The following is a 55,026-nucleotide window of genomic DNA, read 5'->3' as shown; positions in this document are numbered from 1 at the left end:
TCGCCCGGAACCGGTGCGGCTCGACCGAGGCAGCCTCCAACCGTGCCAACTGCCGCCGATCGTCGGGCAGCAGACGAGTGCGCGCGCCGTAGTCGTCAGCGAATCCGTCCACGGCCTGGGTCTGGCGCTGTTCGTGCTGGCGGACCTGCTCACGCTGGCGGGCCGCCGCGGTGATCGAGCGTTCCTGCACGGCGCCGATCTCGCGGGCGACCCGCGCCCGGTGATGCAGCGCTTCCACACCCTTGACCTTGTGGGCGCGGGCGAACAGGTTCCCGGTCTCGAACTCCGGGAACGCGGTCGCCGCGTCCAGACCATCGAGCGCTATCCCGCGCTCGGTCATGGTCAATCGTTCGTTGGCGACGAACATCCCCGCCAGGCGGTCGCGGTGCTCACGCAACGCCGCGGCGTCGCGGTCCCGCTGCCCGTGATCGAGGTTCGGGTCGTTGGCGCGCGAGGCGACCGCGTTGGAATGGGTGCGGAAACGGTCGACCGCGTACCGGGTGTAGCTCAACTGCTGAGTGCGGGCGTGTTCCTCGCTGCGGCGCTCCTCACGCACCAGACGCGAGATGTCCTTGCGGGCCTTGCGCCGCTCCAGCCAGTTCAACGCCTGGGCGTGGCGCTGAAGCGCCGCGCGCATCGCCGAACCGAACTGGCGTACCTCGCTGATCAGCTCGTCCTCGACACTGCGATCGGACATGTCAGTTCTCCTGTTCGGTGGTGTCGGCGTCCTGGGTGGTCACCGACGGGGGATCGAGGGGGCCGTAGACCTCGTCCACGGCGGCGTCGAGGCGGCGCCGGTCTCGGCGCGTGATGGCACCGCCGGGCTGGTAGCGGCGGCGGTCGAACTCGGCGCGCAGTGCCTCCAACTGCTCGGCATTCAGCTGGAAGTCGGTGCGCAGGTACTCCGGCCGATAGACGCTGAAGCCGTGGTTCTCCAACCGGCGCCGCCGCTCGGTGATCTCGGCGAGCAACTGGACGACGGTGAAATCGGCCAAGGTCGTGACACCCGGCGCGGTGGTGACCAGCTCGGGCCGGAATCCGGCGCGCAGGGCTTCGCGGTCCGCGTCGCGTTCGGCGACGATCCGTTGCGCGGTGCGGACGGACGATCCGAACTTCTCGGCGAGTTCGCGGGCCGCGGCCGTGACCGCGGTGGTGAGCAGACCGGCACTCACGCCGACCAGGATGGGGCGAATGTCGTTGCGGTTCATCAGTTCTGTTCCTTCTTCTCGGAGGTAGTGCGGCGGGACTCGTAGCGGGCGCGACGCTGCGCCAAGTGCTCGACGTGGCGGCGGACCCACGCGGCGGCGTCGCCGATCGCGGCGGCGAGCAGGCGCACGGTCTCGGTGGCGCCGGGGCGTCCCGCGCAGTGCCACCACCCGTAAGCGGCGACCGCGAGCACATACAGCGCGAGCGGGCCGGGCAGCGGCAGCACCACCACCGCGACCCCGGCGGCGACGGTGCCGGCGGTAGCGGGTCCCCACATCCGCAGCCAGTCCCCGGTTTTGGTGACGCGTTCCAGGTGCGGGGCGACCGCGCGCCCGAGGTTCCCGCCGTCCGGGACGACCGGCGCGCTCAAGGCGTGGGCGAGGTGTTCGGCGTCGCTGCCTTCCAGATCGACGGCGAGGCTGTGCAGGATGTCGGCCTGGCGGCTGTCGAGCTTCCCGCCGCGATCCAGCGGGGAACCGATGTCCTCGCCGTGTTCCTCGCGGTCGTCGTCGTAGTCGTCGGGGTTGTCGTTGTCGAACGGGTTCGGCATGGCCATGTCGTGAATCTCCTTTCAGGGGTGTCGGTTACGCGGTGCGACGGCGGTTCAGGTCGATCACCGACGCGAGACCTTCGTCGGCGGGTGCGGGGTCGGTGAACTCGCCGATGCCGGGCAGCGGCGAGAGGCTGTCGAGTTCGGCGTCGTTGAGCGGGGACACCCGACCCCACCGAGCGCGGCCTCCCGAGGTCTGGACCACGTCTCCTTTGGCCATGGCGCGCAACCGGTTCGGGGGGATCAGGAACTGGTCGGAGGTCTGCACGTTGCCCTCGTCACCGTCCCGGTTCCCGGCGATCAACTTGCGTGAGAGCTCGAATTTCGGGCGGGTGCCGTAGATCTTGGCGATGGTCTCCGGATCGGTGGACCGACCCAGCAGGCTGCCGCCGGACGCGGCGGCGACCAGCGCGGTGCGGTTGTCGTCGTCGTGCCCCAGGCCCTGCCACGATTGGGCGATCCACCACGACCCGATACCGGCCTTACGCAAGCGTTCGACCCACTTCACCGCGCGGGTCTTGCCGTCCGATACCGCGGAGAACTCGTCCACCACCATCAGCGCGGTCCGGCCGTGCTGCTTGTCGGCCAGCTGCTCGAACATCGTCCCCAGGGCTCCGAACTGGGAACGGGCACGATCTGGGGTCTTCACCCCTTCCAGGACGATGTAGAGGACATCGAAATCGGTGAGCGTCTTGTCCCCGTCGAAGACATCGCCGAGCAGCCGATACAGGTTGGCGAATTCGGCGCGCGCGCTGTTCATGACGGGTTGTTTGCCGTCGATGGTCGAGGCGATCTCCATATCGATCCCGGCCACACCCGCCCACGGGACAGCCCCGGTCTGTCCGCCCCACAACCTGGCGAGGCGTTCGGGATCGAACCGCGACAGGAACTCCAACCACGACCGCGGCGGATTCGCGCCGATCGGCGTCGGATTGCCGTCGATCACCTCGACCCGTTCGGGGGCGTCCACGATCAAATGGATGAGGGTCTCGCGGATCTCGTGGAAGTACTTCTCGGTGTCGGTCGTCGGCGTCGAACCACCACTGACCATGGCCGACAGGATCGAGCGCAGGTCATCCACGGGCGCGTCCCACAGCATCAGCGACACGTCGTCGGGGAACACCCCGATCCGCTCCGGACGCACCCCGAGCGCGGTGAACCAGCGCCGCATCTTCGCCGCGACCTTGCGCGACTCCGGGCCACCGTTGCAGTCGACCACGATCACCAACGGACGACCCGGACGGTCCTTACGCCACCAACGCCGATGACGAGTCCACGTGGTCACCATCCACGACAACAACACCCGCTGCATCAACGTGGTCTTGCCCGAACCCGAACCCGCGACCGTGGACATGTGCTCGGCCACATTGATCCACGGCAGGATCAACCGGGTCTCGGTACGCCCGAACAACGACCGCGCCATCGAGGACGGCGGAGCCTGATCGTGCTCGACCGCAAGGCGCCCGATCACCAGTTCCGGGTTCCAGCCGCCCGTGGTCAACGGCAGACGGCGCCGCGACAACCGCGCTGCAGAACGCTGCTCGCGCTGAGCCTGCATGTACAGGGCACGCTCGGTCGCCGCCGGGGAACCCAACCCGACCGTCAGCAACTGCGTGCGACGACGGGTGTAGAGAATCGCCGCGACCAACCACGCGACCGGAATCAACACCGGCCCCATCCCGAACAACCCACCCACGAAATGACCCGCGAGGAACGACTGCGCGGCGGCGGCGAAGTCCTCGGCCGGGGCGAAGATGTCCCACGCCCACAACGCCGTGGCGCCCGGCATCGCCAGCACCGACGCGAACAACCAGTTCCGCAGGCGCTGCGGCTTCCACCCCAACAGCGCCGCTGGGACGATCATCGCGACCGTGCCGACCGCGACCGTCACCAACACCGCCGCACCCAACAGCGAGACGTCGGCGACGCTGTCCCACGTCCACGACGAGAAGTCCGGCAGCCAACCCAGCGGGTCGTGTTTCACCCCGATCGGGGGCATCGTGGGATCGACGGTGACGGCCGGGTGTTCGACTGCCACGGGAGCGGTCTCGGGCGCCACGGTCGGCGGTGCGGATACCGGGGCAGGGGTCTGCGGGGGCGTCGTCGGCCCGCAGTCGGTCGGGGTGAGAATCGGAGTGCAGGTCATGACCTGTCCCCCTTCCTTGCATCACGGTCGGTGACCTGAATGGATGTGGGATCACAGGCCCCGCCCTCGATCACCCGGAAACCAGGGCGCGCACCGGGCGAGGACGGCGCGAAAGCGGACCTGGCGAGCAGAGCGTCGACGTCGTCCAACGTGACGCGGAACCCGTCGCTGAAATCCACACCAGCGGCTGCGGTACGGATCACGTTCTTCACCCGCTCACCACGGCAGTAGTAGGTCACCCCCACACAGCCCGCGCTGCGAGCGACCTGAACCGCGGACGCCAACGCCGAACGCGCCGCGGCCGGGTCCTTCGGCGACAGCTCGACCTCGACCGCCCACCAATCCCCCGCCTTGGTCCGAAAACGGCCATCGTGGATATGGGACCGAGCCACACCCGCACGCGTCGGCGGCTGCTCACCACGCAACGCCCGCTCGGAAACCCACCGATCCAGGTCCAACCCGACCAGAGCGAGGCGGACCTCCAAGGTGGTGCGCACATGCGCGGCCATCTTCGGCGTCGGCACCCACGCCCGCAGCTGCCGACCCGTCAGCGCCTCACCCGCCGCGCGAGTCGGGAAGATCCAGGCGTAACCGGGAACCGGCTTCACCCGCAACGGCGAAATCATGGTCGCCTCGGTCCAGCCACGCGCTATCCGATAGGCACGATCCTGCGACACCCGCAGCATCGACGCCACGACATCCATAGGCGCGCCATACATTTCGGCCACAATCGACAACACCGTCATATCGCGGACAGACAACCGCTTCAACACAGACGTGTAGCTCATCGGCTGTACTCCTCTCGTTCAGCACCGCGCGCCATCACCTCGGCCAAAGCACCGCCCGACCAGCGATCCGCGACAGCGTCGGACGTCTCGTCCCGCTCAGCCGCACGATCCACGGCCTCGGCAAGCGCAGTGCTCGACCCCGGCCCCACCAGCGGTTCACCCGAGACCAACCAATGACCGACACGACCGCCCGGCGTCCGAACCACCTGCGGCGCAGACACATCGACCTGGATCACCCGATCGGACTGCCCCAACCGGCGCGCCGCTTCCGCCAAATGCGCAAGATCGGTGATCCGCGTGGGCACCGCGGGCACACCCGCCACCGCGCTCGATGCCTGCTCCCGACGTCCCGGCTGACGGCGGCTCATCACCGACCACCCGCCGGAACCTGCGTCGGCGCGTCACAATCGAGCTGATCGGCCTGCGGGATCTGATCGACCCGGCAGATATTGGGCGAGGGAACATAGTCCTGCTGATCGACCCACGCGATCGCACACCCGCCCATCCCGACCAACACCAGGACAGCCAGCACGACCAACTGCGGCACCAACGGCAACACACTCAGCGGCGCGTATACCGCACTGATCCTGGTGAACTCCGGACCCGCCATCGCCGACGAAGTGTGATGCCCCAGACCACGATCCAGACCCGACACCGAGTAGCCGTGCCCGGCAGGCGGCTCCTGCCGCCACAACCCGCTCACAACGACCGCCCCTCGGCCTCGCCGCGATCGGTCGACACGCGCCGGTAAGTGTCAAGCGCGTTGGACAACGCGTTGGACCAGGCGTCGAGCCCGCCCATCGAATCAGCCTCGGATCGATCCGGGCGCGGATACTCACGCACCTTCGCCGCGTACTCCCGCGCCAACCGCAGCCACCTTTCCGGACCGCTCATCGCATCGGCCGCGTCATCGAGCCTGGCGGTCGCCGCGTCGAGGTTGACCCGACCGAACTCCTCGGGCAGAAACTCGTACCGGCCGGGCTTGTCGAACCCACCCGCTTCCGCGAAGGACTCCAACGACCGATACTTCGCCTGCAAGGCAACCATCCGCTGCCGCAACAACTCCTGCTCACGAATGACCGCGTTCAACTCACCCAGCAACTCGACCGGATCATGCAAAGGCTCATTCACGCTCATCGCCGAACCCCCGCCCGACGCGAAACCCGCCACAACGCCACAGCGCCAAGCAGCATCACCGCCACACCGAGCACATCCGGCGCAACCAACATCAGATAACCCACCGCGACCGCAGCCACCGCGAAACCGAACGTCCTGGCGCGCATCACGCCGCCCTCCGATCGGCATTGCTGCCGAGAACAGCCGACAAGCGCGCCCGCGTGATAGAGGAGATCGGCGGTGCCTCAGCGACCACCTTCGCCACGTACTCGGCCAGTCGCTCAGCATTGACCTGCGGGGAATTGGGGGACTTCTTCGCCGTGCTCATGCCGCGTCCTCCGGAATGGATGTGAGGATCGGCTGAACCAGCGCCAGCAATTCGGCGTGGTTGACCCTCAGCAGGTGCCCGTTGATCCGGAACCCGCGCAGCTGGCCGGCGGCGATCCAGTTGCGGATGGTTTTCGCGTCGACATCGACAAGGGACGCCGCCGTTTTGAGGCTGATGAGCCTGCGGGCGTCGGTCCCGCTGGCTTCGCCGTACGACTTGTGCGACAACTTCGGTCACTCCTTCGAAAAGTGGGAAATGCGTTGCAATCGCTTACTTTTCGGGAAATGACGTGGCGCAATGACCACATAGGTAGACGCATTCAGACGTCTCGAGTACAGTAGAGAGGTCCCTACTCGTCCCTTAGGAGATGGCGATGCCGAACGATCGTCTTCGAGAAGCGCTTCTGCGCAACGGCCTCGACTTATCCGACGTAGCGGTGGCTACAGGTGTCGATGAGAAGACTGTCGAGCGCTGGATCACCAAGGGCCGGACACCGTACCCACGCCATCGCCACAAGGTGGCATCCATGGTGCGGGAAACCGAGAATTACCTCTGGCCGGATGCGCTTCCGCCTGAACGACGGGCCGAGGTCGCTCAGTCGGAAGTGATCAATGTGTATCCGCACCGAAGTGCGATACCGCTCGATCTGTGGACGCGTCTGCTCGCTCATGCGACCGAGCAAATCGACGTTCTCGTTCTCGCCGGGCTGTTCCTTGCCGAAGAGCCGTCGTTCGCACGAACGATCAAACAGAAGACCCGTGACGGCCTGAAAGTTCGGATGCTGTTCGGCGATCCCGACGAGGATGAGGCCGTGAAACGAAGCGGCGAGGAACGGCTCGCGTCGGGTACCGTACCCGCGAGAATTCGCAACGCGCTGGCATTGATCGAACCATTGGCCGAAATAGACGGTGTGGAAATTCGCTACCACCGGACGACGCTCTACAACTCGATCTTCCGATTCGATGACGAGATGATCGTCAACATGCATGTCTACGGGCAGCCGGGCGCATACGCGCCCGCGTTCCACCTTCGACTGCTACCTGCTGCGGACCTGTTCGAGACCTACACGACCAGCTTCGAACAGGTCTGGACGGAAAGCTATGAGGCCGATTTCGGGAGGAAGGCGTGAGCAGGACCGACTATTTTCACGACCCGGGCGCACCGAACGCGAACAGCATCAAAGTCGCGGTAAGCGCTCTCGTGCAGGACGACGACGGGCGGATTCTGCTCATTCGGCGTACCGACAACGGCAAGCATTCGATTCCCGGTGGCGGGCTCGAGGCAGGCGAGACCGTGACACAGGCGGTCGTCCGCGAGGTTCACGAGGAGACCGGCGTCGATGTCGCCGTAACCGGGTTGATCGGGGTCTTCTCCGATCCGGATCATGTGATCGCCTACGACGACGGCGAGGTGCGCCAAGAGTTTTCGATCTGCTTCCATGCTCAGCCGGTCGGCGGTTCCCCTCGACCGAGTGATGAATCGACCGAGGTCGAATGGGTGGCGCCGGATCGACTTCACGACCGGGATATTCACCCGTCGATCTGGCTCAGAATTCGCAAGGGCCTCGAGGACGCGCCTCGGCCCTACTTCACCTGAGGGTCTGCGAGGCTATCCGGCCTTCTGTCCGGTCGGCGGCACCGAGCAGATAGGGCGCGGCTTCCGTCACCGACTGCGCCACAATGTGATCGGTTCCGTACCGCTCCTGAACTTCAGCGATACGTTCACGCACACCCGTCAGTCCACCCGTCGGGGTCGTGGTCATATCGGCCCACCACAGCGCATCTCGCAACGCGGACTCCTCATCAGGCCATTCGATCGACACTCCACGCCGCCGCGCCTCGACGCAAGCGCACGAGTGATTCGCGACCAGGCCGCACAGCCGCTCACCGAGGCCGCGCTCCTGCAGGAACTCGGCGCCGTCGACAGGATGGAATCCGATCCGCTCGATGTCCGGCGCGTAGCCGAGATCGTGCAGCCACGCGGCCGTCACCAACAAGGCCGGATCATCCACGACCGCCGCCGCACGAGCAGCCTGACGTGCCACCCCCTCAACGTGCGCTAGCCGACGCGGCAACGGTGCCAGATACGTACGGGCCAGGTGTTCGGCCCATTCGACTGTCTCCACTCCGGTCATACTCCGACCGTAGCGAGCGTCGGACGACCGCGGAACTGAGCCGAGAGATTCAGGCAAGTCGGATCACCACCCGCGGCTGCGCCACTCGTCCAGGTGCGGCCGCTCAGCGCCTAGTGTGGTGTCATCGCCGTGTCCCGGATAGACGATCGTGTCGTCTCCGTACCGATCGAAGAGCTTGCTGGTCACATCGGCGAACAGGGTGTTGAAGTCCTCCGGATTTGTTGTCCGCCCAAGACCCCCTGGAAACAGGGAGTCGCCGGTGAAGAGGTGGGTGCGGCCGGATTCGTCGGTGAGGGCGAGGGCTACCGAGCCGGGGGTGTGGCCGGTGAGGTGGATGATGTGGAAGGTGAGGGTACCGATTTCGAGGGTGTCGCCGTCGGTGATGAGGCGGTCGGGGACGACGGGGAGGGGAGGTGCGTCGAGTTCGTGGGCGGCGGTGGGGGCGCCGGTTTCGGCGTGGGTTTCCTTCAGGGCGAACCAGTGGTCGGCGTGCTGGTGGGTGGTGACGATGAGGCGGATCTTGCCGGGGGTTTCCTGGGCGATGAGGTCCGCGATGCGGTCGGCTTCGTTGGCGGCGTCGATGAGCAGGGCAGCGCCGGTGGCGGCGTCCTGGATGACGTAGCAGTTGTTGTCCATGCGGCCCACCGACAGCTTGAGGATGCGGGCGCCGGGGATGTCGCGCTGCTGCGGATTCGATCCGGGGGACACGTGGCCGGTGTAGGGGCGGTCGATCGTGATCACGCTTCGATGCTATCCACTGTCTCGGGGCGATCCGGGGATACATTCTTCGCATGCCGCTGAGGTCGAAACGTCCGCTCCGCCGTCAGGTCGGAACGGTCCTGGTCGCACTGTTGTTTCTGGTCGGATTGTCCGGGCGCGTCGCGGTCGCGGAACCGCCGACACGGTTGGACACCTACGTGGTGGACCAGGCGAAGGCACTCGAGGGCGATCAGCCGGATCGGGTGCGATCGGCGGTGGATCAGCTCTTCGCCGATCAGCAGACCCGATTGTGGATCGTCTACGTGCACGATTTCGGGGGCCTCGACCCGGAGCAGTGGGCGGCGCGGACGGCCGATCAGTCCCGGTTCGGTTCGCGTGACCTGCTGCTCGCGGTGGCGACGCAGTCGACGGAGTACGCATTCTACGGCGGGTTGCCCGAGGGTGTCAGCGACAGTGAACTCGACGATCTGCTGTACAAGCGGGTGGAACCGGCGCTGCGCGAGGCGCGCTGGGCAGACGCCGGGATCGCGACCGCCGACGGACTGAACACGGCCATGCACGACAGCGGTTTCGGGATGGGGACGCTGTTCGTGCTGGCCGCGCTGGTGCTGCTCGCCATCGGCGGGCTCGTGTTGTTCTCGCGGAAACGCTCCCGTGAGCGTTCGCGCGCCGAACTGGCCGCGGCGCGCGCACTCGATCCCGACAACAGCACCGCGTTGGCCGCGCTGCCGTTGCCCGCGTTGCAGGCGCGGTCACGGGAAGTGCTGGTGGAGATGGACAATGCGATCAGGACCAGCGCGGAGGAGTTGGAGCTGGCGACCGGTGAATTCGGCGCGGTCGCGACGACACCGTTCACGACGGCGCTGGAGAACGCGAAAACCGCTGCCGCCGAGGCTTTCCGGATTCGGCAGCGGCTCGACGACGAGATTCCGGAGACGCCGGAGGAACAGCGGGCGCTGCTGGTCGAGTTGATCGGAGTGGTCGGGCGCGCGGATCGCGAACTCGACGCCCGCGTAGCGGAATTCGATCAGATGCGGGATCTGCTGATCGACGCGCCGAACCGGCTCGACGCGCTCACCAGGGATCTGATCGATCTGACCGGGCGGATGCCCGCGTCGGAGGCGGAGCTGGCGCGGTTGGGGGCGGCGCATCCGGCGGGTGTGCTCGCTTCGATCCGCGACAATGTCGCGATGGCGGGCGAGCGTGTGGCGTTCGCGGAACAGAATGTGGACGCGGGACGGCAGGCCATGGCGCTGCCGGTGGGTCAGCAGGGCGGCGCGGTGGCGGCCATCAGGGCGGCCGAGGCCGCGGTCGGGCAGGCGCGGGCGCTGCTGGACGGGGTGGACAACGCGGCGACCAATATCCAGCAGGCGCGCGACGGGTTGCCCGCGGTGCTGGACGAACTGCGCAAGGACATCGCCGCGGCCGACGAGCTGGCGCAGTTCGGCGGCGCGGAACTCGGTGCGGCGCGCGCGGCGGCGCAGCAGGCGTTGGCGGCGGCGACCGCGGCGGCGCAGGCCGATCCGCTGGACGCCTACCACGACGCCGTCACCGCCGACGGCGACCTCGATCGCGCCATCGCCGCAGCCACCGACCGCAAACTGGCCGCCGAGGATCTGCGCCGCCGGCTCGACCAGGCGCTCACCGACGCCGACGCGCGGATCGGCGCGGCAGGCGATTTCGTCAGCACTCGACGCGGCGGGGTCGGTGCGGACGCGCGCACCCGGCTCTCGGAGGCGCGACGCAACCTGGACGAGGCCAGACGGGCGGGCGTCGAGCCGGAACAGGCGTTGACGTACGCGCGGGCCGCGGCGGATCTGGCGGGGCGCGCGCTGCAGGAGGCGCAGGCCGAGGTGCGGGCGTTCGAGGCGAGCCGACCGCCCTCGGGTGGCGCGCAGGCCGGTGCCGTGCTCGGCGGCATCCTCATCGACGGATTGCTGCGTGGCGCGAGTTCGGGAGGCGGATCAGGCGGTTACCGGGCGGGCAGCTACGGGGGTTCACACGGTTCGAGGCGAGTCAGCCGCGGCGGACGATTCTGAGAAGTGCGGTTCCGAGGCGCGACCCGACCGCCGAACACCGGTCGCACGACCGGGTACGGCTTTCGGGCGCGCAACCGACAGCGGCATACCCGACGCGACCGCAGGCACGACCGGGTACAGCTTTCCGGCACGCAACCGATCGCAGAACCCCCCGTCCGACCGCGAGACCCGGCGGCAAGTGGGATCGTGAGCGTCGCGCTGGTGGATCTGCCCGCACTGCCGCGCGCGGCCACCGTCGTGTACCGCGCCCATCCTGGAGCCGTGGCAGGCGTTGGGGCTGGGCAGATGACGACCGCTACCGGTCGGGGGGCCCGCGCGGGAAATCACCCCGAATACACCGAGGATCCGGCTGGGTGACCGAGCTCCAGGAACCGATCGCGTAGCGGTCACACGGAGACGGTGACCGCGTGGAATCCCGACGGCCCGGACGGGTACGGGGGTTTGCGGTCACCGCTCTGCACGCGGCCGGAGTTCGCGACGGCGCGGGCGCGCACGGTGTGCTTGCCGGGCGGCAGGTCGAGGGTCGTGCGCCAGCGTCGCCACGCGGTCGGGGCGAGTTCGGCGGCGAGTTCCGTGGGCCGCCACTCCCCTTGTCCCACCGACACTTCCACGGCGGCGACCCCTTCCGGCGGCGCCCAGGCGACACCGGTGACGACGGTGCCCGCCTGTCCCGCGACGGCGGCGTCGATGCGGGCGTGCGGTTGCACTCGGATCGGCTCCGGGGTCCATCCGCGCCGCCACCAGTAGTCGGTGTGGCTGTCGTCGGTCAGTTGCAGTTCGCTGAGCCATTTCACGCCGGTGTACTGCCCGTAGAGGCCGGGCACGAAGACGCGGGCCGGGAAGCCGTGCGCGGGATCGAGCGGTCTGCCGTTCATGCCGACGACGAGATAGCCCTCCAGTTCGCCCGAACGCAGCGGCGGCACGGGCAGCGAGATGGTGTAGCCGTCGACGGCGCGGGTGACCAGTCGGGTCGCGCCGGATTCGGGCATGGCGTGGCGCAGCAGATCGGCGAGTGGGACGCCGGTCCAGCGGGCGTTGCCGACGCGCCGCTGCCCGGCCCGGTTGTGCACGCAGACCATGACGGCGTCGAATTCGACTGCGTCGACGATCAATTCGGTGAGGGTCAGACGCAGCGGGTGCGCGACCATGCCGGTGATCGAGAGCCGCCAACGGTCCGGATCGACGCGCGGGGGACGCGGATTCACGTCGGCGACGTAGAACCGGTGTCCGGCGGTGACCAGCGGTGACAGGCCCGGTTCGCCTTCGAATCCGTCCTCGGGTGCGAGGCCGAGTGCCCCGACCGGGCCGACGCGGCGGATCGTCTCCTCGTATCGGCGCTCGTGGTCGCGCCGGGCCGAACGCGCCGCGACCAGCAGGCCGAGCCCCGCCGACGCCCACGTCGCCATGCCGAGACCGCGGGTCGGGCACAGCCGCGATCCGGCGGCGAGCACACCGGCCGCAGCCACCGCGCCCGCGGCCGCCCACCCCGACCGATACGCGGGACGCGACGCGAGCGCGGCGCCCGCGACGCCGAGCACCACGACGGCGGGATCGCGCAGCCGCGACGGTGCGGCGACCGCCGCCGCGGCCAGCGCCACCACACCCGCACCCGCCGTGAAACGGCTCACTCGCTTCTCGTGGCGACCGGTGAGCGCGACGGTGGCCTCGACGACCGGGATGGGCGCGGTATCGGCCATCAACCTGGCGACGGCATCGACCAGGGAGACACCGCCGAGCGCCGCCACCGCCTCGGCCGCGCCGAGCGCCGCCGCCCCCACCGCGACGCTGCCGCCGCCGTTCGTCAGCACCGAATCATCCCACCTTCGTCTCGAGCGCCGTGCGTCGTGCACGACGTTATCGGCAAGACGCGTCCTGGACACCGTCGAACCGGGCATCGGCGATCGAATTCGTCAATCCCCCTGCGCCGTAGAGTGATCGCGCGGTGTCTCGGCGGCGAGCGCGTCCAGTTGTTTCGCGACCGCTTCGGGGAGTCGTTCGGCCGCGTCGCCGCCGCCGAGAACGCCGACAGCCAGACGGTCGGCGAAAGTGTAGAGCAGGAAGGTGACAGCGGCGGAAGGGCCCGTGGACGGGCGCGGGTGGGCGGAGACGTACACGATCTCGTAGTCGGTGAAACGCAGCCCGGGGGCGGTGAAGGTCGGGACGCGGCCGGTGTTGGTCACCGCGATGTGCCCGGCCAGTGAATAGCGGCGGTCAGGGCCGTAGTAGTCGGGGAAATGCAGCACCGACTGCGCGACCAGGCCCGAGGCGATGTCGCGGCGCAGGTGTTCGGAGATCATGGCGCCGAGGTCGAACAAGTCGGTCTCGGTGTCGATATGCGCCGAGAAGCTCGCCAGGCCCGCCATATTGGTGCCCGCGGTGGGCGCGACGGGTGGGTGTAGGCGCGTGCGCAGGTCGACCGGGTAGACGCAGCCGAGCGACCTCGGCTCGCCGGTCTCGCCTGCGTAGGCGCGCAGCAGGGCGGCGGTGACCAGCCCGTTCACGCCGATGCCTGTGCGTTTGCCGTGGGCGACGAGTCGGGCGGTCGTCTCGGTGTCCACCGTCGTCCGCAGCGGACGGTGCAGTGCGGCGGGGGCGGGCTCCCGCGGGTCCGGCGGCACGATTCGTTCCGCGGGCTCGAGCGGGCGGTGCACCTGCTCCAGGCCCGACAGCGGTCCGCGCACTATGTTCGCCTCGGCGACATACGCCTCGAGAGGTCGCGGATAGTATTGCGGCGCAACGCTTATCCAGCCGGATGCGAGGTATTCGGTGTAGTACGACCAGAGTCGAGACAACAGCTCGACGCACTGCCCCGCGTCGGCGACGGAATGATGTACGAAGATCGTCACCCGCGCCGAGCCCGCGTCGGCGCGGGTGACGTCCAGGTACGCCAAGCGCTGTCTCGGATCGATCGGTTCGCTCGGCAGCCGAATCTCCTCCGGATCACCCGACGCGACCGAGATCGGCAGCTCGGCGCCCGATGGCCGCAGCAGATGCCCGCGCCCCTCGGCGTCCTCGCCGATCCGGCACGCGAGCACCGGGAAGGTGCGCACCAATGCCACGAAAGCCGCGTCCAGCGCCGCTGTATCGAGTTCGCCCTCCACTCGCACCGAACGACCCGTATAGGTCGCGTGCCGTACGAAACGCTGTTCGGACGGCGTCAGAATCCGCGCCTCGTCACCGGAAACCCACCACACACCGCACAGCGTGCTCCCCCAGCGGATTCCGCGCAATTCGGACCGCGCGCCGTCATAGGACAGACTGCTCACCATGAGTCTCGCGGCACATCTGGAACAGCTCGGACGCCCGCTGGTCGAACGCCAACTGACCCACCCCACCGTGGCGGGCATCGCCTCCGGCACCCTGGCCGAACCGGTGTTCCGGTCCTGGCTCGAACAGGACTACCTGTTCCTGCTCGACTACGTCCGCGTGTTCAGCCGCCTCGCCTGGCAGGCGCCCGCCGCCCACCTCGGCGATCTCGTCGACCTCGCGCACGCCACCTTCCACGATGAACTCGCTCTGCACCGCGGTCTCGCCGCCGAATTCGACGCCGACCTCGACAATGCCGTCAAGGGCGCACCGTGCGCCGACTACACCGCGTTCCTCCTGGATTCGGCCGCCGACTACGCCGACGGCCTCGCCGCCCTCTACCCAATGCATGTGGGGCTACTCGACCCTCGGCGCCATCCTCGCCGATAACCCGCCCGCCGACCCCCGCTACCGCCGCTGGGTCGACACCTACGCCGACCCGGGATTCGCCGAACTCACCCGCCGTTGCGCGCAAATGCTCGACGAATCCTGCGCGAACCCCGCCCGCGCCGAACACCTCTTCCTCGAAGGCATGCGCCACGAACACGAATTTTGGACCGTACCCCTCCGATAACCGGTGCGGGTTGCACCGGGTCGGGGTCAGGCGCCGATGAGGTGTTGGGCCAGATAGCTTTCGACCTTGTCGAGGGCTATGCGTTCCTGGGTCATGGTGTCGCGTTCGCGGATGGTCACGGCCTGGTCTTCGAGGGTGTCGAAGTCGACGGTGATGCAGAACGGGGTGCCGATCTCGTCCTGGCGGCGGTAGCGGCGGCCGATATTGCCCGCGTCGTCGAATTCGACGTTCCAGTTCTTGCGCAGGGTGGCGGCGAGGTCCTTGGCCTTGGGGGTGAGGTCGACGTTGCGGGACAGCGGGAGGACCGCGGCCTTCACGGGGGCCAGCCTGCGGTCCAGGCGAAGGACCGTGCGGATGTCGACGCCGCCCTTGGTGTTCGGGGCCTCGTCCTCGGCGTAGGCATCGACCAGGAAGGCCATCAGGGAGCGGGTGAGACCGGCGGCCGGTTCGATGACGTAGGGGACGTAGCGCTCGTTGGTGGTCTGGTCGAAGTAGCTCAGTTCGGTGCCGGAGTGCTGCGCGTGGGTGCTGAGGTCGTAGTCGGTGCGGTTGGCGATGCCTTCGAGCTCACCCCATTCCGAACCCTGGAAGCGGAAGCGGTACTCGATGTCGGTGGTGCCCGCCGAGTAGTGCGAGAGCTTCTCTTTCGGGTGCTCGTAGAGGCGCAGGTTGTCCGGATCGATGCCGAGGTCGGTGTACCAGGAGAAGCGGGTCTCGATCCAGTACTTGTGCCATTCGACGTCCTCGCCCGGCTTGACGAAGTACTCCATCTCCATCTGCTCGAACTCGCGGGTGCGGAAGATGAAGTTGCCGGGCGTGATTTCGTTGCGGAAGCTCTTGCCGATCTGCGCGATGCCGAACGGCGGCTTCTTGCGCGCGGTGGTCATCACGTTCGCGAAGTTCACGAAGATGCCCTGCGCCGTCTCGGGCCGCAGGTAGTGCAGGCCCTCTTCGTCGTCGACCGGGCCGAGGAAGGTCTTCAGCAGGCCGGAGAAGTTCTTGGGTTCGGTCCACTTGCCCGGCTGGCCGGTTTCGGGGTCGTTGATGTCGGCCAGGCCGTTGGCGGGCGGGTGGCCGTGCTTCTCCTCGTACGCCTCGAGCAGGTGGTCGGCGCGATAGCGCTTGTGCGTGTGCAACGATTCGACCAGCGGGTCGGTGAAGGTCGCCACATGGCCGGAGGCTTCCCACACGGTGCGCGGCAGGATCACCGAGGAGTCGAGACCGACCACGTCCTCGCGAGCGGTGACCATGGTCCGCCACCACTGCTTCTTGATGTTCTCCTTGAGTTCGACACCGAGCGGACCGTAGTCCCAGGCCGACTTGGTGCCGCCGTAGATCTCACCACACGGGTACACCAGACCCCGGCGCTTGGCGAGGTTGGCAACGGTGTCCACCTTCGACTTGGGTGCCACGCGAGAATTCTCCATCCACTGCGAGTTGATTGGATTAGACGATTGTCGAGTCGAATCGAATCGACAACCTCCAGACTATCCGCACCCGCCAACAGGATTTTCACCGCACGGCACGATGGAGGTGCAGCCGCGAGCGTCAGGTTTGACATGCGCACCCGTGCATATCAAAATGGAATCGCTTTCCATTAAGGAGTTGGTTCGATGACCGCCGATGCCGCCACCGCCCACACGCACAACCCATACCGCTCCCCCGGCCCCGCGCCGGTGCCCGCGCGCGCGGTCCTGGAGGACGCGGGAGAACTCCTGCGCGCCCTGGCCGCGCCGGTCCGCATCGCCATCGTGCTACAACTGCGCGAGTCGCCGCGCTGCGTCCACGAACTGGTCGACGCGCTCGGCGTGACCCAACCGTTGGTGAGCCAGCATCTGCGCATCCTCAAGTCCGCGGGCGTCGTACACGGCGAGCGGTCCGGCCGCGAGGTGCTCTACGAACTCGTCGACGACCATCTCGCGCACATCGTCGTCGACGCCGTCGCGCACGCCGAGGAAGGGTGACCCGTGCCTGACAAGACGCTGGACTCGCACAAGTCCGTCGGAATCCGCAGCACCAGGCAGCGCAGCGCCATCGCCGCGCTGCTCGGCGACATCGAGGAATTCCGCTCCGCGCAGGAACTCCACGACGAGTTGCGCCGCCGCGGCGAGGGCATCGGGCTGACCACGGTGTACCGGACCCTGCAATCGCTGGCCGACGCGGGCATGGTCGACGTGCTGCGCACCGACTCGGGCGAGTCGGTGTACCGGCAGTGTTCGAAGGGGCACCACCATCATCTGGTGTGTCGGCACTGCGGGCGCACCGTCGAGGTCGAGGGGCCGACCGTTGAGGCGTGGGCGGAAACCATTGCGAGCGAACACGGTTTCACCGAGGTGAGCCACACCATGGAGATCTTCGGGAGCTGCCGCGAGTGCGCCGCCGCGCGCGACGAGCAGAACCGTTGAGCAACCGCCCGCGAGGGCGGAGTCGTCGGCGCCGCTGAAGCTCGGTTAACAGCATTCCGACCAGCCGATATTTCCTGAGGAATCGATCCACAATGGATCGATTTCGAACTCAGGAGGAAGCGTGCGTACTTCATCACGCAGCGCTCGGGGACATCGCGCGGGCCGAATCGTTGCCGCCGCGTTGGCAAGCGCCTCGTTATTGCTCACATCGGCGTGCCTGGAAGAGGATACGAGCGGCTCCCCCGCGACGACCTCCGTGATCGCGGCGCCGCAGGGCGGCGCGGGCGGTGAGCAGGGCGGCGCGGGCGGTGAGCAGGGCGTGCGCGGCGCCGTCGTGCGCACCGTCGGCAAGACCGGCTGGTTCGAAGGGTTCGAGATCACCGTCGACAAGGCCACCGTCACGCCCGACGAATACGGCGGCGGCAAGGTGGTGATCGACATCACCTACAAGAACACGACCGCGCAGAACCTGACCCTGAGCAACAACTCCCACCTGGAGACGGGCAAGGAGGTCGACGGCGGCGCGAGCTTCGACAATCCGGCCGTGCCGGGCAAGGGTTCGGCCACCGGCCGGGTCACCACCCCGGTGCAGAAGCTCAAGGACGCCGATCACCTGCTCGACACCATCACCGTGGTCTACGGCGAATCCACCGACAACCAGACCAAGATTCCGCTGGCGAACTCCGGCAAGGTCGAGAGCGTGCAGCCGAAGACGCTGCCGATCACCGGGACCCTCGTGCAGGACCAGACCACCGTCCAGGTCACCGCCGCAACGCTGAACCCCAGCTACACGAAGAACGAACGCGGCAAGGACGAACTCTCGCTGCGGGTGAAATTCGTGGGCGGCGCCGGTATTCCGGCGGGTGGCACGAATATCTACTACCAGTACTTCTCGCTGCGCACGCCGGACGGGCAGACTCTGGTCGCCGATTTCCGCGGCACGATCAACGAATTGCTGTCGCGTAACCAGACCATCGACAAGCCCGACAACTATGTGGTGTTCGTGGTGCCGAGTCCGGCCGCGGGGACCTACGTGCTGTCCTACGACAACTCCAACGGGGTGACCACCGCGCCGACCTTCACTTTCACCGTGCAGTGAACCGCTTCGGCGGGCGATGAGCCCCTTCAGCACGGATGAACTCGTTCTGCCGCAGTGATCGGTTCGCCTCTTCATCGATGACGAGCCGCTGCCGCGCGATGGGATTCCCACCGCGCGGCAGCGTCCTCGGTGTTCGATCAGCGGAACGTCACCGTGTCGCCCGCACCGACCGTAGTCCGGTCGGGGTGTCGCCTGCGGAGGCCGACTTCCGGTTCGATCGGGCGTCCATGGGGACTGCCGTCCGGTCCGACTCCGCACTCGTAAGGATCGGAGTCCCGTCCGACTCGGCACCCGTGAGGATCCGAGCCCCGTCCGACTCGGCACCCGTGAGGGTCGGAGCCCCGTCCGACTCGGCGCCGGTTGGAACCGAGGTCCGGTCCGACTCAGCGCAAGCGGGGGCCGATGCCCAGTCCTGCCCGGTGCCGGTGCCGGTGAGAACAGCCGCCCTGTCCTGCCCGGCGGCGCGTTCGCGCAGTACGCCGACGATCAGCAGGACAGCGGCCACCGCAACCCAGACTCCCAGCACCGCAAGCGGTTTCGCAGCGCCTGTGCCGTCGAAGAACGCGACCGAGCGCAGCAGCGAAGCCGCCGCTCCCGGCGGGAGATACTGCCCGATCGCACCCCAGGGCTGCGGGAGCAGTTCGGGCGCCGAGGTCGCGGCCGAGAACGGGTTGCCGACCAGCAACATGGTGAGCGCCGCGATACCGATGCCTGCGCGACCGACGACGGCGGCGAGCCCGACGACCGCACCCGCCACCGCCGCCGATACCAGCCCGGCCACCGCCGAGAGCAGCAGATACGGGCCCGGCACCACCGACATCCAGCCTTGGATGATCGCCGTACTCAGCAGCCCACCCGCGACACCGAAGCTCAGCAGACCCGCGCCGCGCGCCGCCGCCGTCGGGATCACGAGGCTGAGCAGCACACCCGCGGCGATGCCCGACATCACCAGTGGCAGCACCATCGCACCGAAGGCGGTGCCACGCGGGTCGTCGGAATCGGCGGCGACCACATCCTCGACGGCGGCCGGGGGCACACCGGACAGCGTTTGAGCCATGGCCGCGAGTTGTTGCGCCACAGCGGGACTCGCACCGGAGGCGACCAGCATGCGCGGCGCGCCCGCACCGGTGACGATCGCCCCGTAGACCTCGCGATCCGCGATGGCGGCGCGGGCGGCGGCCTCGTCGGCGACGGTGGTGATCTCGAAGGCGCCGGGCGCGGTCTGGTGCAGCCGGGTCTCGACGGCGCCCGCCTGCGGTCCGGCGACGGCGAGGGGTAGGTCGCGCGGCGCGATATTGGCGGCGGGCCACGCGAAGGCGATGAGCATGAGGGCTTGGAGCAGGGCGGCGCCGAGGCCGATCGCGAGCGCCCGCTTGGTGGAGTTCATGATCTCTCCCGAAAATCGAATGTTCGTTCTTTTTCGATGCCCTCACGGTCGCACGCCCCCGACGGACTTGTCAAGAACGGATATTCGTTTTACTTTGAGTCCATGCCACGAGTCAGCGAGGAACACCTGGAGCGCCGCAGGCGGCAGATCCTGGACGCGGCACGACTGTGCTTCGCCCGCAAAGGCTTCCACGACACCTCCATGCAGGACGTGTTCGCCGAATCCGGGCTGTCCGCGGGCGCGGTGTACCGCTACTTCAAGAGCAAGGACGACATCGTCGCCGCCCTCGCCACCCAGACCATGGTCGGGCTGCGCGCCACCATGCTCGAAGCGATCCGCGCCGACACGCTGCCGACGCCCGCCGAACTCATCGGGCCGATCGCCGAATACATAGTGGAACGCAGCGGTCCGGAAGGGCCGGTTCGGCTCGCACCGCAGGCCTGGTCGCTGGCGCTGGTCCGCCCCGAAGCCACCGGTTACGTGCGGGACGCGATCCTCGCCCTGCGCGAGGTGTGGCACGAATACAGCGAGCGGATGCGAGCGGTGGGCTGGCTACCCGAGAACGCCGACACCGAAGCGGTGGCCTCGGCGCTCATCGGCCTCCTGCCAGGATTCATCCTGCAGCACCTCATCATCGGCGACCCGACACCGGAGACGCTGGCGCGCGGAGTGCGGACCCTGCTGCCCTACGGAGAAGACCGCGCCTGAACGCTCAGGACGGGGCGAGCAACCCGGTCCGCGCCCGTCCCGCGCCGGAGAGCACCAGCAGCAACATCGTCGCCAACGCCTGATCGGCGAGTCCGGCGGCGGGGAAGGTGTAGCGCAGAATCACGTCGGCGAGTTTGCCGTGGCCGATCACCGTCAGCGAACCGAATTGCAGCGCGTTGTTGCGTTCGGCGACCCGCTTGTGCAGTTGCGGCTTCAACGGGCGATCCCAGGCGAGCACACAGGTCAGCGAGACCACGTCGAGGCCGGGCGCCAGATTCACCGCGCGCAGCGAACACAGTGCACCCTCGTATTCGAATCCGATCGAACCCTCGGGATCGACGCGCACATCGATGTCGTACAGCGACAGGCACGCACCCGCCCGCGCCTGCAACTCCTGCTCGGGGGTCACCGCCGCGTCCATGTCAGCGCCGCCGTTCATCGGATACCGCCGTTCACTCGGTGCCGCCTCATGTGGTGCCGCCTCATTTGGTGCCACCGAAGCGGCGGTCACGCGAAGCGTACTCGAGGCACGCCTCCCACAGGTTGCGTCGGTCGAAATCGGGGAACAGGGTCGCCTGATAGACGTATTCGGCGTAGGCGGACTGCCAGATCAGGAAGTTGGAGCTGCGGAACTCCCCCGACGGCCGCAGGAACAGGTCGACATCCGGCATATCCGGCTCGTCCAGATACCGCGCGACCGTGGCCTCGTCGACCCGTTCCGGATCGATCTCCCCCGCAGCCACCCGCCGCGCGATCTCACGCGCCGCGTCGGCGATCTCGGCGCGGCCGCCGTAGTTGACGCACATGGTGAGTGTCATCACCGTGTTGTCCTTCGTCAGTTCCTCGGCGATCTCGAGTTCCTTGATGACGCTGCGCCACAGCCGAGGACGACGGCCCGCCCAGCGCACCCGCACCCCCATCTCGTGCATCTCGTCGCGGCGGCGGCGGATCACGTCGCGGTTGAAGCCCATGAGGAAACGCACCTCGTCGGGGCTGCGCCGCCAGTTCTCGGTGGAGAAGGCGTACGCCGACAGCCACTTCACCCCGATCTCGATACAACCCTCGACGGTGTCCATCAGCACCGCCTCGCCGCGTTCGTGTCCGGCGGTGCGCGCCAGACCGCGCTCCTGCGCCCACCGACCGTTGCCGTCCATGACCAGCGCCACGTGCGACGGGACGAACTCCAGCGGGATCGCGGGCGGCCGCGCACCCGACGGATGCGGCGACGGCGGCCGAATCGTCCGCCCGGTGTCATGGGCTGTCGTAGTGGAGTCGCGGCGCAGGATCACGGGGTCCATCCTGCCTGATGGGTCACAGCGCGCCGGGGTCGGCCATGACACCCGCGCGCGACGCTAGGAACCCGCCGACGCGCCCGCGCGCTCGATCAGCGGCAGGGTGCGCAACTGCCGCTCCAGATGCCATTGCAGATGGGCCGCGACCAGCCCGCTCGCCTGTTTGCGCACCGAATCGGGCGCACTCTCGACCTGCTCCCACCGACCTTGCCGCAGCGCCGCCAACAGTTCGAGCACACCGGGAGCCGGGGTGGCCGCGCCGGGCGGACGGCAGTGCACGCACACCGCGCCGCCCGCCGCCACATGGAACGCGCGATGCGGACCCGGCGTCGCGCATTTCGCGCACTCGTCCAGCGCGGGCGCCCACCCGGCGAAACCCATGGCGCGCAACAGGAACGCGTCGAGTATCAGTTCGTGCGGACGCTGTTTCGCGGCGATGGCGCGCAACGCGCTCGCGGTGAGCGCGTGCAGTTTCGGCGCGGGCGCGCGCTCCTCCCCCGCCAGCCGTTCCGCGGTCTCCAGCACCGCGCACGCGGTGGTGTAGCGGCCGTAGTCATCGATGATGTCGGCGGCGAACGCCTCCATCGTGTGCACCTGGGTGACCACGTCCAGTGAGCGACCGGGATGCAACTGCACATCGATATAGGCGAACGGCTCCAACCTCGCCCCGAACCGCGACTTCGTGCGCCGCACCCCCTTGGCCACCGCCCGCACCAGCCCGTACCGGCGCGTCAGCAGCGTGACGATGCGATCGGCCTCGCCGAGCTTGTGCTGACGCACCACGACGGCCTCGTCCCGATACAGCCTCATCCGTCACTCTCCAGCCGCATGACCAGCACCTTATCCGCTCTTCGTGAACGGTTTCGCACCGTACGTCCGCAAAGCGGACCATCTCGTGCTGCCTCAGAACATAGTGCCGGGTGGTGACAGGTGAGTCGTGCCCGAAGGAATTCGCGCTACGCGAAGTCGTCGAACTCCCCGGCTTGCGCACCTTTCAGGAACGCGCTCCATTCCGCTCGGGTGAACTCGACGGTTCCGGCGTCGCGATGGTTGCTGTTGCGGACGTAGACCGTGCTCGGTGTCCCGGCAACCTCCACGCAAGTGCCGTTGTCGGTGAAGCTCGACACGCGCCATTCGAGGTTATCCACGGTTCTCCCATTCCTTCGCCAATTCCGTGATGAACTTGCGCGACTCCGTGGGGTTGAGGGCCACCTTCGCCCCGTGGTCGTACGCGCCCGCGAAGTATCCCACCTCCTCGGCATCGGTGATCCAGCGACCACCCGCGTAGGACTCGAAATGCACTCTCGGTGATCCCCAAGGGTGACTCATGATCGAAAAGCAGTTGAGTCGCCGAGCTTCGTACTGCCCGGCGGCATAGGTGGTCACACGAACCGTGACGTTCGGCAGCTCGGACAGTTCGGCGAGTGTCGACAGCTGCTCGGCCATGACGGCCGGTGTGCCGACGTGTAGCCGCAGTGCCGATTCCGGCATGATGACATCGAGTACCAATTCCCCGGAACGCACTCGTTTCTGTCTGTGTAAGCGTTGGTCGACGGCTTGTCGAATGTAGGTATCCGATACGCCCGAAATGCCGATACGCCCCACCAGAGCCTCGACGTAGCTCGGTATCTGGAGCAATCCATAGACCGCTCTGGGTTCATGGCAACGGATCGCCGTAGCCGATTGCTCCATCCCCAGATAGGTCGACAGCCACTCCGGCACTTCACCTTCCACCGAAGGAACACTGCTGAGCATCGCGGATAGCTCATCCATCGTAATACCCAGGGCCTCAGCATATTTGATCCGCTGGCTGGGGTGCGGGGTACCTTCGTTGCGTTCCCACCTACCGAGCGTGGTTCGGTCCACCTCGACCTCGTCGGCGATCTGCTCCTGAGTCTTGCCCGTGGCCTTTCGAGCTTCGATGAGGCGCTCTCTTCGCATAAACGCATCGTAAGTCTCTCTCGAGCGCCGTGGTTCGATTTGCCGTTGTCACAGACGATTACATCGGCGCCCTCGCCGGGATGTCCTCTCGCTCATCTGCTTCCGACTCCGGCGCGGGGTTGCCCACCGAACACAAGGGGACACGGCAGAAGGGGTGCGGCAATGGGGTTCGACTGGCTGGGCAGGGCGACAACGCCTTTCGGCGACGGCAATACCGTGGAGGAGATAGCGGCACGGATAGGCGCCGAACGTCGAGCGTCGGTGTTGCCCACAGGTTGGCCCCACGAGGCGCCCGACCGCCCGCTGAGCGTCACCGAGGCCCATCAGGCCATGCAACGGCACCGCGATTGCCACACCGACGAGTGCGCGCGCAAGACTGCCGCACGCGACGTATTGATCGCGGCGGGGCGGATGGTGCCCGCACAGCCACGGACCCGATGAACGATGTGGGGTCTGGCTCTCGCGTTCGCCGTCCCGCTGATCGCCTGCCTGGTCCTGATCTTCTGGCCGACCGAGCACTGAGCGATCGGTGCCTTTCAGGGCCAATTTGTCGCACCTACGGAAACCCGGGAAGCCGCATGGGGACAGGCTATTCATCACCTGAGCGCGACCGCGCGGTTTGTGCCAACGCCCGGTGCAACCAGTGTTCCGCGGCCCCGGTGGTGACTTCTCCGATGATCTCGGCGGTCGACGCCCAGTATCGGTGGATGCGGTAGTCGGGGGCGGCGACGCGCAGCAGTCGTTCACGGAATCGCGGGGTGTCCGGTTCCCGCCGGGCGGCGGCGTGCGCGGCGACGAATCGGTCGAGTTCGGCGCCCGGTCGCGGCGTCACGCCCGCGCCGAGCAGCACACCCGCGGCCTCGCAAGCACCCGCGAGCTCGGTGAGGAATTCGCGCTTGTCGCGAATGCGGCCCGGGTCGGTGCGCCACAGGTATCGACGCATGGCGACGGCCGAGCCGGGATCGGTGACGATGGCGGTGAGTTCGGCGAAGGCGAGGACGTGGCGGGGTGTGGGGTCGGCGGGCGGGGCGGGAATGTTCATGGCGACGAAGCCGTCGAACAGGGCGGTCGGCGAGCCGACGAGTTGTCGTCGCCAGAATGCGACGAGTTGGTAATGGGCGCGATGGCGGTCGTGGACGGCGGCGAGCAGTTCGAGGCGCGCCGCGCGTTCGGCGGGTGGGGCTTGCTCGACGGCCGTCAGCGTGGCCCGCCTCCAGGTCATCGCACCCAATTCGGTATCGAGCGCGGCGCGTTCGGCGGCCGCGGCCTCGGCGATCGAGATCGTGTCGGTGAGCACAGCGACGACGGCGGACAGGCCGAGACCGAGTGCGCGCAGTCGCCGGATCAGGCGCAGGCGATCGACCGCCGTCTCCGGGTCGAAGATGCGGTGTCCACCCGCGCTGCGCCGGGGTTCGAGAATTCCCTCGTCGCAATAGAACCGGATGGTGCGCACGGGTACTCCGGTCCGGCGGGACAGTTCCCCGATGCCGATGAGGCCGTCCCGACGTGTGTTCTCGGTCACGATCGCTGGAACCTCCACCCGGCTGGAATTCCTACCGTACTCCCCACGATCACGACGAGAGGAGTCACGCGAATGACCACCGAAACACCGAGGGAAATCGAACATATCTGGCGCGCCGTCGCCGTCGAGCGTGCGAGCCTCGCCGACCTGCTGGAGACCTTGCCGGAGAGCGCATGGGATCACGAATCCTGGTGTGAAGGTTGGCGAATTCGCGACGTCGTCGCCCACCTGAACCTGTCCGTCGATCCGTCTGTCGCGACGATTCTGCTCGCTCTGCTACGCGCCCGCGGCAACCTGCACCGCATGATCCGCGACACCGCGATCCGTCACGCGCGGGCTTGCACGACCGGCGACCTGCTGACCGAACTCCGCGACAGCGTGGACGCACGCGCGACGGCATTCGGCACAACCCCGGCCGACCGCCTGATGGATGTAATGGTGCACGGTCAGGACATAGCCGCCCCACTCGGAATCACTCGGGAGATGCCGCCTGCCGCGGCGCGATCGGCACTCGACCGCGTCTGGAACATGGGCGCGCCGTTCCACGCCCGCAAGAAACTGCGCGGCTACCGCCTCGTGGCCACCGACGACACCTGGGTCGCCGGTGACGGCACGGTCCTCGAGGGTTCGCTCACCACCCTGCTACTGCTGGTCACCGGGCGCCCTGTCGGCAGCTCGGACCTCGGTGGCGACGGAGCGACCCGCTGGTTCTCGCGACAGTAGCGGTCACTGGCGCTTCTCCGCACTTTGCAAAGTCGAGGCCCACATACCCAAGTCCGACAATTCCCACACGGTCAGGTAGTACCGGTAACTGACACTGGTGCGGAATTCGGCCATCTCGGCGGCGATGCTCTCGTGTCCCGGCTCCGCCTCCTTCAAAGGGGCAGGATCGGCGAGCACACCCGCGATGGCTCAGTCGTCCTCGTCGGGCTCGTCCGGATCACGCAGCGGCCGGTGACGGCCACCGAGATCGAGTAGCTGGAAGTTGTAGTGGCCTTCGAGCCGGATATGTCGACACACGAACGCCAACAACCGGGCCGCGTCCTCGGATCACACCGAGTGGTGCTGAGCCGCGCACCATGCGTGCGTGACAATCCGACAACACAACACGCCCCGGAACAGTGACAGGCTGTCACTGTTCCGGGCCCAGGGTCTGAATCCCTGGTTACGCGGGTGTGACTCCGATGTTCAACTGAACTCCGAACGCGCCCGCGAGGCGGTCCAGAGTCTGGATGGTGGGCACACCGTCACCTGCCTCGAATCGGCTGATGGCGTTCTGCTTCATCCCTGCTCGCTTCGCCAGCTCGCTCTGAGTCCACCCCCGCGCTTCCCGTGCTTGCCGGACCTGCTCGCCGAGCTTGTAGGCGATCTCAGCTGCCCGGTAAGCGGCCTGGTACTCCGGGTTTGCACGGGCCTCTGCGCTGCGGCGGTCGAATTCCTCCTGGCTGATCTTCCGTTCAGTCGTGGTCATGGTTTATCTACCCTTTGGTTCTCTCTCGCGCACCCGAGAGATTCAATGCCTTCCTCGGCACCGCTGCAACAGTGCCGAGGAAAGGTGGTCTAGCCTCTTCCGACTTGCTCTTCCTCAAGCGGAAGGTGTGAGGATCTCTCATACCTGTGTTGATCAGCGCCACTCTCGGCCCCTGATCAGCGCAGGTATCAGCTCTTCGCTGAGTCAGACGTTCCTACGTCGTCAGATGTCATACATCCGGCGCAGCGGATGGTTGTCTTATTTGCCGGTGGCAGTCTGTGCGCATCATCGTGATCTCCCGTTTCTGGGGTTGGTCTTGTCGTTGTCGGTAGAGGTGATGAGGTGTGCTTCTGTTCGAAATCGTCACCGGGCGGTAAGTCGAGGTAGCTTTCGCGGCGAACCGACTGCCGCGAAAGCCCCCAGAGTTATCAGGTTTCGAACACGTTGTGATAGGTCCGGTCGTGTTCGTTCTCGCACACCTTCTTCGCCTGCACAGCACGCTCGACCTCGCCGATTTCGCGCTGCGCCGACTTCACGAAAACGGTCAGGAGAATGATCTTGTTCTCTCCAGGGAACCAGTAGGTGATCCGGACGTTCCGGTTTCTGGAGATCTCGAAACGGAGCTCACGGACGCCATCCCTGAGGTAGCGGCAATGAGGCATGGACAAATTGGGGCCCTTCTCAGCGAGGAGGGCCGCCGAAGTCCGCGCGGGCGCGATCTCCAAGACCCAGGTTCAACAGAAAGTCCACGACTTCCCGCTCGGCGATCATCTCGAACAAACGCACGAACCTACAGTATCACACATGCGTGATACTACCTGATCAGCGGTATTATATCCAGCTCTCAGGCGCATCAGCCACCACCGTGGCGTGTCCCCGCCCCCAAACTGGCGCAATCGTGGGTTCGCACAGGAAGCGCAAGGACACAGAGGTGTCATTCCTCGCGTTTCGGGCGGGCGCGGAGGTGGGCTCGTTCGCCCTGTTTGCCGAAGAGGCTGAGGAATTCGACGGGGTCGGGGTCGGCGGCGCCGAACCAGTGGGGTTGGCGGGTGTCGAATTCGGCGGCTTCGCCGGGGGTGAGGATCAGGTCGTGGTCGCCGAGGATCATGCGGAGGCGACCGTTGAGGACGTAGAGCCATTCGTAGCCCTCGTGGGTCTGCGGGTCGGGGATGCGGCGGGCGCTGTTCGCCGCGATCACGATCTTGTAGGCCTGGATGCCGCCGACCCGACGGGTGAGTGGCACCATGGTCATGCCGTTGTGCGTGACCGGGCGCAAATGGATACGGGGATCACCGGTCGGGGGCGCGTCCACGAGTTCGTCCAGGGTCACGCCGTGCGCCCTGGCGAGGGGGAACAGCAGTTCCAGGGTGGGTTTGCGTTCACCGGATTCCAGTCGAGAGAGCGTGCTGACCGAGATTCCGGTGCGGGCGGACAGGTCGGCCAGGGTGATCTCCCGCTGTTTGCGTAGCGCGCGCAGACGGGGGCCGACCGCGTCGAGCGCTCGGCCGAGGTCGGTGTTCATGGGAGATATTTTGCCATAGCGGCAAAACAATTTGCCAGGGTGACGGTGCGTCGTCCATGGTCGTGACAAGGAGGTGGTCATATGACCGATCAGCTGGAGAAGAAGTACGACGCGGTGGTCGTCGGCGGGGGTGCGGCCGGACTCAACGGGGCTCTCATGCTGGCCAGGGCGAAGCGTTCGGTGGCGGTGATCGACGCGGGCGAACCTCGCAACGCGCCCGCCGAAGGTGTGCACGGACTGCTCGGGCACGACGGTGTCGCGCCCGCCGAGCTGACGGCGCGGGGGCGCGCGGAAGTGCGTGGATACGGGGGGCACATCGCCGAAGGCGAGGTCGTCGACCTGCGCCGCGACGGTGCGGAATTCACGGTGACCCTGGCCGACGGGCGCGCGGTCGGGGCGCGCCGGGTGCTTGTCACCACCGGACTCGTCGACGAGCTGCCCGAGATTCCCGGACTGCGCGAACGCTGGGGTCGCGATGTCGTGCACTGTCCGTACTGCCACGGTTGGGAGGTCCGCGACCGGGCCATCGGCGTCATCGGGAGCGGACCGATGTCGGTCCACCAAGCGCTGTTGTTCCGGCAGTTGAGCGACGACATCGTCTACATCACCCACACCGTGCCGCCCACGGCCGGACAGGCCGAACAGCTTGCGGCGCGCGGGATTCGAGTGGTGCAGGGTGAGGTCGCCGGGCTCGAGACCGAGGACGACGAGCTGAGCGGAGTGCGGCTCGCCAACGGAACCGTCGTTGCCCGTGACGCCGTGGTCGTGGCCACGCGGATGGTCGCGCGGGCGGGTTTCCTCGCCTCGATCGGACTGAGCACGGTCGAACATCCGTCCGGGGTGGGTGTGCATCTCGTCACCGATGCCACCGGACGCACCGATGTGCCCGGTATCTGGGCGGCGGGCAATGTCACCGATCCGAGTACGCAGGTCGGGGCGAGTGCCGCAGCGGGCGCCGCGGCCGGGGCGCAGATCAATTTCGACCTGGTCAACGCCGAGGTGGAGGCCGCGCTGGTCGAGTACCGAGCGTCGCACGCCGCCGTCGCGGGAGTCGTCGCGGGCTGAACCACCGCGCTCAAGTGCGCAGCAGTCCTGAGATGAGCAGCATCAGTGACTGCTGCGCCTGTGCGCGCGCCTGCTCCTTGTCGGGCGCGTGCGCGACTATCAGCCCCGCCTCGGAGATCGCGCTCAACAGGAGTTGGGCCAGCGTCCGGATCGGGACATCGGGAACGAGTCCCGCCGACCTGGCCGCTTCGAGCTGATCCATGATCAACCCGAGCCCGTAGCGCGCCTCGAGCTCGCGCCACTGCTCCCAGCCCAGCACCGCGGGCGCGTCGAACAGGGCGATGCGGATCATCTCCGGTCGCTGGCAGATCTCCAGGAACAGGTTCAGCCCGATGGCCATGGTTACCAGCACGTCGTCGCTGTCCGCCGCGGTCATGGCGCGTTCGATCTCGGCGGTGTTCTCCAGTTCGAGTTGTTCCAGCACGGCCAGGAACAGGCCGCGTTTGTCGTCGTAGTGGTGGTGCAGCGCGCCGCGGGTGACCCCGGCCTCGGCGACCAACTGCTCGGCCGAGGTTCCCGCGAATCCGCGCTCGGTGAACAGGCGGCGACCCGCCTGCTCGAGCGCGGCCTTCGTGGTGCGGGAGCGATCCTCCTGACTACGGCGTGGCATGCAGCCGAGTGAACTCCAGAATCTGTCGTGTGAGCAACTCCGGCTGGTCCTCGGGCAGCAGCGTGTAGGAGTCGTCGACGAGCGTGAGGGTGGCATTCGGCAACTCGCGGGCCAGTCGTTCGGCGTAGGCGACGGGGAACACACGGTCTTCGCGCGCCCACACCAACCGCACCGGTATACCGACCGTGTCGAATCGCCGTGCGGCGTCGAGGGTGTATTCGCTGCGCGCGGTGTCGAGAAAGCGGCGCAGGTCGGCGCGGATGGCGGCGGAGCGGCGGCTCGGCAGCAGGTAGGAGCCGGTGATGTCGGCGCGCAGCGGGTATTTCGTCACCAGCCCGAAGGCCAGCGGGAGCCGGTGCAGCGCCCTGATCCGCAGCGTCTCGGTGATCGCGCGCACCGCGCCGGGCAACTGGGCGACGCGTGCCAGTGTGGAGAACGGCTGCGGCAGGAACTTGTCGTAGCAGTCGACGGAGGCGAGTACGACGCGGCCGATCCGTTCCGGGCGGCGCGTGAGCAGGACCTGGGTGATGGCGCCGCCGGTGTCGTTGGCGACGAGTGTGACATCGGTGAGGTCGAGGCGTTCGAGGAAGTCCGCGATGAGATCGGCGACACCGGTCGGGGTGAGATCGGCGTTCGGGACCGGGATCGAATGCGATCCGAGCGGAAGGGTGGGGACGACACAGCGATGCCCCGCGGCCGCGATACCGGGGACGACATCGCGCCACAGGTCCGCGTTGACGAGCAGACCGTGGATGAACACGACCGGCGTGCCCGTCCCGATCTCGTGGTATTCGATTCGGCCGCCGGGCAATTCGATCTCGCGGGCCGTGCCGAGCGATGGACTGATCGCCATAATGTCGCCTTCCCTCTGATTGTCGGTGTCACTACCAGCGTGACATACATACCGTATGTATGTATAGACTTGAAATCGGCTCGCCGCATCCCCCCTCGGTCCGACGAAGCGTTGCGCCCGTTTCGCGATGGAATCCGTGGGAGGATGGTGTGGTCGTCGTTCGTGGGGCGTGCGGAAGGGGAAACCAGGTCGTGGAGCGTGCCACGGTTTATCGATGGAACATCGGCAACGGCACCGGGGTATTGACGCGGCCGGATGGCACGCTCGCGTGGTTTCACCTGTCCACCGTGGATCTCGGGGATGTACGCGCGTTGCGCGAGGGTGACGACGTAGACGTGGAGATCGAGAACGTTCCGCAGGGGGAGTACGAATGTCGAGCCACATCTGTGCGCAGGCACACGGGCTAGTCCTCGCGCCGGCGGCCGTGTTCGCCTCCACCGCAACCTTTCTGATACCCGCGCCGCTGGCTGTGGCGGAGCCGGGCACAGTGCCGGGGATCTACTACTACCATCCTGACGACACTCGGTATCGCTACGACGGGCCACACGGCAGTTTCACGGGCGATGCGATCTACGCGGCCCAGGATCCCACCGGGGGCAATCGGTTGATCTGGTCGTTGCGTCTTTCGTCTTATGTGCAGTCTCTGGTTCAGGGGCCGATGACGTGTGGCGCGTCAGTTTCGGGTAAGGCCAGGCCCTCGTCAAGCAGGCCGTCGGCGGTATAGGCCGCGCTCGAGACGATCAGCGGGCGGGGGACCACCGACATCGAATCGACGGCTCGAGGCGTGGACGGGGGCACCGGACGGGGGTTACGGTGCCTTTACAGGCCGAAGGGAGGGACTCGCATGAGCTCGCCGAAACGTGGGCGGTTGACGGCTGTGCCCGATCCCGCCGTGCCGCCCGAGGCTGCGGCGGAACTCGGACTGGCGGCTTCCGCTGCCGCGCTCGCGGAGGGGGTGCGCACCTCGGTGCAGGTGGTCACGGCTGCGCTCGAGCGGATCGAGGCGAGTCAGGACACGCTCAATGCTTTTCGAGTGGTGCGGCGGGAGCGGGCGCTCGAGGAGGCGGTCGAGGCTGATCGGAGGTTGGCGGCGGGTGAGCGGTTGCCGTTGCTCGGTGTGCCCGTGGCGGTCAAGGATGACACGGATGTCGCCGGGGAGCCGACGGCTTTCGGGTGCGGTGGGGAGTTTCCGGTCAAGGCCGCCGATGCCGAGTCGGTGCGGAGGTTGCGGGCGGCGGGGGCGGTGATCGTGGGGAAGACCAATACCTGTGAGCTCGGGCAGTTGCCGTTCACCAGCGGGGCCGCCTTCGGGTACACGCGCAATCCGTGGGCGTCGGACCGGACTCCCGGTGGGTCTTCGGGTGGTTCGGCGGCCGCCGTCGCCGCCGGGCTCGTGCCTGCCGCGCTGGGGTCCGATGGTGCGGGGTCGGTTCGGATTCCGGCGTCGTGGACGAATCTGGTCGGGATCAAACCGCAGCGCGGGCGGATCTCCACCTGGCCGCACGCCGAATATTTCTACGGTCTCACCGTGATCGGTCCGTTGGCGCGCACCGTCGCGGATGCCGCGCTGCTGCTCGACGCCGCTTCGGGGGCGCATGCGGGTGACCTGCACTCCCCCGAACCGGTCACCGTCTCCGACGCGGTCGGGCGGGATCCGGGTCGCCTGCGGATCGCGCTGTCGTTGCGGCCACCGTTCACCGCTGTCCGGTCAACACTGGACCCGCAGGTAGAGGCTGCCGCGCGGCGAACGGCCGCGACGTTGCGCCGTCTCGGGCACGCCGTGACCATCGCCGATCCGCATTATGGGATGCGGATCGGCATGTCGTTCCTGCCGCGTTCGATGGCGGGGATCACCCGTGCCGCGGCCGCGATGCCGGGCGCGGTGGTCGATCCGCGCACCACCGCGAATATCCGCGTCGGCCGGGCGCTCGCGGGTCCGGCTCTGCTCGCGGCACGGCGACTCGAACCGATCCTGCACCGGCGCGTCGGGGCGTTCTTCCGCGACTACGATCTGGTCCTCGCCCCGACCACCGCCACCCCGGCGCCGGAGGTGGCGGCCATCGACGGCATCGGCGCCGCCGCAACCAACCAGCTGATCACCGCCGCCTGCCCTTACACCTGGCCGTGGAATGTTCTCGGCTGGCCGAGTGTGAACGTTCCCGCGGGCTTCACCGACACCGGCTTGCCCGTCGGGACGCAGCTCATGGGGCCCGCGAGCAGCGAACCCGTGCTGGTTTCGGTTGCCGCGCAACTGGAATCGGAGCTGCGCTGGGATCGGCACCGACCCGAACCGTGGTGGTGAGGCTCAGAAGCCGAGGCGGCCCAGCTGTTTGGGATCGCGCTGCCAATCCTTGGCGACCTTGACGTGCAGGTGCAGATAGATGCGCACCCCGAGAATGTGCTCGATCTGCTTGCGCGCGGCGGTGCCGACTTCCTTGAGTCTCGCACCACCCTTGCCGATCACGATCGCCTTCTGACTCGGCCGCTCGACGTAGAGCAGGGCGTGCACGTCGAGCAACTCCTCTTTGCGGGAGCTGGTTTCGCGAGGCGGGTCTTCCTCGCGCGGCAGCACTTCCTCGATGACGACGGCCAGCGAATGCGGAAGTTCGTCGCGCACACCCTCGAGCGCGGCCTCGCGGATCAGCTCGGCCATGAGGGTTTCCTCCGGCTCGTCGGTGAGTTCGCCGTCGGGATAGAAGGCGGGGCCTTCGGGCATCTTCGAGGCGATGACGTCGACGAGGACTTCGACCTGTTCACCGCGCACCGCCGACACCGGCACCACATCGCTGTCGGGGCCGAGAAGTTCGGAGACGGCGAGCAATTGGACGGCGACCTCGTCGCGGCTGACCTTGTCGATCTTGGTGACCACGCCGAGCAGGGTGGTCCTGGGGGCCATCTGCCTGATCTGCTGCACGATCCAGCGGTCGCCGGGCCCGATCTTCTCGTCGGCGGGGATGCACAGCGCGATCACGTCCACCTCGGAATAGGTGTCGCGCACGAGATCGTTGAGGCGCTGGCCGAGCAGGGTGCGCGGGCGGTGCAGGCCTGGGGTGTCGACCAGGATCAGTTGGGCGTGGTCGCGGTGCACGATGCCGCGGATGGTGTGGCGCGTGGTCTGCGGGCGCGAGGAGGTGATGGCGATCTTCGCGCCGACCAGCGCGTTCGTCAGCGTCGACTTGCCCGTGTTCGGCCTGCCGACGAAACAGACGAAGCCCGAACGGAATTCGCCTCCCGAACTCTCGGACCGCTCAGCCACCCTGCACCTCGGCGGCGGCCGCCGCGTCGTCGACGATGTCGAAGACCGCGCCGTCACGGTCGGTGAACACGATCCGGGCCGACGGGGAGACCTCGCGGACCGCGGTCACGCCGCTGTCGGAGAACCGGCCGCCGACCACGACGGCCGCCTCGAAACCCTCGGCGCCGCTGGACAGGGCGGCGGCCACCGCCGATTGCAATGCCGTGAGGCGCAACGACTTCAGCGCGACCTCACCCGCCGCGTAGGTGCGTCCGTCGCTGTCGCGCACCGCGGCGCCGCTCGCGCCGCCGGTGCGGCCGAGCGCGCCGCGAGCCAGCACCACCAGCTTGTTGTCCTCGGCGTCCAATTCAGTCATCGCCTATCTCCGTCCTCGTGACGATCGTCCGGAGTGCCCGGCTCCGATCCGTTGGCCTTGCGCTTGCCGTTCCTCGCACCGACAGCCTGTTCGGCGGCGTCGCGATCGAGCTTGTCCGACTTCGCCGTCTTCTCCACCGCCCGCCGCACCACCACGGTGTTCACCCGCATCCGGCCGCGCGCGTCGGCGCCGCCCTCGCCGCGCAGCACCAGACCGTGCGCGATCACCTTCGACCCCGGCAGCGGCACGCGACCGAGTCCGTGCGCGAGCAGACCGCCGACGGTGTCGACATCCTCGTCCTCGATCTCGAGTCCGTAGATCTCGCCGAGATCCTCCACCGACAGCCGCGCCGACACCCGGTACCGACCGTCGCCCAGATCCTCGATCGGCGGCGTCTCGTCGGTGTCGTATTCGTCGTTGATCTCGCCGACGATCTCCTCGAGCACATCCTCGATGGTGACCAGACCGGCGATGCCGCCGTATTCGTCGACCAGCAGCGCCATGTGGTTACGGCGGCGCTGCATCTCGTCGAGCATCTCGTCCAGCGGTTTGGAGTCCGGCATGAAGACCGCGGGACGCATCACCTCGCGCACCCGCACCTTTCGGCTTCGATCCGCGTACGGCACAAGATCTTTCAGGTAGACCACGCCGAGGATGTCGTCGACCTTCTCGCCGATCACCGGGATCCGCGAGTGACCGCTGCGCACCGCGAGCGACATGGCCTGCGCGGCGTTCTTGTCCGCCTCGATCCACACCATCTCGGTGCGCGGCACCATCACCGCGCGCGCGGGCGTGTCGCCGAGTTCGAAGACCGATTGGATCATGCGGCGCTCGTCATCGGCGACCACGCCGCGCTCACCGGCCATCTCCACCACCTCGCGCAGCTCGATCTCCGAGGCGAAGGGGCCGTTGCGGAAACCCTTGCCTGGAGTGATCGCGTTGCCGATGAGGATGAGCAGGCGGCTGACCGGGCCGAGTACCAGGCCGATGAACTGCAACGGCAGCGCGGCGGTCAGCGCGATGGAATAGGCGTGCTGGCGTCCGAGGGTGCGGGGTCCGACGCCGATCACCACGTAGTCCACCAGCACCATCACCACGGCGGTGACCGTCAACGCCAAGCTCACCGACCAGACATCGATGAGCGCGGCGGCGAGCAGCACGGTGGCGCCGATCTCGCACAGCACCCGCAGCAGCACCATGAGGTTCACATAGCGCGCGCGGTCGGCGATGATGCGGCGCAGGCGTAACGCGCCCGGTCGTTCGGCGCGCGCCATATCGTCCACGCGCGCGGGTGAGATGGTGTTCAGCGCGGAGTCGATGCCCGCGAAGAGTCCGCCGACAGGAACGAGCAGACCGGCGGTCAGGACCAGTAACGGTGCGCTCACGCGGGACCCAGCGCGTCACCGGGCGCGGTGAAACCCGCCTTGCCGAGCAGGCGGGCGTCGCGTTCGGCGAGTTCGGCGCGCACCCTGGCCTGGCGCAGGTTCTCGTACCACTCCTCGAGCAGGCGGGCCTGCAATTCGAACATCTCCTTCTCCTCCTCCGGTTCGGCGTGGTCGTAGCCGAGCAGGTGGAGGACGCCGTGCACGGTGAGCAGCGCGAGTTCGTGATCGAGCGCGTGCCCCGCCTTGCGGGCCTGGGCGTTCGCGAATTCGGGGCAAAGCACGATGTCGCCGAGCATCGACGGACCCGGTTCCGGGCTGTCGGGGCGGCCGCCCGGTTCGAGTTCGTCCATCGGGAAGGACATGACGTCGGTCGGGCCGGGCAGGTCCATCCAGCGCATGTGCAGGTCGGCCATGGTGTCGAGATCGACGAGGACCATCGACAGCTCCGCCGCCGGATGCACGTCCATGCGGGCGATCACGAAACGCGCGACGCTGACCAGGTCTTCTTCGGGTACGTCGATCCCCGACTCGTTGGCGATCTCGATGCTCACCTGATCAGCGTATTCGGTATACCCGCTCACATCCCTATCGGCTCACACCGCAGGACCGCAGCGGACCCCGCGGCGGCGCCGGGACGAGCCGACGGCGCACGGTGAGTACCGTGCGCCGTCGCGACGAAGCACCCGTCAACGCCGATCGGACCGGCTCGCGGCCCGTCGCTGCGCCCGGTTCCCCGGATAGTGCTCACCGACCGCAGGTCTGGTGTCGGCCTCGAACTTGTCGTAGGCGTCGACGATATCCGAGACCAGCCGGTGCCGGACCACATCGCTGCTGGTCAGATAGGCGAAATGGATATCCTCGATATCGGTCAGGATCTCGCTGGCCGCGCGCAGACCCGAGCGGGCGCCCGTAGGCAGGTCGACCTGGGTGACATCGCCGGTGACCACGATCTTGGAACCGAAGCCGAGCCTGGTGAGGAACATCTTCATCTGCTCGGCCGTGGTGTTCTGCGCCTCGTCCAGGATGATGAACGAATCGTTCAACGTGCGTCCGCGCATGTACGCCAGCGGCGCGACCTCGATGACGCCCGCGGCCATCAGCTTCGGAATCGCCTCGGGATCCATCATGTCGTGCAGGGCGTCGTAGAGCGGACGCAGATACGGATCGATCTTCTCGTTGAGCGTGCCGGGCAGGAAGCCGAGCCGCTCACCCGCCTCCACCGCGGGACGCGTGAGGATGATCCGGTTGACCTGCTTGGTCTGCAGCGCCTGCACCGCCTTGGCCATGCCGAGATAGGTCTTGCCGGTACCGGCCGGACCGATGCCGAACACGATGGTGTTGGCGTCGATCGCGTCGACGTAGCGCTTCTGGTTCAGTGTCTTGGGTCGGATGGTCTTGCCGCGCCGGGACAGGATGTCCAGGCTCAGCACCTCCGCGGGGGACTCCGAGGAACCCTCGGTCAGCATGGACACCGTATGCCGCACCGCCTCCGGGGTCACCACCCGATTACGGCCGGTCAGCGCGACGAGCTGCTCGATCACCCGCTCGGCGAGGGCGACGTCGGCCGCCTTGCCGGTGAGGGTGACCGAATTGCCGCGGACATGGATGTCGGCGGCGAGCAGCTGCTCGAGTTCACGCAGATTCTGGTCGGCCGAACCGAGGAAGGGGAACACGGATTCGGGAGCGAGTTCGATGCCGGAACGCACGGTCCGCGCCGCGGGGCCCGAACCGCTGGATCCGCTGGAACCGTTGTCGGCGGCGCTCCTGGTGGAACCGGCGCCTGCTGCGGGGTTGGTCGGGTCTCCGATCTCGCCTTGTGTTCTCAAAAGTGGCTATGGCCTGCTTTCCGGTCTCGACTTGATGCGTTGCCTGAAGTTTAACGCGCCGCACCGACAGGGCACAGTGAATAATCAGGGTCGCCGCGCGGTCGAGGACCCCGTGTGCTACGCGCGAGGGCGGTTCAGTAGGGTCGAGCGCGTCATCCGATCGTGAGGTTCGCCGTGTTCGTACCTTGGGACATCCGGCGCACCGCCCGGTCGCGCGCCGCCATGGAACTGCCGTGTCACCGCTGTGGTCGTGCCGCCGAGCACGCGCTGTGCGAAGTGCGCGCCGTCGTCACCGTCGCGGGCGCGCGGGTGGCCCGGATACCTTCGGGACAGGTGGTCGAATGCCGCCGCTGCGGTATCGCCGCGCCGGTGTCGCGCTCGCATTTCGAGCAGTTGGTGCGCCGGTCGCACGCGGCCGCGGCGCCGGACTGGGTCGCCGCGCCCGCCTTCGGTACGCACCGGCCGAACGGCTCGGTCACCAGCGGGTGGTGAGCGCCCCGAGCGCGCCGAGCGCCACCGCCGCCGCCGTCGACGTGCGCAGAACCGTGGGGCCGAGCAGTACGGTCAGCGCACCCGCGTCGGTCAGCGCGTCGAGTTCGACATCATCGAGGCCGCCTTCGGGGCCGACCACGAGCACGACCCGCCCGGCCTCGGAGAATGGCAGTTCGGCGAAGGGCGCCCGCGCGGATTCGTGCAACGCCGCCGCCACTCCCCCGCCCTCGGTGACCCGGCGCACCAGATCCACGACATCGCCGATGCGATGCAGATCGGCCACCTCGGGGATGTAGGCGCGGCGCGACTGCCGCGCCGCCGACCGTGCCGCCGCGCGCCATTTCTCGACGCCCTTGGCGGCCTTGCCTTCCCATTTGGCGACGCATCGCGCGGCCTGCCACGGCACGATCGCATCCGCGCCCGCCTCGGTCATCAATTCCACCGCCAGTTCCGAACGGTCGGATTTCGGCAGGGCCTGCACGATCGTCACCGAGGGTGAAACCGGCTGCGCCACCGCGTGCTCCAGGATTCGCAGATCGAGGCGGTCGCGCTGGGTGGCGATCACCTCCGAGGCCGCGAGCAGACCGCGCCCGTCCGACAGCGTGATCGGCTCGCCGACCCGGATCCTGCGCACCGTCGCGGCATGGCGCCCCTCGGGGCCGTCGAGTACCGCGACCGCCCCCGGCTCCGGAATCTCGTCGAGGTAGAAGACGGTGGCGGCCAACGGATCAGCGTCCGCTGAAGGAGGCGCGCAGGCGCGCGAACAGACCGCTGTTGTGCTCGGACTGCGCGGTCATGACCTCGGCGCGATCGCGATCACGCATGCCCTTGAACTTGCGAAGCAGATCGGTCTGCTTGCTGTCGATCTTGTTCGGCACGACGATGTCCAGATGCGCGAGCAGGTCGCCGCGCGCGCCCGAACGCAGCCGCGGCATGCCGTGGCCGCGCAGCACCGAGACCTCGTTGGGCTGGGTGCCCGGCGCGATGGTGAGTTCGGTTGGGCCGTCGAGGATGGTGTCGATCACGACCGTGGTGCCGAGCGCGGCGTCGACCATCGGTACGCGGATCGTGCAGTGCAGGTCGTCGCCGTCGCGCACGAACACATCGTGCGGCTGCTCCACGATCTCCACGTACAGGTCGCCCGCGTGGCCGCCGCCCGGACCGACCTCGCCCTGCGCGGCCAGACGCACCCGCATGCCGTTGGCGACACCCGCCGGAATCGGCGCCGCGATCTCCCGACGCGCGCGCACCCGGCCGTCGCCGCCGCACTTGTGGCACGGATCGGGAATGGTCTCGCCCGCGCCGCGACAGGTGGGGCACGGGCGCGAGGTGAGCACCTGACCGAGGAAGGAACGCTGCACCGACTGGACTTCGCCCGCGCCGCCGCAGGTTTCGCAGCGCACCGGCGCGGACTTGCCGTTGGTGCCCGCGCCGTGGCAGATGTCGCAGAGGATGGCGGTGTCGACAGTGAGATGTTTGGTGACGCCGACCGCGCATTCGGCCAGACTCAACCGGGTGCGCAGCAGCGAATCGGCGCCCGGTTGCACCCGGCCGCGCGCTTTGCGTTGTCCGCCACCGGATCCGCTCATGCCGCCGAAGAACGCCTCGAAGACGTCGCCGAGGCCGCCGAAACCCTGGCCCGAGAAACCCGCGCCGCCGCCACCGGACTCCAGCGGATCGCCGCCCATGTCGACGATGCGGCGCTTCTCCGGGTCCGACAGCACCTCGTAGGCCGTCGACACCTCTTTGAACTTGGCCTGCGCCACCTCGTCGGGGTTGACGTCGGGATGCAGTTCGCGCGCCAGCTTCCGGTAGGCGCGCTTGATCTCCTGATCGGTCGCGTTCTTCGCGACGCCGAGCAATCCGTAGTAATCCCGTGCCACGTGAGTCTCTAGTCCTTGGTCGCTCTCCACCCTCCGACCGACCGGTCGGGCGTGGGATCATCGGTGTCCGCACGGCGTCGACCGCGTTCGATCGACACCGTTCCGACCGTGTGCGCCGCACGGCACCCTCGCCGCCGACGGCATTCAGTCGCATACGCTCAGGCGACATCAGTCGCCTGCACTCAACTTTATCCGGCCGGAGGTTCGAGAGTAGCAGCGGCGTTGTCGCGCTCCGGCCCGCCGCTCACCGCTCGGCCAGTACCTCGCCGATATAGCGGGCCACGGCCGCGACCGAGGCGATGGTACCCGGGTAGTCCATGCGGGTCGGGCCGAGCACGCCCATGCCGCCGAGCACCGCGCCCGACACGCCGTAACCGGTCGACACCACCGAGGTGCCGCGCATCTGCTCGACCTGGGTCTCCTCGCCGATGCGCACCGTCACCGTGCCGGGCTGCTGGGCGGCGGCCAACAGTTTCAGCACGACCACCTGCTCCTCCAGCGCCTCGAGCACATGGCGCAGCGAACCCGGAAGGCCGAAATCGGCGGCATTGCGGGTGAGGTTGGCGGTGCCGCCGAGGACGAGGCGTTCCTCCGGATGTTCGACCAGCGTCTCCACCAGCACCGTTGACACCCGGATCAGCACGTCGCGCAGTTTCGGGGGCGCGTGCTCGGGCAGTTCGGCGACCGCGGCCGAGGCTGCGGCCAAGCGCTTGCCGTCCATCGCGCCGCCGAGCATGCCGCGCAGCGCGGCCAGATCTTCGTCGTCGATGAGCGCGCCGAGTTCGACCAGCCGCTGATCCACGCGTCCGGTGTCGGTGATCACCACCAGCAGCAGACGCGCCGGATTCAAGGCGACGACCTCGATGTGGCGGACGGTGGAGGCCGACGCGGTCGGATACTGGACTACCGCGACCTGCCTGGTGAGCTGGGCCAGCAATCGCACGCCGCGGCGCAGCACGTCGTCGAGGTCGACGCCGGATTCCAGGAATTCCATGATCGCTCGGCGCTCGGCCGCCGAGAGCGGCTTGACCTCGGAGATGCGGTCCACGAACTGGCGGTAGCCCTTGTCGGTCGGGATACGGCCGGAACTGGTGTGCGGCTGGGTGATGTAACCCTCGGCCTCCAGCACCGCCATGTCGTTGCGCACGGTGGCGCTGGACACACCCAGATTGTGACGGTCTACCAGGGATTTCGAACCGATCGGCTCCTTGGTCGCGACATAGTCCGCGACGATGGCACGCAGGACCTCGAAGCGCCTGTCCTCGGTGCTCGACATCGGGCCTACCTCCTCACTCCTCGGTACGCCGCCCTCGCACCGGACGCGCACGGGAGGCACGATCGGCGATTCCCGATTCCGTCCGAGTATCCAGTCTAGTTGCCGATACACCAATAGCTCACCGACGCAGCGCGCGTATCCCGATGCCCTGACCGGGCCATACACGAATCGCATGGCCCGATCACGACACCGCTCGGCGAGCCGGGCGTACTAGCCTGCCGCGGCCTCGACGACAGCGGCGACCTCGTCGGGGCGGGAGACCAGGGAGGCGTGCGATGCGTCGATCTCGGTGGTGCGCGCGCCCATTCGCTCGGCCATGAACCGTTGCGCGGACGGCGGGATCACGCGGTCGCCGCCCGAGATCAGGTACCAGCTCGGCGTCTCGGCCCAGGACGGCGCGACCGACGGTTCGAGATTGGCGGCGATGGCGATCGAGTGCTGGTGGGCGATCATGGTCGCGACGGTGTCGGTGGAGACGTCCTGGGCGAAGACGTCGTGGAACCGGTCCGGGGCGACGTAGCCGTCGATATTGCGGCCCGCTATGCCGGTGGGATCGTTCTCGACCAGGGTGAGTTGCAGCGCGGGCGGCAGCAGTTGACTGCCGGGGAAGCGCACCGGGTCGAGGAGCAGTTGCGCGAATTCGCCGCCCGCCGGGGCGAAAGCCGCGACGTAGACCAGGGATTCGACATCGGGGTCGTGGATCTGGCTGATGACGAAACCGCCGTAGGAGTGGCCGACGAGCACGATCGGCCCGGAGATGGCGTCCAGGGCGCGCTGCACCGCGGCGGCGTCGTAGGCCGGTCCGCGCAGCGGGTTGTCGGGGACGACGACGGTGTATCCGTCGGCGCGCAGCTTCTCGGCGACGCCGTCCCAGCTGGTGGTGTCGGCGAAGGCGCCGTGCACGAGGACGACGGTGGGCAGGTGCGTGGCGTGCGCGGGCGCGGTGCAAAGGACCGCGGTCAGCGCCAGTGCGACGGTGACGAGGCAGGAACGTAGGGCGGAGCCGAATCTCGTGATGCCGGTCGACATTTCGTATCTCCTCGGAGGATGCGGATGCGCATACGGGCACAACACATCCCGGCCGGTCACGATCCGGGGCGGCGCACACACGCCGACCTGACAGCGACACGACTCGACGCGGGCCGAGACACGACCGGGCATGCGCACGAGCCTAAGCGGCCGGACCGGTCGGCACGTATCGCGACTCGTCGGCGGATTCCGCCCACCCGTTCGGTGATCGCACGATTCCGGCGCGGCATCCGCGTTTCCAACACGGCGCCCGCGTACCGCGACATCGGCGATCAGGGCATCCGCGCTCGGATACCGCTGGCGCGGGCATCGGCGGCGATCACGGTGCCGCGCGTCCGAAACGCGGAATGCCCACGCTCTCGACGCCCGCGCTCACATGTCCGGCGCGCGGCGAGGTGTGCGATTCAGTGGGGGGATCCGACCTGCTTGCCCGCGAGCGCGTCGAGTCCGAGCATCGCGAGTAGCGATTCGCAGTCGGCGGCGTTCTCGGCGTGGCTCGCGACGGTTCGGGCGGCGATCGCGCACTGACGGGCGTTCTCGGCCTTCTCCGCGGCCCGCGCCTCAGCGAACTCGTTCTGCTCGTGGATCAGGGTGATGTTTCGTGCCGAGGGCATAGAACTGACTCCTTGGGGTTGGTGGGAGCCTATACGGGTAAGCGGCTCGGCGATAGTGAACCGAGCACAGACTGTGGCGCACATCGTGCCCACATATCACGTGGCGGGCGTCATACCAGCAGTTCACGTACCACGCCATCGGCGAGCAGGCGGCCGCGATCGGTGAGGACGAGCCGGTCGCCGACCACGGATGCCAACCCTCGACCCACGACGGCGGGCACGGCGGCGCGCCCGCCGGGATCGAGATCGGACAGCGGAAGCCCGGTGCGCAGCCGCACCGCGAGCATTACGCGCTCGGTATGACGCTCGGACCGGGTGAGCGCCTCCCAGCCCGCCGCGGGCAGGCCACCGCCCGCGACCCGGTCGACGTAGCGCGCCGGATGTTTGACATTCCACCACCGCACCCCGCCGACGTGACTGTGCGCGCCGGGACCCGCGCCGAGCCAGTCGCCGCCATCCCAGTAGCCGAGGTTGTGCCGACAGCGCGCGGAATCGCCGATGGCCCAATTGGATACCTCGTACCAGTCGAAACCCGCCGTCGACAGCCGCGCGTCGATGCGTTCGTAGCGGGCGGCGAGCACGTCCTCGTCGGGGGCGGGCAGTTCGCCGCGGCGGACCCGGCGTGCCAGCGCGGTGCCGTCCTCGACGATGAGGGAATAGGCCGAGACGTGGTCGACCCCGGCGGCGAGCACCGCGTCGACACCCGCGTCGATGTCGGCGTCACGCTCGCCGGGGGTGCCGTATATGAGGTCGAGGTTCACGTGATCGAAGCCTGCGGCGCGGGCTTCGACGGCGGCGGCCACCGGGCGGCCGGGGGTGTGGGTGCGGTCGAGTACCTCGAGCACGTGGCGCGCCGCGGACTGCATGCCGAGGGAGACACGGGTGTAGCCCGCCGCCCGGATGCGGGCGAAGAAGGCGGGGTCGGTGGACTCCGGGTTGGCCTCGGTGGTCACCTCGGCGTCGGGGGCGAGGGTGAACTCGGCGCGTACGGCGTCGAGTACGGCGGCAAGTCCGTCGCCGCCGAGCAGTGAGGGGGTGCCGCCGCCGACGAAGACCGTCGCCACCTCGGGGGTCGGGGTCGGCAGGCGCGCGAATCGGCGGGCCGCGGCGGACAGTTCACCGCGCAGCCCTTCCAGCCAGGAATCGGGCGAGGCCGAGGTGCCGAGTTCGCCCGCGGTGTAGGTGTTGAAGTCGCAGTATCCGCAGCGGGTCGCGCAGAACGGGACGTGCACGTAGATCCCGAACGGGCCGCCGCCGAAGTCGCGCAGCGCGGGCTGCTCGGATTCGGTGGCGATCGGGGTTGCCGCGGGTGAACTCACCCTTCCAGTGTGCCGTTCCGCCGATCCGCGCCCGACGCCGCAGGTGGGTCCGCGTGACCGGTCCACATCGCCGAACCTGTTCGAGGCGATCGGGTCGACCGAGATACCTCGGCCCGATCCCGCCCTCCGGCCTTTGCCCCGCGGCGCCGGTTTCGGCCACGACTCGGCTCCCGGCCGCGAGTGCGGGCATTGCCGACCGGGACTCCGCGGCCACACATCGGTCGACCATCCGCCCGCGCGACATCACGTATCGGACATTTCCCCTACTCGCAAGTACGCTCGCCCGCGCCTGAATATGACGACCATCACAAATAGACCGCGCGGTCCAGGGAATTTCCCCCGGTTCCACGGAAAATACTGGCAGGGCGGTCGGAACCGACGATCGTACATGGCACAATAGGCCCATGCGCGGATCTGGAGTACGACTGGTGGCGCGTCGCCACGTCGACTACAAGCGCGTCTGTAGCGCCAGCTGTCTGCCCAATTCCCACCGGTAGTCCAGCGGCGCGTATCCCGGGTCACTCCCGATTCACTCCCGATACCGCATCGGTCCGCTGACAACCGCGGGCGCGAGTTCAGCCCCTCGCGCCGACAGCCAGGATGTACCACTCACCCAGCAGGAGCGACCCCATGACGTCGAGCACCGACGCCGGTCCAAGCGATCAGTCCAGCCCCGAACCCGCGGGCAGGCAGGCGCGACCCCAGCGCCCCGCTTCCGAACGCCGAGTCCGGCCGGACCGTCCGCGCGCGGAGGCGCCCGCGGGACCGAGGGCGCGCACCGGCAAACCGGTACGCCGCAAGGCCGAGGGCCAGTGGGCGCTCGGCTACCGCGAGCCGCTCAACCCGAACGAGCAGTCCAAGAAGGACGACAACCCGCTCAACGTCCGGGCGCGCATCGAGAACATCTACGCCAAACAGGGCTTCGACAGCATCGACAAGGGCGACCTGCGCGGCCGCTTCCGCTGGTGGGGTCTCTACACCCAGCGTGAACAGGGCTACGACGGCACCTGGACCGGCGACGAGAACATCGACCTGCTCGAAGCCCGCTACTTCATGATGCGCATCCGCTGCGACGGCGGCGCGCTCAGCGTCGAACAGCTGCGCACCCTCGGCGGCATCTCCACCGAATTCGGCCGCGACACCGCCGACCTGTCCGACCGCGAGAACGTGCAGTACCACTGGATCGAGGTGGAGAACGTCCCCGAGATCTGGCGGCGCATCGAAGCCGTCGGCCTGCAGACCACCGAGGCGTGCGGCGACTGCCCGCGCGTCGTGCTCGGCTCGCCGCTCGCGGGCGAATCGCTCACCGAGATCATCGACCCGACGCCCGCGATCCAGGAGATCGTGCGCCGCTACATCGGCAAGAAGGAATACTCCAACCTGCCGCGCAAGTTCAAGACCGCCATCTCCGGTCAGCAGGACGTGGTGCACGAGATCAACGACGTCGCGTTCATCGGCGTCGAACATCCCGAGCACGGCCCCGGCCTCGATCTGTGGGTCGGCGGCGGGCTGTCCACCAATCCGATGCTGGCCCAGCGCGTCGGCGTCTGGGTTCCGCTCGACGAGGTGCCCGACGTCTGGGAAGCGATCGTCTCGCTCTACCGCGACTACGGCTACCGGCGACTGCGCACCAAGGCCCGCATCAAGTTCCTCGTCAAGGACTGGGGCATCGAGAAGTTCCGCGAGGTGCTCGAGGAGAAGTACCTGAAGCGCAAGCTGATCGACGGCCCGGCGCCCGCGCAGCCGACCAAGCCCATCGACCACGTCGGCGTGCAGAAGCTCAAGAACGGGCTCAACGCGATCGGCTTCTCCCCGATCGCGGGCCGCGTCTCGGGCACCGTGCTGACGAAGGTCGCCGACGCGGTGCAGCGCATCGGCTCCGATCGCATCCGGTTCACCCCGTACCAGAAGCTGATCGTGCTCGACGTGCCCGACGACAAGGTCGACGCGCTCATCGACGAACTCGCCCCGCTCGGCCTGCAGGCCCGTCCCTCGCTGTGGCGGCGGAATCTGATGGCGTGCAGCGGCATCGAGTTCTGCAAACTGTCCTTCGCGGAGACCCGCAAGCGCTCCCAGGCGCTGGTGCCCGAACTCGAGCAGCGGCTCGAGGATCTCAACGCCCAGCTCGACGTGCCGGTCACCATCAATATCAACGGCTGCCCGAACTCCTGCGCGCGGTCCCAGATCGCCGACATCGGATTCAAGGGTCAGCTCGTCGACGACGGCGCCGGGAATCAGGTGGAGGGTTTCCAGGTTCATCTCGGTGGCAGCCTCGGCTTCGACAGCGCCTTCGGCCGGAAACTGCGTCAGCACAAGGTGACGACCGGCGAGCTCGGCGACTACATCGAACGCGTGGTCCGCAATTTCATCAAACATCGCGAAGCGGGCGAGCGGTTCGCGCAGTGGGCCGTTCGGGCCGAGGAAGCCGACCTACGGTGAACACGTTCGCGTGACGGGAGATCTATTGTGACAACGAAACTCGCCGAGAAGCTGTCCGAGGACGAGCTGCGCGACATCGCCGAGCGCGGCGCCGCCGAACTCGGGCCGGACGCGTCCGCGGTGGAACTGCTCGAGTGGACCGACCACACCTTCGGCGCAGGCTACATCGTCGCCTCCAACATGCAGGACGGGGTGCTGGTCCATCTGGCCGCGCAGATCCGCTCCGGCGTCGAGGTGCTGTTCCTCGACACCGGATACCACTTCGCCGAGACCATCGGCACCCGCGACGCGGTGGAGGCCGTGTACGGGGTGAACGTGGTGAACGTCGGGCCGGAACAGAGTGTGGCCGAACAGGATCGGTTGCTCGGCAAAGATCTCTTCGCACGCGACGCGGGCGAATGCTGCCGCCTGCGCAAGGTCGTCCCGCTGCGGCGCTCGTTGTCCGGATACAACGCGTGGGTGACCGGAATCCGCCGGGTCGAGGCCCCGACCAGGGCCAACGCTCCGCTGATCTCCTATGACGAAGGCTTCGGACTGGTGAAGATCAACCCGATCGCACCGTGGTCCGACGACGAGATGCAGGACTACATCGGGCGCCACGGCGTTCTCGTCAATCCCCTGGTGGAGGAGGGATATCCATCCATCGGCTGCGCTCCGTGCACACGGAAGCCGGAGCCGGGAGCCGATCCGCGAAGCGGCCGCTGGGCCGGGATCGCGAAGACCGAATGCGGACTACACACCGCATGAGCAAGGGGACATCCATGACCGAAACCATCAGTGCGCGCGCCCTGGGAATTTCCGAATTCGACACCCTCGCCGCCCTGGAATCCGAGTCACTGCACATCTTCCGCGAGGTGGCGGGCGAGTTCGAGCGTCCGGTGATCCTGTTCTCCGGCGGCAAGGACTCCACCGTGCTGCTGCACTTGGCGCTCAAGGCTTTCTGGCCCGCGCCGCTGCCGTTCGCGCTGCTGCACGTCGACACCGGGCACAACCTGCCCGAGGTGCTCGCCTTCCGCGACAAGGTGGTCGAGAAATACGGTCTGCGGCTCTACGTCGCCAAGGTCGAGGACTACCTGGCCGACGGCAGGCTCACCGAGCGCCCCGACGGCATCCGCAACCCGCTGCAGACCGTGCCGCTGCTCGACGCGATCTCGGAGCACCGCTTCGACGCGGTATTCGGCGGCGGCCGCCGCGACGAGGAACGCTCCCGCGCCAAGGAACGGATCTTCTCGCTGCGCAACGCCTTCGGGCAGTGGGACCCCAAGCGCCAGCGTCCCGAGCTGTGGAACCTCTACAACGGCAAGCACGCTCCCGGCGAGCACGTGCGGGTGTTCCCGCTGAGCAACTGGACCGAACTCGACATCTGGCGCTACATCGCCCGCGAGGACATCGATCTGGCCACCATCTACTACGCCCATCAGCGTCCGGTCTACCAGCGCGACGGCATGTGGATGACGCCCGGCGTCTGGGGCGGCCCGGCCGAAGGCGAGACGCTCGAGACCCGCTCGGTGCGCTACCGGACCGTCGGCGACGGATCGTCCACCGGCGCGGTGCTGTCCGACGCCGCCGACAACGCCGCGATCCTCGCCGAGGTCGCCGCATCGCGACTCACCGAACGCGGCGCGACTCGCGGTGACGACCGGGTCTCCGAAGCCGCCATGGAAGACCGTAAGCGAGAGGGTTATTTCTGAGATGTCCGACCTATTGAGGCTGGCCACCGCCGGTTCTGTCGACGACGGCAAGTCAACCCTGGTCGGACGGCTGCTCTACGACACGAAATCCGTGCTGGCCGACCAGATCGACGCCGTCACCCGCGCGTCGGTGGACAAGGGTCTGGCCACCCCTGATCTCTCGTTGCTCGTGGACGGGCTGCGCGCCGAACGCGAACAGGGCATCACCATCGATGTCGCCTACCGCTACTTCGCCACGCCCGCACGGTCCTTCGTGCTCGCGGACACGCCGGGACACGTGCAGTACACGCGCAACACCGTGTCGGGCGCGTCCACCGCGCAACTGGTGATCCTGCTCGTCGACGCGCGCAAGGGCGTCATCGAGCAGACCCGCCGCCACGCCGCGGTGCTCGCGCTGCTCGGCGTGCCGAAACTGGTGCTCGCCGTGAACAAGATCGACCTCGTCGACGATCCCGCCGAGGTGTTCGCGGCCATCTCCGCCGAATTCAACACCCTCACGACCACATTGGGCTGGGCGCCCGAGGACGTGCTCGAGATCCCGGTGTCCGCGCTGCACGGCGACAATGTCGCCTCCCGCTCGCGCAACACCCCGTACTACGACGGTCCCTCGCTCATCGAACACCTGGAATCGGTGCCGGTCGACGCCGACAGCACCGGCGCGCACACCCTCGGCCTGCGCTTCCCGGTGCAGTACGTGATCCGGCCGCGCACCGCCGAACATCCCGACTACCGCGGCTACGCCGGACAGATCGCGGCGGGATCGGTGTCGCCCGGTGACGAAGTCGTGGTGCTGCCGTCGGGAATCCGCACCACCGTGGAACGCGTCGACACCCCGGACGGGGAACTGGCGGTGGCCCAGACCGGGCGCAGCGTCACGCTCATCCTCGCCGACGATGTCGACGTCTCGCGCGGCGACCTCATCGCCTCGGTCGGCGACGCGCCCGAACCCATCGACACCTTCGACGCCACGGTGTGCTGGCTCGGCGACAAACCGCTGCGACCGGGTGCGCGACTGCTGCTCAAGCACGGCACGAAAACGACCCAGGCCATCGTCGGCGCACTGCTGGAACGCTTCGACGAACAGCGCCTGGCCGCCGACCCGAACCCGGAATCGTTGCAGCTCAACGATATCGGACGGATCTCGGTGCGCATCGCGGAACCCGTCGCCGCCGACGACTACCGCGTGAACCGACACACCGGCAGCTTCCTGCTCATCGACCCCGCGGGCGGCAATACCCTGGCCGCCGGACTCGTCGGTGACGCGCTGAGCGCGGTCGAGGTCGGTTCCGGGGTCTGATCGTGGGGTTCTCGATCGGCGACACGCCGCCCGTTCGTTCCGCGGGCGGGGGGTCGGTCGTCGGCGTGACCTACGCCCTCGACGGGGTCTCCGTCCTGGGCGCGGCACCGGTCGAGAATGCGGCTGCGGTTGCAATCACGACGCCGGTCACGAACGAGGTTCCGGTATCCAGCGCCACTCCGGTCACGGACGCGGCCGTCGAGAACGCGGCCGACGTCACCGACTCGGCTCCCATGATGAACGCGGCTTCCGCCTTCGACATCGCCGCTGTCGCCAACACGGCTACGCCCACTACTCCGGTGGTGGATGCAGTCCCATCGACGAAAACGGCCGTGGCGATGCGCACGATTCCGGCGCGTGAGGCGGCATTGATCGTGGTGGCGCACGGTAGTCGTGATCCGCGCTCAGCGGCGACCGTTTCGACAGTAACATCCGAAATCGCTTCGGAAAGAACCGATCTCGACGTTCATCTGGCATTTCTCGATCTGAGCGCGCCCTCGGTCGAGCAGGTCCTCGACACCGTCGCGGCGCGCGGACACCACCGGGCTGTCGTGGTTCCGTTGCTGCTCGGCAGCGCTTTCCACGCCAGGGTCGACCTACCGGGACTGCTGCGCGCGGCCCGCGCGCGACACCCCCGGTTGCTGCTGACCCAGGCCGATGTCCTCGGTCCCGACCCACGCCTGATCGCGGCGCTGCGAGACCGGGTGCTCGAGCATGTCACGGCCGAATCCGGCGCACGGATCACCACGTCCGACGGTCGACGAAATTACTACGCGCACAAACGAATACCGCCCGAGGTAGCCGACCTCGGCGTGATCGTCGCCGCCGTGGGCTCCTCGAGCGCGTCCGCGAACGCACGCACGACAGGCGTAGCTCGTCGGTTGGCTTCGATGACCGACTGGGCGACCGAAACCTGTTTCGCCACAGCCGAACCGACGGTATCCGAGGCCGGCGCACGGCTGCGGGAACGTGGCTGCGACCGAATCGTGGTCGCCCCTTGGTTCCTCGCACCGGGCCTGCTCACCGACCGACTGCACCGCGCCGCCCCCGACCTCCCGCACGCCGCCGTCCTCGGCCCCCATCCCGCCTTGACGGGCCTCGTATGGGACCGCTACGACAGCGCGAACGCGATAATCCCGCTCACCGCCTGAGCCCGTAACCCACTGCCCGCGCACCCGAATCCCACGGCGCCTTCCCGATGATCCTCACCGCGTGCGAGAGCGCGGGCGTAAGTGGGCGAAGTCGCCCAGCTCCGGAGAAGCCGTCGGCCCACTCCCCGCGCGGATAGACCGAAGGTCGAACACTCCCGGCGGCGTCACTTCGTCGGGACCCATGATCTATCGCGACGCCGGGGTAACGCACCCTGTCGAATCCTGCGCTCAGCTTCAAGCCGGAGTGCCGAAGAGAATCCGTTCGACTATCGCTCGAGCGGTGCCGACTTTGGCGCTCGCGCCGAGTTGGCTGGCGGTGTTCGCGGCGCTGACCACGGCGTCGACTTCGAAGGCGAGGATCGCGGGGTCGCCGGGGGCGGCTAGGCCGAGGGCTTGGGCCTTGCCGATCTCCACGGCGAGGAAGGCTTGCCATTCTTCCAGGTCGGCGGCGAGGGCGTCGCGGACCGGGCCGGGTCTGCTGTCGAATTCGGTGACGGCGGCGGTGCGGAAGCAGCCGCCGGGGAAGGTGGGTTCGACGATGTGGGCGAACCACCGGTCGATCAGCACGCGCAGCCGGGATTCGCCTCGCGGCGCCGCGAGCGCGGGGGAAATGACTCGCTCCACGAAGACCTCGCGGCCCGCGCGCACCGCGGCCAGTTGTAGTGCTTCCTTGCTGCCGAAGAGGGTGGCGATACCGCTCTTGCTGAGTCCGAGGTCGGTGGCGAGGCGGCCGATGCTCACCCCGTTGAGTCCTTCGACCGAGGCCACGTCGGCGGCGTGGCGGGCAATGGCGGCGCGGGCGCGGGCGCCTTTGACCAGACGCTGATCGGTGACCGGCGAATCCGTGGCGGATGTCGTCTCGCTCATGGAGCCATTGTCCCATCACTCCCCTCTTGCCAAGACGAACGAGCGATCGTACTTTATTGTACGAACGGTCGTACTTTTTGTCACGTCACGAAGGGCACGCATCCCATGACCGAACTGTCCACACCCGGCGTCGTCGCACCCGCGACGGCGCGCCGCACCCTGCTGATCGCCTGCGGCGCCGCCTTCATCGCCTTCCTCGACCTTTCCGTGGTCAATATCGCCTTCCCATCCATGGCCCGCGACTACCCCGGCACTCCCGCGACCACCCTCACCTGGGTCGTCAGCGGCTACGCCGTCGCGTTCGCGGCGCTGCTCACCCCGGCGGGCCGCCTCGCCGACACCCTCGGACGCCGCCGGATCTTCCTGCTCGCCCTCGCCGGATTCGCGCTCACCTCCCTGTTGTGCGCGCTCGCGCCGACGGCGCCACTGCTCATCGCGGCGCGGATCGCCCAGGGCGCGACGGCCGCGTTCATGGTGCCCGCCGCGCTCGCCCTCGTCCTGGAGGTCACCGCGCGCGAGCGCATCGGCGCGGCCTTCGGGGCATGGTCGGCGGCGGGCGGATTCGCCGCCGTCGTCGGTCCCGCGCTCGGCGGCGCGCTGGTCGAGGCGTTCGGCTGGCGCGCGGTGTTCGTCATCAATGTGCCCGTGGCGTTGGCGTTGATGGCGCCGGTGCTGCGGATGCCGGAGTCCGGCGGCCGCGGATCCGTTGTCGCCCTGCCTGATTCGGTCGGCACGGGTGCGGTCGCGCTCGGGCTCGGCGCGCTCGTCGCGGGCGTCACCGAAGGACAGCGCTGGGGCTGGGACGCACCGGTCACGCTGCTCGCGCTCCTCGGCGGCGCGGCGCTGACAGCCTTCGCCCTGGTGCGCTCGGCGCGACACCGCGCACCCGCCATCGCCGTCACACTGTGGCGCAACCGGCCCTACGCGCTGGCCAACGCGGCATCGTTCGTGTTCGGCGCGGCGATGTTCGCCTGGCTGCTCGCCGGACCGCTGTTCCTCGACACCGTCTGGGGCTACTCGGCACTCGGCTCGGCCGCGGCGCTCACCGTCGGCGCGGTCGCCTCCATGATCGCCGCCATCGCCGCGGGCCGCGTCACCGACCGGAGCCGACGGCGCCTGGTCGGGGTCGGCGGGGCGATCATGTTCGCGGCCTCGGTGCTGTGGATGAGCACCGACGCGCTCGGCGCCGAACCCGCGCTGTGGACGGTGTGGATTCCGGCGGGCGTGCTCGGTGGCGGCGGCGCGGGCATCGTGGTCACCGTCCTCGGGGCGGCCGCCGCCGACACCGTGCCGCCCGCGCAATTCGCCGCCGGAGTCGGCATGAACCTCACCGCCCGCCAGGTCGGCGGCGCACTCGGCGTCGCCGCACTCGCCGCCGTCTTCGCCGCCCGCCCCGACACCCCGCTCACCGCGTTCCACACCGTATTCGCGGTCTGCGGCGTGATCGCGACGCTCGCCGCACTCGTTCTCGCCGTCCCGACCCGCCCCGCACCAGTCGAGGAATGATCGTGTCCGACAACACAATCCACACCGAAGCCACCGACCCGATGCTGCTCGGCCCTGACGCCGCGAACGAACTGCTCGCGGGCGCGCCGTGGCGGCGCTTCGCGGCCGTCGGCGACTCCCTCGCCCTCGGCGTCGGCGACCCAAGCCCCGGCTACCGCGATATCGGCTGGTCCGACCGGCTCGCCGAAATCCTCACCGGGGTACGCCCCGACCTCGAATACCTGAACACCGGAAAGATCGGCGCCACCGTCGACCAGGTACTCGAACACCAACTACACCCCGTCCTGGATTTCCGCCCGGACCTCGTCCACATCAGCTGCGGCGGCAACGACCTGTTCCAGCCCGGCGGCCTCGACCGACTCCCGAAACGCCTCGACCGACTCTTCGAAGCCGTCGCCTCCACCGGCGCACTGATCTTCGCCTTCACCATCGCCGACGTATGGAACACCGAACGCATGGCCGCCATGCGCCGCATGCGCGAACCGATGGCCGCCCTCAACGCCATCGTCCGCGAACTGGCGACCCGATACGACGCACTCCTGGTGGAATTCTGGGACCACCCGCTGCGCCTACGCCCCGAAATCATGAGCGCCGACCTGATCCACTTCACGACCGGCGGCCACGCGGTGGTCACCAGCGAAGTGGTACGCGCGTTGAGCACCCACGTCCCCGTGGTCTCGGACTGAAACGCCCGCTGTCTCGGAAGTCTTTCGAAGAGAATGGCATCGGTGAACTCGAGGTCGCGGTCGACGAGTCGACGAAGTCGGTGCGGGACCGCTGATCGGTAGCGTCGGGCACCGTGTCACCCGACCGGCCGAAGGGGTGCTCCGGCACCGTCGAAGAGCGTGGAATCTTCGCGCGAGCCTCGCGAAGCGCACCCGACTCGAAGCGACCGGACCGCGCAACGGTGATTCGCGGTCCGGTCAACTCGCGTAGTGGTGGAGGAGTTCGGCGCCAATGCGGGCGAGTTCGGCGCGGACCTCCTGGGGTGAGATCACTTCGAGTTCCGCGCCCCAGCCCGCCAGTTGTTGGGCGATCATGCGTGGCGTGGGGGCGGTGATCCTGACCCGGGTGCGGCCGTCGTCGACCCGGCCATCGATTTCGCAGTGTCTGCCCTGTTGGTCGCGCAGGATCGGGAGTAGGTCGGGGGTTATCAGGACGGTCGCGGAGGTAGCGGCGCGGCGGGTCTCCATTTCGTCGACCACTTCGCGCCAGGTCGCGGGCAGGTCGAAAGTCGCAGGGCGGGTCGCGGTTTCGTCGGTGGGTTCGGCTTCGAGGATTCGGTCGAGGCGGAAGGTGCGGCGGCCGCGCTCGGTGCCCGCGAGGAGGTACCAGGCGCCGTCCTTGTCGACCAGGCCCCACGGGTCGACCGTGCGTTCGGTGCGGCGGTTCGCGCGTTGGTAGGTGAGGCGGACGCGGCGGCGGCGCACCACAGCGCGCTGTAGGTCGGCGACGAGGGCCGGGCGAGTGGTCTCGTGGCGGCCCCAGCGCGACGAATCGATCACCACGGCATCGGAGGCGGCTTCGGCTTCGGCTCGGAAGGTTCGGGGTAGGGCGCGCACCAGTTTGCGCAGGGCCGAGCGCACTTCGGGTTCGGTGCGCGCCGAGGAGCCCGCGAGCAGGAACAGCGCGTGCGCCTCCGGTGCGGTGAGGCCGGTGAGGTCGGTACGGGCGCCGCCGACCAGGGACCAACCGCCGCCGCGACCGCGCTGCGGGTAGACGGGGACGCCTGCCGTCGAGAGGGCTTCCAGGTCGCGGCGTGCGGTCGCGACGGAGATCTCCAGTTCGGCCGCGAGTTCGGCGGCCGTCACCCGGCCCCGCGCCTGTAGCACCAGCAGGGTCGCCACCAATCTGTCCG

General features: G+C 68.1%; 64 protein-coding genes (2 of these 64 running past the window's edge). 23 read left to right on the top strand and 41 right to left on the bottom strand.

From position 1 onward, the window contains the following. The 10 genes from IT779_RS13400 to IT779_RS13355 all read right to left on the bottom strand — a co-directional run. Positions 1-697 carry the beginning of a hypothetical protein gene (locus tag IT779_RS13400; protein WP_196149581.1) on the bottom strand. 953 nt of this gene lie to the left of the window's left edge, so the window shows 697 of its 1,650 coding nt (coding positions 1-697); the start codon lies at positions 695-697; its stop codon lies off the left edge, out of view. Between the two features lies 1 nt (position 698). Further along, positions 699-1,208, bottom strand: a complete 510-nt coding sequence (locus IT779_RS13395; protein WP_196149580.1) for a hypothetical protein — start codon at positions 1,206-1,208, stop codon at positions 699-701. Next, positions 1,208-1,762 (bottom strand): hypothetical protein, encoded by a 555-nt coding sequence (locus tag IT779_RS13390; RefSeq protein ID WP_196149579.1) that lies wholly within the window; start codon positions 1,760-1,762, stop codon positions 1,208-1,210. Before IT779_RS13390 ends, IT779_RS13395 begins: the two co-directional genes overlap by 1 nt. A 28-nt stretch (positions 1,763-1,790) precedes the next feature. Continuing rightward, on the bottom strand, positions 1,791-3,902 hold the full coding sequence (locus IT779_RS13385) for a type IV secretory system conjugative DNA transfer family protein (protein ID WP_196149578.1): 2,112 nt from the start codon (positions 3,900-3,902) through the stop codon (positions 1,791-1,793). After that, positions 3,899-4,690, bottom strand: coding sequence for a hypothetical protein (locus tag IT779_RS13380; RefSeq protein ID WP_196149577.1), 792 nt, complete (start codon positions 4,688-4,690; stop codon positions 3,899-3,901). The genes IT779_RS13385 and IT779_RS13380 overlap by 4 nt, the downstream gene beginning before the upstream one ends. Further along, positions 4,687-5,004 (bottom strand): hypothetical protein, encoded by a 318-nt coding sequence (locus IT779_RS13375; RefSeq protein ID WP_196149576.1) that lies wholly within the window; start codon positions 5,002-5,004, stop codon positions 4,687-4,689. The genes IT779_RS13380 and IT779_RS13375 overlap by 4 nt, the downstream gene beginning before the upstream one ends. Positions 5,005-5,057: 53 nt before the next feature. Further along, the gene (locus tag IT779_RS13370) at positions 5,058-5,393 is read right to left on the bottom strand and encodes a hypothetical protein (protein ID WP_196149575.1); all 336 of its coding nucleotides are present in this window, start codon (positions 5,391-5,393) and stop codon (positions 5,058-5,060) included. Then, entirely contained in the window at positions 5,390-5,827 is a 438-nt protein-coding gene (locus IT779_RS13365; protein WP_196149574.1) for a hypothetical protein, read from the bottom strand. The genes IT779_RS13370 and IT779_RS13365 overlap by 4 nt, the downstream gene beginning before the upstream one ends. Before the next feature lie 145 nt (positions 5,828-5,972). Further along, entirely contained in the window at positions 5,973-6,134 is a 162-nt protein-coding gene (locus tag IT779_RS13360; RefSeq protein ID WP_196149573.1) for a hypothetical protein, read from the bottom strand. After that, positions 6,131-6,361 carry a helix-turn-helix domain-containing protein gene (locus IT779_RS13355; protein ID WP_196149572.1) on the bottom strand — a complete coding sequence of 77 codons (231 nt, stop codon included), beginning with the start codon at positions 6,359-6,361 and terminating at the stop codon, positions 6,131-6,133. Before IT779_RS13355 ends, IT779_RS13360 begins: the two co-directional genes overlap by 4 nt. Before the next feature lie 146 nt (positions 6,362-6,507). Between IT779_RS13355 and IT779_RS13350 the strand changes: the two genes are divergently transcribed. Continuing rightward, entirely contained in the window at positions 6,508-7,263 is a 756-nt protein-coding gene (locus tag IT779_RS13350; protein WP_196149571.1) for a helix-turn-helix domain-containing protein, read from the top strand. Further along, positions 7,260-7,730: an NUDIX hydrolase gene (locus tag IT779_RS13345; protein ID WP_196149570.1), complete on the top strand. Its 471-nt coding sequence runs from the start codon at positions 7,260-7,262 to the stop codon at positions 7,728-7,730. The genes IT779_RS13350 and IT779_RS13345 overlap by 4 nt, the downstream gene beginning before the upstream one ends. Here the strand turns inward: IT779_RS13345 and IT779_RS13340 are convergent. Then, on the bottom strand, positions 7,723-8,268 hold the full coding sequence (locus tag IT779_RS13340; protein ID WP_196149569.1) for an HD domain-containing protein: 546 nt from the start codon (positions 8,266-8,268) through the stop codon (positions 7,723-7,725). The two genes, IT779_RS13345 and IT779_RS13340, sit on opposite strands and share 8 nt — an antisense overlap. Before the next feature lie 63 nt (positions 8,269-8,331). Next, complete coding sequence (locus IT779_RS13335) at positions 8,332-9,009, bottom strand: MBL fold metallo-hydrolase (protein WP_196149568.1); 678 nt, start codon at positions 9,007-9,009, stop codon at positions 8,332-8,334. 50 nt (positions 9,010-9,059) lie between these two features. Between IT779_RS13335 and IT779_RS13330 the strand changes: the two genes are divergently transcribed. Both IT779_RS13330 and IT779_RS13325 read left to right on the top strand, forming a co-directional pair. Then, positions 9,060-11,027 carry a TPM domain-containing protein gene (locus tag IT779_RS13330; protein WP_196149567.1) on the top strand — a complete coding sequence of 656 codons (1,968 nt, stop codon included), beginning with the start codon at positions 9,060-9,062 and terminating at the stop codon, positions 11,025-11,027. A 186-nt stretch (positions 11,028-11,213) separates the two neighbouring features. Next, positions 11,214-11,384 carry a hypothetical protein gene (locus IT779_RS13325; protein WP_196149566.1) on the top strand — a complete coding sequence of 57 codons (171 nt, stop codon included), beginning with the start codon at positions 11,214-11,216 and terminating at the stop codon, positions 11,382-11,384. A 29-nt stretch (positions 11,385-11,413) separates the two neighbouring features. Here IT779_RS13325 and IT779_RS13320 read toward each other — a convergent pair whose 3' ends face one another. Together IT779_RS13320 and IT779_RS13315 are read right to left on the bottom strand one after the other, a co-directional pair. Then, the gene (locus IT779_RS13320) at positions 11,414-12,835 is read right to left on the bottom strand and encodes a molybdopterin-dependent oxidoreductase (protein WP_196149565.1); all 1,422 of its coding nucleotides are present in this window, start codon (positions 12,833-12,835) and stop codon (positions 11,414-11,416) included. Positions 12,836-12,937: 102 nt separating this feature from the next. Continuing rightward, positions 12,938-14,296: a phthiocerol/phthiodiolone dimycocerosyl transferase family protein gene (locus IT779_RS13315; RefSeq protein ID WP_196149564.1), complete on the bottom strand. Its 1,359-nt coding sequence runs from the start codon at positions 14,294-14,296 to the stop codon at positions 12,938-12,940. On the opposite strand from IT779_RS13315, the gene IT779_RS13310 reads away from it, so the two are divergent. Then, positions 14,295-14,723 (top strand): TenA family protein, encoded by a 429-nt coding sequence (locus tag IT779_RS13310; RefSeq protein ID WP_232541679.1) that lies wholly within the window; start codon positions 14,295-14,297, stop codon positions 14,721-14,723. The genes IT779_RS13315 and IT779_RS13310 overlap by 2 nt on opposite strands. Continuing rightward, a complete protein-coding gene (locus tag IT779_RS37740) occupies positions 14,683-14,907 on the top strand; it encodes a hypothetical protein (protein WP_232541678.1) in 225 nt (74 codons plus the stop codon). Before IT779_RS13310 ends, IT779_RS37740 begins: the two co-directional genes overlap by 41 nt. Positions 14,908-14,933: 26 nt before the next feature. Here the strand turns inward: IT779_RS37740 and IT779_RS13305 are convergent, their stop codons facing one another. Continuing rightward, on the bottom strand, positions 14,934-16,334 hold the full coding sequence (locus IT779_RS13305; protein ID WP_196149563.1) for a glycine--tRNA ligase: 1,401 nt from the start codon (positions 16,332-16,334) through the stop codon (positions 14,934-14,936). 186 nt (positions 16,335-16,520) lie between these two features. Between IT779_RS13305 and IT779_RS13300 the strand changes: the two genes are divergently transcribed. The 3 genes from IT779_RS13300 to IT779_RS13290 all read left to right on the top strand — a co-directional run bounded on the left by IT779_RS13300 (position 16,521) and on the right by IT779_RS13290 (position 18,411). Beyond that, positions 16,521-16,871, top strand: a complete 351-nt coding sequence (locus IT779_RS13300) for an ArsR/SmtB family transcription factor (RefSeq protein WP_196149562.1) — start codon at positions 16,521-16,523, stop codon at positions 16,869-16,871. Positions 16,872-16,874: 3 nt separating this feature from the next. After that, complete coding sequence (locus IT779_RS13295) at positions 16,875-17,312, top strand: Fur family transcriptional regulator (protein ID WP_196149561.1); 438 nt, start codon at positions 16,875-16,877, stop codon at positions 17,310-17,312. 121 nt (positions 17,313-17,433) lie between these two features. After that, the gene (locus IT779_RS13290; protein ID WP_196149560.1) at positions 17,434-18,411 is read left to right on the top strand and encodes a hypothetical protein; all 978 of its coding nucleotides are present in this window, start codon (positions 17,434-17,436) and stop codon (positions 18,409-18,411) included. Between the two features lie 148 nt (positions 18,412-18,559). Here IT779_RS13290 and IT779_RS13285 read toward each other — a convergent pair whose 3' ends face one another. Continuing rightward, a complete protein-coding gene (locus IT779_RS13285) occupies positions 18,560-19,798 on the bottom strand; it encodes a hypothetical protein (RefSeq protein WP_232541677.1) in 1,239 nt (412 codons plus the stop codon). Between the two features lie 102 nt (positions 19,799-19,900). Between IT779_RS13285 and IT779_RS13280 the strand changes: the two genes are divergently transcribed. After that, positions 19,901-20,506, top strand: a complete 606-nt coding sequence (locus IT779_RS13280; protein ID WP_196149559.1) for a TetR/AcrR family transcriptional regulator — start codon at positions 19,901-19,903, stop codon at positions 20,504-20,506. Between the two features lie 4 nt (positions 20,507-20,510). Here IT779_RS13280 and IT779_RS13275 read toward each other — a convergent pair whose 3' ends face one another. The 5 genes from IT779_RS13275 to IT779_RS37730 all read right to left on the bottom strand — a co-directional run bounded on the left by IT779_RS13275 (position 20,511) and on the right by IT779_RS37730 (position 23,739). Continuing rightward, complete coding sequence (locus IT779_RS13275; protein WP_196149558.1) at positions 20,511-20,945, bottom strand: hypothetical protein; 435 nt, start codon at positions 20,943-20,945, stop codon at positions 20,511-20,513. Between the two features lie 43 nt (positions 20,946-20,988). Next, positions 20,989-21,804 (bottom strand): isoprenyl transferase, encoded by an 816-nt coding sequence (locus IT779_RS13270; RefSeq protein ID WP_196149557.1) that lies wholly within the window; start codon positions 21,802-21,804, stop codon positions 20,989-20,991. Between the two features lie 54 nt (positions 21,805-21,858). Then, the gene (gene recO / locus IT779_RS13265; RefSeq protein WP_196149556.1) at positions 21,859-22,608 is read right to left on the bottom strand and encodes a DNA repair protein RecO; all 750 of its coding nucleotides are present in this window, start codon (positions 22,606-22,608) and stop codon (positions 21,859-21,861) included. Between the two features lie 146 nt (positions 22,609-22,754). Beyond that, positions 22,755-22,946, bottom strand: coding sequence for a DUF397 domain-containing protein (locus tag IT779_RS37735; RefSeq protein ID WP_332838780.1), 192 nt, complete (start codon positions 22,944-22,946; stop codon positions 22,755-22,757). Then, positions 22,939-23,739 (bottom strand): helix-turn-helix domain-containing protein, encoded by an 801-nt coding sequence (locus IT779_RS37730; protein WP_232541676.1) that lies wholly within the window; start codon positions 23,737-23,739, stop codon positions 22,939-22,941. Before IT779_RS37730 ends, IT779_RS37735 begins: the two co-directional genes overlap by 8 nt. Positions 23,740-23,901: 162 nt before the next feature. On the opposite strand from IT779_RS37730, the gene IT779_RS37150 reads away from it, so the two are divergent. Then, positions 23,902-24,180 (top strand): hypothetical protein, encoded by a 279-nt coding sequence (locus IT779_RS37150; protein WP_198428499.1) that lies wholly within the window; start codon positions 23,902-23,904, stop codon positions 24,178-24,180. Between the two features lie 148 nt (positions 24,181-24,328). Here IT779_RS37150 and IT779_RS13250 read toward each other — a convergent pair whose 3' ends face one another. Continuing rightward, complete coding sequence (locus tag IT779_RS13250) at positions 24,329-25,261, bottom strand: MerR family transcriptional regulator (RefSeq protein ID WP_196149554.1); 933 nt, start codon at positions 25,259-25,261, stop codon at positions 24,329-24,331. 72 nt (positions 25,262-25,333) lie between these two features. On the opposite strand from IT779_RS13250, the gene IT779_RS13245 reads away from it, so the two are divergent. Next, entirely contained in the window at positions 25,334-25,984 is a 651-nt protein-coding gene (locus tag IT779_RS13245; protein ID WP_196149553.1) for a maleylpyruvate isomerase family mycothiol-dependent enzyme, read from the top strand. A 3-nt stretch (positions 25,985-25,987) separates the two neighbouring features. On the opposite strand, the gene IT779_RS13240 is transcribed toward IT779_RS13245, so the two are convergent. The 4 genes from IT779_RS13240 to IT779_RS13225 form a co-directional block, all read right to left on the bottom strand. Beyond that, positions 25,988-26,140 (bottom strand): hypothetical protein, encoded by a 153-nt coding sequence (locus IT779_RS13240; protein ID WP_196149552.1) that lies wholly within the window; start codon positions 26,138-26,140, stop codon positions 25,988-25,990. Positions 26,141-26,426: 286 nt separating this feature from the next. After that, entirely contained in the window at positions 26,427-26,732 is a 306-nt protein-coding gene (locus IT779_RS13235; RefSeq protein WP_196149551.1) for a helix-turn-helix domain-containing protein, read from the bottom strand. A 428-nt stretch (positions 26,733-27,160) separates the two neighbouring features. Beyond that, positions 27,161-27,457 (bottom strand): type II toxin-antitoxin system RelE/ParE family toxin, encoded by a 297-nt coding sequence (locus IT779_RS13230; protein ID WP_198428429.1) that lies wholly within the window; start codon positions 27,455-27,457, stop codon positions 27,161-27,163. A 209-nt stretch (positions 27,458-27,666) separates the two neighbouring features. Beyond that, the gene (locus IT779_RS13225) at positions 27,667-28,254 is read right to left on the bottom strand and encodes a helix-turn-helix domain-containing protein (RefSeq protein ID WP_196149550.1); all 588 of its coding nucleotides are present in this window, start codon (positions 28,252-28,254) and stop codon (positions 27,667-27,669) included. A gap of 81 nt (positions 28,255-28,335) precedes the next feature. Here IT779_RS13225 and IT779_RS13220 point away from each other — a divergent pair, with 81 nt between their 5' ends. After that, positions 28,336-29,319, top strand: coding sequence for an NAD(P)/FAD-dependent oxidoreductase (locus IT779_RS13220; RefSeq protein ID WP_196149549.1), 984 nt, complete (start codon positions 28,336-28,338; stop codon positions 29,317-29,319). A 10-nt stretch (positions 29,320-29,329) separates the two neighbouring features. Here IT779_RS13220 and IT779_RS13215 read toward each other — a convergent pair whose 3' ends face one another. Then, the gene (locus IT779_RS13215) at positions 29,330-29,929 is read right to left on the bottom strand and encodes a TetR/AcrR family transcriptional regulator (protein WP_196149548.1); all 600 of its coding nucleotides are present in this window, start codon (positions 29,927-29,929) and stop codon (positions 29,330-29,332) included. Beyond that, a complete protein-coding gene (locus IT779_RS13210) occupies positions 29,916-30,782 on the bottom strand; it encodes an alpha/beta fold hydrolase (RefSeq protein ID WP_196149547.1) in 867 nt (288 codons plus the stop codon). The genes IT779_RS13215 and IT779_RS13210 overlap by 14 nt, the downstream gene beginning before the upstream one ends. A gap of 191 nt (positions 30,783-30,973) precedes the next feature. Here IT779_RS13210 and IT779_RS13205 point away from each other — a divergent pair, with 191 nt between their 5' ends. Both IT779_RS13205 and IT779_RS13200 read left to right on the top strand, forming a co-directional pair. Further along, positions 30,974-31,189, top strand: a complete 216-nt coding sequence (locus IT779_RS13205) for a cold-shock protein (RefSeq protein ID WP_196149546.1) — start codon at positions 30,974-30,976, stop codon at positions 31,187-31,189. A gap of 437 nt (positions 31,190-31,626) precedes the next feature. Continuing rightward, positions 31,627-33,084: an amidase gene (locus IT779_RS13200; protein WP_196149545.1), complete on the top strand. Its 1,458-nt coding sequence runs from the start codon at positions 31,627-31,629 to the stop codon at positions 33,082-33,084. Positions 33,085-33,087: 3 nt separating this feature from the next. Here the strand turns inward: IT779_RS13200 and era are convergent, their stop codons facing one another. From era to IT779_RS13175, 5 genes are all read right to left on the bottom strand, one after another. Further along, positions 33,088-34,038 carry a GTPase Era gene (gene era / locus IT779_RS13195; RefSeq protein WP_196149544.1) on the bottom strand — a complete coding sequence of 317 codons (951 nt, stop codon included), beginning with the start codon at positions 34,036-34,038 and terminating at the stop codon, positions 33,088-33,090. Then, complete coding sequence (locus IT779_RS13190; protein WP_196149543.1) at positions 34,031-34,393, bottom strand: cytidine/deoxycytidylate deaminase family protein; 363 nt, start codon at positions 34,391-34,393, stop codon at positions 34,031-34,033. The genes era and IT779_RS13190 overlap by 8 nt, the downstream gene beginning before the upstream one ends. Beyond that, positions 34,390-35,778, bottom strand: coding sequence for a hemolysin family protein (locus IT779_RS13185; RefSeq protein WP_196149542.1), 1,389 nt, complete (start codon positions 35,776-35,778; stop codon positions 34,390-34,392). The genes IT779_RS13190 and IT779_RS13185 overlap by 4 nt, the downstream gene beginning before the upstream one ends. Further along, positions 35,775-36,329, bottom strand: a complete 555-nt coding sequence (gene ybeY, locus IT779_RS13180) for an rRNA maturation RNase YbeY (protein WP_196149541.1) — start codon at positions 36,327-36,329, stop codon at positions 35,775-35,777. The genes IT779_RS13185 and ybeY overlap by 4 nt, the downstream gene beginning before the upstream one ends. 135 nt (positions 36,330-36,464) lie before the next feature. Further along, positions 36,465-37,484: a PhoH family protein gene (locus IT779_RS13175; protein WP_196149682.1), complete on the bottom strand. Its 1,020-nt coding sequence runs from the start codon at positions 37,482-37,484 to the stop codon at positions 36,465-36,467. Positions 37,485-37,778: 294 nt separating this feature from the next. On the opposite strand from IT779_RS13175, the gene IT779_RS13170 reads away from it, so the two are divergent. Then, positions 37,779-38,096 carry a hypothetical protein gene (locus IT779_RS13170; RefSeq protein ID WP_196149540.1) on the top strand — a complete coding sequence of 106 codons (318 nt, stop codon included), beginning with the start codon at positions 37,779-37,781 and terminating at the stop codon, positions 38,094-38,096. Here the strand turns inward: IT779_RS13170 and IT779_RS13165 are convergent. The 6 genes from IT779_RS13165 to hemW form a co-directional block, all read right to left on the bottom strand. Continuing rightward, positions 38,080-38,820, bottom strand: coding sequence for a 16S rRNA (uracil(1498)-N(3))-methyltransferase (locus IT779_RS13165; protein ID WP_196149539.1), 741 nt, complete (start codon positions 38,818-38,820; stop codon positions 38,080-38,082). The two genes, IT779_RS13170 and IT779_RS13165, sit on opposite strands and share 17 nt — an antisense overlap. Positions 38,821-38,824: 4 nt before the next feature. Further along, complete coding sequence (gene dnaJ / locus IT779_RS13160; RefSeq protein ID WP_196149538.1) at positions 38,825-39,979, bottom strand: molecular chaperone DnaJ; 1,155 nt, start codon at positions 39,977-39,979, stop codon at positions 38,825-38,827. A gap of 244 nt (positions 39,980-40,223) precedes the next feature. After that, on the bottom strand, positions 40,224-41,255 hold the full coding sequence (hrcA, locus tag IT779_RS13155) for a heat-inducible transcriptional repressor HrcA (protein WP_196149537.1): 1,032 nt from the start codon (positions 41,253-41,255) through the stop codon (positions 40,224-40,226). Between the two features lie 210 nt (positions 41,256-41,465). Further along, a complete protein-coding gene (locus tag IT779_RS13150; protein ID WP_196149536.1) occupies positions 41,466-42,284 on the bottom strand; it encodes an alpha/beta fold hydrolase in 819 nt (272 codons plus the stop codon). Positions 42,285-42,688: 404 nt separating this feature from the next. Next, positions 42,689-42,898 (bottom strand): hypothetical protein, encoded by a 210-nt coding sequence (locus IT779_RS13145; protein ID WP_196149535.1) that lies wholly within the window; start codon positions 42,896-42,898, stop codon positions 42,689-42,691. Positions 42,899-43,008: 110 nt separating this feature from the next. Beyond that, positions 43,009-44,217: a radical SAM family heme chaperone HemW gene (gene hemW, locus IT779_RS13140; protein WP_196149534.1), complete on the bottom strand. Its 1,209-nt coding sequence runs from the start codon at positions 44,215-44,217 to the stop codon at positions 43,009-43,011. Positions 44,218-44,847: 630 nt separating this feature from the next. Here hemW and IT779_RS13135 point away from each other — a divergent pair. The 5 genes from IT779_RS13135 to IT779_RS13115 all read left to right on the top strand — a co-directional run bounded on the left by IT779_RS13135 (position 44,848) and on the right by IT779_RS13115 (position 50,795). Further along, positions 44,848-46,656, top strand: a complete 1,809-nt coding sequence (locus IT779_RS13135) for a nitrite/sulfite reductase (protein ID WP_196149533.1) — start codon at positions 44,848-44,850, stop codon at positions 46,654-46,656. A gap of 27 nt (positions 46,657-46,683) precedes the next feature. Continuing rightward, positions 46,684-47,403 (top strand): phosphoadenylyl-sulfate reductase, encoded by a 720-nt coding sequence (locus tag IT779_RS13130; protein ID WP_196149532.1) that lies wholly within the window; start codon positions 46,684-46,686, stop codon positions 47,401-47,403. A 14-nt stretch (positions 47,404-47,417) separates the two neighbouring features. After that, on the top strand, positions 47,418-48,347 hold the full coding sequence (gene cysD, locus IT779_RS13125; protein ID WP_196149531.1) for a sulfate adenylyltransferase subunit CysD: 930 nt from the start codon (positions 47,418-47,420) through the stop codon (positions 48,345-48,347). Between the two features lies 1 nt (position 48,348). Next, positions 48,349-49,644, top strand: a complete 1,296-nt coding sequence (locus IT779_RS13120) for a sulfate adenylyltransferase subunit 1 (RefSeq protein ID WP_196149530.1) — start codon at positions 48,349-48,351, stop codon at positions 49,642-49,644. A 338-nt stretch (positions 49,645-49,982) separates the two neighbouring features. Beyond that, positions 49,983-50,795: a sirohydrochlorin chelatase gene (locus IT779_RS13115; protein ID WP_196149681.1), complete on the top strand. Its 813-nt coding sequence runs from the start codon at positions 49,983-49,985 to the stop codon at positions 50,793-50,795. Positions 50,796-51,029: 234 nt separating this feature from the next. Here IT779_RS13115 and IT779_RS13110 read toward each other — a convergent pair whose 3' ends face one another. Continuing rightward, the gene (locus IT779_RS13110; protein ID WP_196149529.1) at positions 51,030-51,662 is read right to left on the bottom strand and encodes a TetR/AcrR family transcriptional regulator; all 633 of its coding nucleotides are present in this window, start codon (positions 51,660-51,662) and stop codon (positions 51,030-51,032) included. Positions 51,663-51,767: 105 nt separating this feature from the next. On the opposite strand from IT779_RS13110, the gene IT779_RS13105 reads away from it, so the two are divergent. Then, a complete protein-coding gene (locus IT779_RS13105) occupies positions 51,768-53,168 on the top strand; it encodes an MFS transporter (RefSeq protein WP_196149528.1) in 1,401 nt (466 codons plus the stop codon). 2 nt (positions 53,169-53,170) lie between these two features. After that, positions 53,171-53,854 (top strand): SGNH/GDSL hydrolase family protein, encoded by a 684-nt coding sequence (locus IT779_RS13100; RefSeq protein ID WP_408637749.1) that lies wholly within the window; start codon positions 53,171-53,173, stop codon positions 53,852-53,854. Positions 53,855-54,091: 237 nt separating this feature from the next. Here the strand turns inward: IT779_RS13100 and IT779_RS13095 are convergent, their stop codons facing one another. Beyond that, positions 54,092-55,026, bottom strand: partial view of a helix-turn-helix transcriptional regulator gene (locus IT779_RS13095; RefSeq protein ID WP_196149526.1) — the 3' portion only. 7 nt of this gene lie beyond the right edge of the window; 935 of the gene's 942 nt are visible here — the last part of the coding sequence; its start codon lies off the right edge, out of view; the stop codon is at positions 54,092-54,094.

This window comes from Nocardia bovistercoris (genome assembly GCF_015674855.1).
Classification (GTDB): Bacteria; Actinomycetota; Actinomycetes; order Mycobacteriales; family Mycobacteriaceae; genus Nocardia; species Nocardia bovistercoris.
Note: the sequence above shows the minus strand (reverse complement) of the source record. Positions and strands in the feature narration are given on the sequence as shown.

Excerpts from the sequence above, each read along its gene's own strand:
- IT779_RS13395 (WP_196149580.1), bottom strand. The coding sequence starts at position 1,208 with ATGAACCGCAACGACATTCGCCCCATCCTGGTCGGCGTGAGTGCCGGT.
- IT779_RS13390 (WP_196149579.1), bottom strand. The coding sequence starts at position 1,762 with ATGGCCATGCCGAACCCGTTCGACAACGACAACCCCGACGACTACGAC.
- IT779_RS13385 (WP_196149578.1), bottom strand. The coding sequence starts at position 3,902 with ATGACCTGCACTCCGATTCTCACCCCGACCGACTGCGGGCCGACGACG.
- IT779_RS13380 (WP_196149577.1), bottom strand. The coding sequence starts at position 4,690 with ATGAGCTACACGTCTGTGTTGAAGCGGTTGTCTGTCCGCGATATGACG.
- IT779_RS13365 (WP_196149574.1), bottom strand. The coding sequence starts at position 5,827 with ATGAGCGTGAATGAGCCTTTGCATGATCCGGTCGAGTTGCTGGGTGAG.
- IT779_RS13360 (WP_196149573.1), bottom strand. The coding sequence starts at position 6,134 with ATGAGCACGGCGAAGAAGTCCCCCAATTCCCCGCAGGTCAATGCTGAG.
- IT779_RS13350 (WP_196149571.1), top strand. The coding sequence starts at position 6,508 with ATGCCGAACGATCGTCTTCGAGAAGCGCTTCTGCGCAACGGCCTCGAC.
- IT779_RS13340 (WP_196149569.1), bottom strand. The coding sequence starts at position 8,268 with ATGACCGGAGTGGAGACAGTCGAATGGGCCGAACACCTGGCCCGTACG.
- IT779_RS13330 (WP_196149567.1), top strand. The coding sequence starts at position 9,060 with ATGCCGCTGAGGTCGAAACGTCCGCTCCGCCGTCAGGTCGGAACGGTC.
- IT779_RS13310 (WP_232541679.1), top strand. The coding sequence starts at position 14,295 with ATGAGTCTCGCGGCACATCTGGAACAGCTCGGACGCCCGCTGGTCGAA.
- IT779_RS13315 (WP_196149564.1), bottom strand. The coding sequence starts at position 14,296 with ATGGTGAGCAGTCTGTCCTATGACGGCGCGCGGTCCGAATTGCGCGGA.
- IT779_RS37740 (WP_232541678.1), top strand. The coding sequence starts at position 14,683 with ATGTGGGGCTACTCGACCCTCGGCGCCATCCTCGCCGATAACCCGCCC.
- IT779_RS13305 (WP_196149563.1), bottom strand. The coding sequence starts at position 16,334 with ATGGAGAATTCTCGCGTGGCACCCAAGTCGAAGGTGGACACCGTTGCC.
- IT779_RS13300 (WP_196149562.1), top strand. The coding sequence starts at position 16,521 with ATGACCGCCGATGCCGCCACCGCCCACACGCACAACCCATACCGCTCC.
- IT779_RS13285 (WP_232541677.1), bottom strand. The coding sequence starts at position 19,798 with ATGAACTCCACCAAGCGGGCGCTCGCGATCGGCCTCGGCGCCGCCCTG.
- IT779_RS13280 (WP_196149559.1), top strand. The coding sequence starts at position 19,901 with ATGCCACGAGTCAGCGAGGAACACCTGGAGCGCCGCAGGCGGCAGATC.
- IT779_RS13275 (WP_196149558.1), bottom strand. The coding sequence starts at position 20,945 with ATGAACGGCGGCGCTGACATGGACGCGGCGGTGACCCCCGAGCAGGAG.
- IT779_RS13270 (WP_196149557.1), bottom strand. The coding sequence starts at position 21,804 with ATGGACCCCGTGATCCTGCGCCGCGACTCCACTACGACAGCCCATGAC.
- recO (WP_196149556.1), bottom strand. The coding sequence starts at position 22,608 with ATGAGGCTGTATCGGGACGAGGCCGTCGTGGTGCGTCAGCACAAGCTC.
- IT779_RS37730 (WP_232541676.1), bottom strand. The coding sequence starts at position 23,739 with ATGCGAAGAGAGCGCCTCATCGAAGCTCGAAAGGCCACGGGCAAGACT.
- IT779_RS37150 (WP_198428499.1), top strand. The coding sequence starts at position 23,902 with ATGGGGTTCGACTGGCTGGGCAGGGCGACAACGCCTTTCGGCGACGGC.
- IT779_RS13245 (WP_196149553.1), top strand. The coding sequence starts at position 25,334 with ATGACCACCGAAACACCGAGGGAAATCGAACATATCTGGCGCGCCGTC.
- IT779_RS13235 (WP_196149551.1), bottom strand. The coding sequence starts at position 26,732 with ATGACCACGACTGAACGGAAGATCAGCCAGGAGGAATTCGACCGCCGC.
- IT779_RS13225 (WP_196149550.1), bottom strand. The coding sequence starts at position 28,254 with ATGAACACCGACCTCGGCCGAGCGCTCGACGCGGTCGGCCCCCGTCTG.
- IT779_RS13220 (WP_196149549.1), top strand. The coding sequence starts at position 28,336 with ATGACCGATCAGCTGGAGAAGAAGTACGACGCGGTGGTCGTCGGCGGG.
- IT779_RS13215 (WP_196149548.1), bottom strand. The coding sequence starts at position 29,929 with ATGCCACGCCGTAGTCAGGAGGATCGCTCCCGCACCACGAAGGCCGCG.
- IT779_RS13210 (WP_196149547.1), bottom strand. The coding sequence starts at position 30,782 with ATGGCGATCAGTCCATCGCTCGGCACGGCCCGCGAGATCGAATTGCCC.
- IT779_RS13200 (WP_196149545.1), top strand. The coding sequence starts at position 31,627 with ATGAGCTCGCCGAAACGTGGGCGGTTGACGGCTGTGCCCGATCCCGCC.
- IT779_RS13190 (WP_196149543.1), bottom strand. The coding sequence starts at position 34,393 with ATGACTGAATTGGACGCCGAGGACAACAAGCTGGTGGTGCTGGCTCGC.
- hrcA (WP_196149537.1), bottom strand. The coding sequence starts at position 41,255 with ATGTCGAGCACCGAGGACAGGCGCTTCGAGGTCCTGCGTGCCATCGTC.
- IT779_RS13150 (WP_196149536.1), bottom strand. The coding sequence starts at position 42,284 with ATGTCGACCGGCATCACGAGATTCGGCTCCGCCCTACGTTCCTGCCTC.
- IT779_RS13145 (WP_196149535.1), bottom strand. The coding sequence starts at position 42,898 with ATGCCCTCGGCACGAAACATCACCCTGATCCACGAGCAGAACGAGTTC.
- IT779_RS13135 (WP_196149533.1), top strand. The coding sequence starts at position 44,848 with ATGACGTCGAGCACCGACGCCGGTCCAAGCGATCAGTCCAGCCCCGAA.
- cysD (WP_196149531.1), top strand. The coding sequence starts at position 47,418 with ATGACCGAAACCATCAGTGCGCGCGCCCTGGGAATTTCCGAATTCGAC.
- IT779_RS13120 (WP_196149530.1), top strand. The coding sequence starts at position 48,349 with ATGTCCGACCTATTGAGGCTGGCCACCGCCGGTTCTGTCGACGACGGC.
- IT779_RS13115 (WP_196149681.1), top strand. The coding sequence starts at position 49,983 with ATGCGCACGATTCCGGCGCGTGAGGCGGCATTGATCGTGGTGGCGCAC.
- IT779_RS13110 (WP_196149529.1), bottom strand. The coding sequence starts at position 51,662 with ATGAGCGAGACGACATCCGCCACGGATTCGCCGGTCACCGATCAGCGT.
- IT779_RS13105 (WP_196149528.1), top strand. The coding sequence starts at position 51,768 with ATGACCGAACTGTCCACACCCGGCGTCGTCGCACCCGCGACGGCGCGC.